This window comes from Streptomyces lonarensis (assembly GCF_012033735.1).
In the GTDB taxonomy this organism is placed as follows: Bacteria; Actinomycetota; Actinomycetes; order Streptomycetales; family Streptomycetaceae; genus Streptomyces; species Streptomyces lonarensis.
Genome location: NZ_JAAVJD010000010.1, coordinates 1 through 53891, shown reverse-complemented (window position 1 = coordinate 53891; position 53891 = coordinate 1). Strand labels below are relative to the sequence as shown.

At 69.8% G+C, this 53891-nt stretch carries 38 protein-coding genes, 1 tRNA gene, 5 pseudogenes and 1 riboswitch; of the genes and pseudogenes, 22 read left to right on the top strand and 22 right to left on the bottom strand.

Annotated elements, in window-relative coordinates:
- Positions 1-129 precede the first annotated feature (129 nt).
- The 3 genes from HCN56_RS03180 to HCN56_RS03170 form a co-directional block, all read right to left on the bottom strand.
- The gene (locus HCN56_RS03180) at positions 130-612 is read right to left on the bottom strand and encodes a RidA family protein (protein WP_167967907.1); all 483 of its coding nucleotides are present in this window, start codon (positions 610-612) and stop codon (positions 130-132) included.
- Positions 609-764: a Sp36 family protein gene (gene sp36, locus HCN56_RS03175; protein WP_167967906.1), complete on the bottom strand. Its 156-nt coding sequence runs from the start codon at positions 762-764 to the stop codon at positions 609-611. The genes HCN56_RS03180 and sp36 overlap by 4 nt, the downstream gene beginning before the upstream one ends.
- 187 nt (positions 765-951) lie before the next feature.
- Positions 952-1344 carry a WhiB family transcriptional regulator gene (locus HCN56_RS03170; protein ID WP_167967905.1) on the bottom strand — a complete coding sequence of 131 codons (393 nt, stop codon included), beginning with the start codon at positions 1342-1344 and terminating at the stop codon, positions 952-954.
- Between the two features lie 454 nt (positions 1345-1798).
- Here HCN56_RS03170 and HCN56_RS03165 point away from each other — a divergent pair, with 454 nt between their 5' ends.
- Positions 1799-4078 (top strand): transglycosylase domain-containing protein, encoded by a 2280-nt coding sequence (locus HCN56_RS03165; RefSeq protein ID WP_167967904.1) that lies wholly within the window; start codon positions 1799-1801, stop codon positions 4076-4078.
- 358 nt (positions 4079-4436) lie between these two features.
- Here HCN56_RS03165 and HCN56_RS03160 read toward each other — a convergent pair whose 3' ends face one another.
- Positions 4437-4901, bottom strand: coding sequence for a GatB/YqeY domain-containing protein (locus HCN56_RS03160; protein WP_167967903.1), 465 nt, complete (start codon positions 4899-4901; stop codon positions 4437-4439).
- A 40-nt stretch (positions 4902-4941) separates the two neighbouring features.
- Here HCN56_RS03160 and HCN56_RS03155 point away from each other — a divergent pair, with 40 nt between their 5' ends.
- The 4 genes from HCN56_RS03155 to HCN56_RS03140 all read left to right on the top strand — a co-directional run bounded on the left by HCN56_RS03155 (position 4942) and on the right by HCN56_RS03140 (position 10017).
- Complete coding sequence (locus HCN56_RS03155) at positions 4942-5883, top strand: metallophosphoesterase (protein ID WP_167967902.1); 942 nt, start codon at positions 4942-4944, stop codon at positions 5881-5883.
- 151 nt (positions 5884-6034) lie between these two features.
- Positions 6035-6108 (top strand) — tRNA-Pro (locus HCN56_RS03150).
- A gap of 346 nt (positions 6109-6454) precedes the next feature.
- On the top strand, positions 6455-8029 hold the full coding sequence (locus HCN56_RS03145; RefSeq protein ID WP_167967901.1) for an SNIPE associated domain-containing protein: 1575 nt from the start codon (positions 6455-6457) through the stop codon (positions 8027-8029).
- Between the two features lie 215 nt (positions 8030-8244).
- Positions 8245-10017 carry a hypothetical protein gene (locus HCN56_RS03140; RefSeq protein ID WP_167967900.1) on the top strand — a complete coding sequence of 591 codons (1773 nt, stop codon included), beginning with the start codon at positions 8245-8247 and terminating at the stop codon, positions 10015-10017.
- A gap of 163 nt (positions 10018-10180) precedes the next feature.
- Here the strand turns inward: HCN56_RS03140 and HCN56_RS03135 are convergent, their stop codons facing one another.
- Entirely contained in the window at positions 10181-10747 is a 567-nt protein-coding gene (locus HCN56_RS03135; RefSeq protein WP_167967899.1) for a histidine kinase, read from the bottom strand.
- A gap of 286 nt (positions 10748-11033) precedes the next feature.
- Between HCN56_RS03135 and HCN56_RS03130 the strand changes: the two genes are divergently transcribed.
- The 4 genes from HCN56_RS03130 to HCN56_RS03115 all read left to right on the top strand — a co-directional run bounded on the left by HCN56_RS03130 (position 11034) and on the right by HCN56_RS03115 (position 13670).
- A complete protein-coding gene (locus HCN56_RS03130) occupies positions 11034-11885 on the top strand; it encodes a helix-turn-helix domain-containing protein (RefSeq protein WP_167967898.1) in 852 nt (283 codons plus the stop codon).
- A 14-nt stretch (positions 11886-11899) separates the two neighbouring features.
- Positions 11900-12091, top strand: coding sequence for a hypothetical protein (locus tag HCN56_RS03125; protein WP_167967897.1), 192 nt, complete (start codon positions 11900-11902; stop codon positions 12089-12091).
- 291 nt (positions 12092-12382) lie between these two features.
- Positions 12383-13153 carry a cyclase family protein gene (locus tag HCN56_RS03120; RefSeq protein WP_167967896.1) on the top strand — a complete coding sequence of 257 codons (771 nt, stop codon included), beginning with the start codon at positions 12383-12385 and terminating at the stop codon, positions 13151-13153.
- Positions 13154-13265: 112 nt separating this feature from the next.
- On the top strand, positions 13266-13670 hold the full coding sequence (locus tag HCN56_RS03115; RefSeq protein WP_167967895.1) for a hypothetical protein: 405 nt from the start codon (positions 13266-13268) through the stop codon (positions 13668-13670).
- A 32-nt stretch (positions 13671-13702) separates the two neighbouring features.
- On the opposite strand, the gene HCN56_RS03110 is transcribed toward HCN56_RS03115, so the two are convergent.
- Entirely contained in the window at positions 13703-17029 is a 3327-nt protein-coding gene (locus tag HCN56_RS03110) for a type ISP restriction/modification enzyme (RefSeq protein ID WP_245245860.1), read from the bottom strand.
- Between the two features lie 511 nt (positions 17030-17540).
- Between HCN56_RS03110 and HCN56_RS03105 the strand changes: the two genes are divergently transcribed.
- Positions 17541-18173, top strand: coding sequence for a hypothetical protein (locus tag HCN56_RS03105; RefSeq protein WP_209312290.1), 633 nt, complete (start codon positions 17541-17543; stop codon positions 18171-18173).
- 56 nt (positions 18174-18229) lie between these two features.
- Here the strand turns inward: HCN56_RS03105 and HCN56_RS26900 are convergent, their stop codons facing one another.
- Positions 18230-21637, bottom strand: coding sequence for an FG-GAP-like repeat-containing protein (locus HCN56_RS26900; protein WP_312871018.1), 3408 nt, complete (start codon positions 21635-21637; stop codon positions 18230-18232).
- A 480-nt stretch (positions 21638-22117) separates the two neighbouring features.
- On the opposite strand from HCN56_RS26900, the gene HCN56_RS03095 reads away from it, so the two are divergent.
- The 3 genes from HCN56_RS03095 to HCN56_RS03085 all read left to right on the top strand — a co-directional run bounded on the left by HCN56_RS03095 (position 22118) and on the right by HCN56_RS03085 (position 32125).
- The gene (locus tag HCN56_RS03095; protein WP_245245859.1) at positions 22118-30340 is read left to right on the top strand and encodes a ricin-type beta-trefoil lectin domain protein; all 8223 of its coding nucleotides are present in this window, start codon (positions 22118-22120) and stop codon (positions 30338-30340) included.
- Between the two features lie 57 nt (positions 30341-30397).
- On the top strand, positions 30398-30880 hold the full coding sequence (locus tag HCN56_RS03090; protein WP_167967894.1) for an SUKH-4 family immunity protein: 483 nt from the start codon (positions 30398-30400) through the stop codon (positions 30878-30880).
- 516 nt (positions 30881-31396) lie between these two features.
- Positions 31397-32125, top strand: a complete 729-nt coding sequence (locus HCN56_RS03085) for a hypothetical protein (protein WP_167967893.1) — start codon at positions 31397-31399, stop codon at positions 32123-32125.
- Between the two features lie 55 nt (positions 32126-32180).
- Here HCN56_RS03085 and HCN56_RS03080 read toward each other — a convergent pair whose 3' ends face one another.
- Positions 32181-32945: a transposase family protein gene (locus HCN56_RS03080; RefSeq protein WP_167967892.1), complete on the bottom strand. Its 765-nt coding sequence runs from the start codon at positions 32943-32945 to the stop codon at positions 32181-32183.
- 414 nt (positions 32946-33359) lie between these two features.
- Between HCN56_RS03080 and HCN56_RS03075 the strand changes: the two genes are divergently transcribed.
- The gene (locus tag HCN56_RS03075; protein ID WP_167967891.1) at positions 33360-33917 is read left to right on the top strand and encodes an Imm1 family immunity protein; all 558 of its coding nucleotides are present in this window, start codon (positions 33360-33362) and stop codon (positions 33915-33917) included.
- Between the two features lie 172 nt (positions 33918-34089).
- Here the strand turns inward: HCN56_RS03075 and HCN56_RS03070 are convergent.
- A pseudogene (locus tag HCN56_RS03070) lies at positions 34090-34326 on the bottom strand (site-specific integrase); the annotation flags it as partial.
- Positions 34327-34405: 79 nt separating this feature from the next.
- On the opposite strand from HCN56_RS03070, the gene HCN56_RS03065 reads away from it, so the two are divergent.
- The gene (locus tag HCN56_RS03065; protein WP_167967908.1) at positions 34406-35137 is read left to right on the top strand and encodes a polymorphic toxin-type HINT domain-containing protein; all 732 of its coding nucleotides are present in this window, start codon (positions 34406-34408) and stop codon (positions 35135-35137) included.
- A gap of 16 nt (positions 35138-35153) precedes the next feature.
- Entirely contained in the window at positions 35154-35396 is a 243-nt protein-coding gene (locus HCN56_RS03060; protein WP_167967890.1) for a hypothetical protein, read from the top strand.
- 61 nt (positions 35397-35457) lie between these two features.
- Here the strand turns inward: HCN56_RS03060 and HCN56_RS03055 are convergent.
- A protein-coding gene (locus HCN56_RS03055; protein WP_312871017.1) for an IS5 family transposase occupies positions 35458-36266 on the bottom strand; the annotation gives its coding sequence in 2 pieces (ribosomal slippage) (positions 35458-35946 and positions 35949-36266; 807 coding nt in all).
- A 104-nt stretch (positions 36267-36370) separates the two neighbouring features.
- Here HCN56_RS03055 and HCN56_RS03050 point away from each other — a divergent pair.
- Positions 36371-36721: a DUF7674 family protein gene (locus tag HCN56_RS03050; protein ID WP_167967888.1), complete on the top strand. Its 351-nt coding sequence runs from the start codon at positions 36371-36373 to the stop codon at positions 36719-36721.
- Between the two features lie 145 nt (positions 36722-36866).
- On the opposite strand, the pseudogene HCN56_RS27550 reads toward HCN56_RS03050, so the two are convergent.
- Positions 36867-37100, bottom strand: a pseudogene (locus HCN56_RS27550) (site-specific integrase); the annotation flags it as partial.
- A gap of 89 nt (positions 37101-37189) precedes the next feature.
- On the opposite strand from HCN56_RS27550, the pseudogene HCN56_RS27545 reads away from it, so the two are divergent.
- Positions 37190-37312, top strand: a pseudogene (locus HCN56_RS27545) (intein-containing protein); the annotation flags it as partial.
- Positions 37313-38616: 1304 nt separating this feature from the next.
- Here the strand turns inward: HCN56_RS27545 and HCN56_RS26075 are convergent.
- Positions 38617-38736 (bottom strand): annotated as a pseudogene (locus tag HCN56_RS26075) (IS5/IS1182 family transposase); the annotation flags it as partial.
- A gap of 9 nt (positions 38737-38745) precedes the next feature.
- The gene (locus tag HCN56_RS03035) at positions 38746-38922 is read right to left on the bottom strand and encodes a hypothetical protein (RefSeq protein WP_167967885.1); all 177 of its coding nucleotides are present in this window, start codon (positions 38920-38922) and stop codon (positions 38746-38748) included.
- A gap of 1748 nt (positions 38923-40670) precedes the next feature.
- Here HCN56_RS03035 and HCN56_RS27375 point away from each other — a divergent pair.
- The 4 genes from HCN56_RS27375 (at position 40671) to HCN56_RS03020 (ending at position 42755) form a co-directional block, all read left to right on the top strand.
- Positions 40671-40841, top strand: a complete 171-nt coding sequence (locus HCN56_RS27375) for a DddA-like double-stranded DNA deaminase toxin (RefSeq protein WP_167967884.1) — start codon at positions 40671-40673, stop codon at positions 40839-40841.
- Between the two features lie 56 nt (positions 40842-40897).
- Positions 40898-41452 carry an Imm1 family immunity protein gene (locus tag HCN56_RS03025; protein WP_167967883.1) on the top strand — a complete coding sequence of 185 codons (555 nt, stop codon included), beginning with the start codon at positions 40898-40900 and terminating at the stop codon, positions 41450-41452.
- 294 nt (positions 41453-41746) lie between these two features.
- On the top strand, positions 41747-42025 hold the full coding sequence (locus HCN56_RS27370) for an ankyrin repeat domain-containing protein (RefSeq protein WP_338320204.1): 279 nt from the start codon (positions 41747-41749) through the stop codon (positions 42023-42025).
- Between the two features lie 523 nt (positions 42026-42548).
- Positions 42549-42755 (top strand): hypothetical protein, encoded by a 207-nt coding sequence (locus HCN56_RS03020; protein WP_167967882.1) that lies wholly within the window; start codon positions 42549-42551, stop codon positions 42753-42755.
- Between the two features lie 256 nt (positions 42756-43011).
- Here HCN56_RS03020 and HCN56_RS03015 read toward each other — a convergent pair whose 3' ends face one another.
- The 9 genes and pseudogenes from HCN56_RS03015 to HCN56_RS02975 all read right to left on the bottom strand — a co-directional run.
- A complete protein-coding gene (locus tag HCN56_RS03015) occupies positions 43012-45150 on the bottom strand; it encodes an FAD/NAD(P)-binding protein (protein ID WP_167967881.1) in 2139 nt (712 codons plus the stop codon).
- Positions 45147-45977, bottom strand: coding sequence for an ABC transporter ATP-binding protein (locus tag HCN56_RS03010; protein ID WP_167932863.1), 831 nt, complete (start codon positions 45975-45977; stop codon positions 45147-45149). The genes HCN56_RS03015 and HCN56_RS03010 overlap by 4 nt, the downstream gene beginning before the upstream one ends.
- Positions 45974-47179 (bottom strand): FecCD family ABC transporter permease, encoded by a 1206-nt coding sequence (locus HCN56_RS03005; RefSeq protein ID WP_245245858.1) that lies wholly within the window; start codon positions 47177-47179, stop codon positions 45974-45976. The genes HCN56_RS03010 and HCN56_RS03005 overlap by 4 nt, the downstream gene beginning before the upstream one ends.
- A gap of 7 nt (positions 47180-47186) precedes the next feature.
- Positions 47187-48299 (bottom strand): ABC transporter substrate-binding protein, encoded by a 1113-nt coding sequence (locus HCN56_RS03000; protein ID WP_167967880.1) that lies wholly within the window; start codon positions 48297-48299, stop codon positions 47187-47189.
- Positions 48300-48450: 151 nt separating this feature from the next.
- On the bottom strand, positions 48451-49686 hold the full coding sequence (locus HCN56_RS02995; RefSeq protein WP_167967879.1) for a peroxidase-related enzyme: 1236 nt from the start codon (positions 49684-49686) through the stop codon (positions 48451-48453).
- Positions 49687-49775: 89 nt separating this feature from the next.
- A riboswitch (SAM riboswitch) is annotated at positions 49776-49886 on the bottom strand.
- A 216-nt stretch (positions 49887-50102) separates the two neighbouring features.
- Positions 50103-50909 (bottom strand): 8-oxoguanine DNA glycosylase OGG fold protein, encoded by an 807-nt coding sequence (locus tag HCN56_RS02990; RefSeq protein ID WP_167967878.1) that lies wholly within the window; start codon positions 50907-50909, stop codon positions 50103-50105.
- Between the two features lie 177 nt (positions 50910-51086).
- Positions 51087-51866, bottom strand: coding sequence for a 4'-phosphopantetheinyl transferase family protein (locus HCN56_RS02985; RefSeq protein ID WP_167967877.1), 780 nt, complete (start codon positions 51864-51866; stop codon positions 51087-51089).
- Between the two features lie 7 nt (positions 51867-51873).
- Positions 51874-53433 carry an MFS transporter gene (locus HCN56_RS02980; protein ID WP_245245857.1) on the bottom strand — a complete coding sequence of 520 codons (1560 nt, stop codon included), beginning with the start codon at positions 53431-53433 and terminating at the stop codon, positions 51874-51876.
- A gap of 138 nt (positions 53434-53571) precedes the next feature.
- Positions 53572-53891 (bottom strand): annotated as a pseudogene (locus HCN56_RS02975) (hypothetical protein); the annotation flags it as partial.

Here is a 53891-nt window from a genome sequence, read left to right as displayed (position 1 = left end):
GGGTGGACGTGGTCCTGGACGTCGGCGCCAACGAGGGCGAGTACGGCGCGATGCTGCGCCGCGCGGGCTACGCCGGGCGCATCGTCTCCTTCGAACCGCTGGCCGCCCCCGGTCCGCTACGTGCTGCGGTCAGCTCTGGTCGATCGACGCCTGGAGCTCGACGACGATCTCCACCTCGACCGGGGCGTCGATCGGCAGCACCGCGACACCCACCGCGCTGCGCGCGTGGACACCGCGCTCGCCCAGCACCTCGGCGAGCAACTCGCTGGCGCCGTTGACGACGCCGGGCTGGCCAGTGAACTCCGGGGCCGAGGCGACGAATCCGGTGACCTTCACGACGCGCGCGACGCGGTCGAGGTCACCGGCGACGGACTTGACCGCGGCCAGCGCGTTGAGCGCGCAGGTGCGGGCGAGGTCCTTCGCCTGCTCGGCGGTCACCTCGGCGCCGACCTTGCCCGTCAGCGGCAGCTTGCCGTCCACCAGCGGGAGCTGGCCCGCGGTGTAGACGTAGGCGCCGGTCCGCACCGCCGGGACGTAGGACGCCAGCGGCGCCGCCACCTCCGGGAGTTCCAGGCCGAGTTCGGCCAGCCGGGTCTCGGTGCGGGCGGTCACTGCTTGGGCCGCTTGAAGTAGGCGACCAGCTGCTCGGGGTTGGGTCCGGGAACGACCTGGACGAGCTCCCAGCCGTCCTCGCCCCAGGTGTCCAGGATCTGCTTGGTGGCGTGCACCAGCAGCGGTGCGGTTGCGTATTCCCACTTCGTCATGGCACAGACTCTAACGGCCGTACCCGCACGGCGAGGCGGTCGCGTCCGGCAGGCCCGCCGACCGCGGCGGACCGCGGCGTGCGCCTCTTGCCGCACTGCCCCGCGCCACGCTGAGCGCAGTGCCCCCGCGGACTCGGCGGTCCACCGACCTCGATCGGTGGACCGCCGCCGCTGTACCGCTGTACCGCTACGCCGCCCCGATGACCGGGGCGGGCTCCACCGGCCCGACGGGCTCCACCTGCTCCACCGGACGGGCCGCCGGCCCGCCGCGGGCTGCCCGGCGGGCGGCCGTCGCCGCGCTCTCCACCTCGTAGGCCGCCTTCGCGGTGGCCAGGAGACGGCGCCAGGAGGTGACCTGCGGCCGGCGGCGCAGCAGCGCCCGGCGTTCCCGCTCCGTCATTCCGCCCCAGACACCGAACTCGACGCGGCTGTCCAGCGCGTCCGCGAGGCACTCGGCGCGCACGGGACACCCGCCGCACACCGCCTTGGCGCGGTTCTGCGCGGCGCCCTGGACGAACAGGTCGTCCGGGTCGGCGCCGCGGCACGCAGCCTTCGTGTTCCAGTCCTTGACCCAGCCCATACGTGTGCCGTCCTCTCTCTGCCGAGGCTCCCCCAACGGCGGCAAAGAAGGTCACGCGCGGGGACCGGGGGTGGGACGGTCGCGGTCCTGAGCTTGTTCCACAGCTTGCCGAAGCAGGACGTTACGGTCTGGGGACGGACGGCAACACCCCCACGCGGCCTAAAGAAAAATGGCCCGATCAGACTATGTGCAATCGCACTATCACTCTGCTGAGTGACGGATCGGCGGTCCAAGCGCCGCGATGGCGGGGATCGGCACCCTTGAAGGGGGCTCATACCGTGCGAATCGGTCACCGGTTCGAGGTTGCCCCCGGTCAACGGTCCGCCGGTCGGGTGACCGGTCGGGCGCTAAAGGTGACGGGGCCCGGCGTCCGCGTTCCCGTGTAGGGGACACGCGTGCAGCCTAGGCGAACACGTGGTCGCCTGTCCGGTGAATGGCCCCGTACGCTGACCCCATGAGCAGGAAGCGTGTGGGCGGCGGCCTCGGGGCGGCGCAGCAGGGAGCCAAGTTCGTCGGGGTCAGCGTGCTGGCCGGCGCGGTGCTCGCGGGAATCGCACTTCCCGCGGTGGGCACGCTCGGCCTGGCGGCCAAGGGCACCGTCGAGGGCTTCGAGGAACTGCCTGCGGACCTCACCAGGCCACCCCTCAGCCAGAAGACCGTCGTGCTCGACGCCGACGGCGGCAAGATCGCCGACATCTACGCCCGCAACCGCACCGTGGTGCCGCTCGACCAGATCGCCCCCGTCATGCAGGCGGCGCTGATCGCGATCGAGGACGCCCGGTTCTACGAGCACGGCGCCATCGACATCCGCGGCGTCGCGCGGGCACTCAACAGCAACATGGAGGACGGCACCACACAGGGCGCGTCCACCCTGACCCAGCAGTACGTGAAGAACGTCTTCGTGGAGGCCGCCGGCGACGACTCCGACGCGTTCGCCGACGCCACCGAGAAGAAGATCGGCCGCAAGATCCGCGAGCTGAAGTACGCGATCCAGCTCGAACAGGAACTGGGCAAGGACCAGATCCTGGAGAACTACCTCAACATCACCTTCTTCGGGCAGCAGGCGTACGGCGTCGAGGCGGCCTCGCAGCGGTACTTCTCCAAGTCGGCCAGCGAGCTGGAGCTCCACGAGGCGGCCGTCCTGGCCGGGCTCGTGCAGTCCCCGACCCGCTTCGACCCGATCAATGCGCCGGAACAGGCGGAGAAGCGGCGGAACATCGTCATCCAGCGGATGGTCGAGACCGAGGACATCACCCAGGAGGAGGCGGATGAGGCCAAGGCCAAGGAACTGGGCCTGAACGTCAGCCAGCCGCGTCAGGGCTGCATCACCGCTGTCCACGACGCGGGCTTCTTCTGCGACTACGTGCAGCGCGAGTTCCTCAGCAACCCCGTCTTCGGCGAGAACAGCACCGAGCGGAACGCCCGTTGGCAGCTCGGCGGCCTCACCATCCGCACCACGCTGCGCCCGCAGGCCCAGGAGGCGGCGGCCGAGGCGGCCGCCACCGGCGCCCACCCCTCCGACCAGGCGACCGCCGCGGTCGTGCAGGTCGAGCCCGGCACCGGACACATCCTGGCCATGGCGCAGAGCCGCCCGTACGGCAACGACGGCGACCAGCACCAGACCACGCTCAACCTGAACACCTCCGGAATCATGGGTGGCGCGTCGTTCGGCTTCCAGCCGGGCTCCACCTTCAAGCCGGTCACCGCCGCGGCGGCGCTGGAGGCCGGCCTCAGCCCGGCGCAGGAGTACTCCAGCGGCTTCGAGATGGAGGTCGACCAGGCCAACTTCCGCGACTGCTCCGGTGGCCCCGCCGGTGCGGGCATGTGGGAGTTCAAGAACGAGCAGCAGTCCATGACCGGCACCTGGGACATGACCGAGGCGCTGGGCAAGTCCATCAACACGTACTTCGTGATGCTGATGGAGGAGTCGGGACTCTGCGAGACCGTCGAGATGGCGGAGAAGCTCGGCATCCGCAAGGGAGCCGACGAGACGCCGCTCAACGCCTACCCCTCCGTGACGCTGGGCGGTCAGGAGACCACCCCGCTGATGATGGCCAACTCCTACGCCACCTTCGCCAACCGCGGCGAGTACTGCGCGCCGACCTCGATCACCGCGGTCAGCGACGCGCAGGGCAACGAGTACGCCATCCCGGAGACCGAGTGCAACCGGGTCATGTCCGAGCGGACCGCCGACACCATCAACGCCATGCTGGTGGGCGTCGTCGAGGACGGCACCGGCCAGCAGGTCGGCCTCCAGGGCCGTGAGAACGCCGGCAAGACCGGTACCTCCGACGAGCGCCGCAACGTCTGGTTCGTCGGCTACACGCCGGAGATCGCCACGGCGGTCCGGGTCGGCGGCATCGACCCGTTCCCCATGGAGAACTTCACCCTCGCCGGCAACTACGTCGAGCGCGCGGGCGGCGGCAGCATCGCCGGCCCGATCTGGCGGCAGGCGATGAACGGCGCCCTGGAGGGCGTCCCCGCCGGCACCTTCGCCGACGTCGACCTGCCGCGCGGCAACGGCGACGACGACGGGGGCGACGACGAGGACAGCGACGGCGACAGCGACGAGCCGGGCAACCGGTCCGGCAACGGCGGGGGCAACAACCCCGGCGGTGGCGGCCCCGGTGGTGGCGGCGGTAACGGCGGCGGCAACGGTAACGGCGGCGGTGGCAACTGGGACCGCGACTGGGACTGGGACGACTGGGACTGGGACGACTGGAACCGCGACTGACCCCGACCGGCCGACCAGCTGCCGGGCACCCTCCCCCCCCCGGAGCGGTGATCAGCAACTGAACAGGCACAGCACCGAGCCCCCGGCGCACAACCGCCGGGGGCTCGGTGCTGTGCGGGCTCGGCTGGGCGGGCTCGACGCCGCACGGACCCTGTGCCGCGCCCGGCGGCCGCTGCCCGCCCCGGCGCACCCCGGCCCTGACGCGGGGGAGAAACGCGCACCCCGACCGGAGGCACGCCCGACACACACCACGGGCCGGGCAGAGAGCTCCGCACCCCGCCCGGCCCGTGGCCGTCGTCCGTCCCTGTCGACTCCCGGCCGTCTGGCCGTCCGGCCGGCTCGGCGGACAGGAGCGGTGTCAGCCCGCCAGGGCGCTCTTCACGGCGGCGGAGACCCGCTTGCCGTCGGCGCGGCCGGCGACCTTGGGCGTCACCAGCTTCATCACCGCGCCCATCGCGCGCGGCCCCTCGGCGCCGCCCGCCTTGGCCTCGGCGACGGCGGCGGAGACCAGCTCCGCCAGCTCCTCGTCCGTGAGCGGCTTCGGCAGGTACTCGGCGAGCAGCTCGCCCTCCGCCTTCTCCCGCGCGGCCTGCTCGGGCCGGTTGCCGGCCTCGAACGCCTCAGCCGCCTCCCGGCGCTTCTTCGCCTCCCGCGCGACGACCTTCTGCACCTCGTCGTCGGAGAGTTCACGGGCGGTGGTACCCGAGACCTCCTCCTTGGTGATCGCGGTGAGAGTCATCCGGAGGGTGCCCGAGCGCAGCTCGTCACGCGCCTTGATGGCAGTGGTGAGGTCGTTCTGCAACTGGGCCTTCAGCGTGGTCATGCGGTCATTGTCTCAGGCGCGGGTCTGCGACGATGGGGGGATGCGAACGCGTTATTCGGTCCCCCTCGGATTGGCGGCGGGCGCTGCCGCCGCGGGTGCGGTAACCCTCGGCTACGCGGCGGGTTGGGAGGCACGGTCGTTCCGGCTCCGGCGCGTGACCGTGCCCGTACTGCCGCCCGGTGCCCACCCGCTGCGAGTGCTGCAGGTCTCCGACATCCACATGGTCTGCGGGCAGCGCAAGAAGCAGCGCTGGCTGCAGTCGCTGGCCGGCCTGCGGCCCGACCTGGTGATCAACACGGGGGACAACCTCTCCGACTCCGACGGCGTGCCCGAGCTGCTCGACTCGCTCGGCCCCCTCATGGAGTTCCCCGGTGCGTACGTCTTCGGCTCCAACGACTACTACGCGCCCCAACTGCGGAACCCCGCAAAGTACTTGCTGGAGCGTGTCTCCGGCCGCCACGGCCTCAACGGCAACAAGGCGGCCACCGGCGTCCCCCGCAACCCCTGGTGGCTGATCCGGGATGCCTTCGACGAGGCCGGGTGGGTGGACCTCACCAACACCCGCGGCCGGGTCAAGACCGCCGGCTTCGAGATCGCGCTGACCGGGCTCGACGACCCGCACATCAAGCGCGACCGCTACGCCGAGGTCAGCGGGGGTCCGGAGCACGACGCGGACCTGTCGCTCGCCGTCGTCCACGCCCCCTACCTGCGCGTTCTCGACGCCTTCACCGCGGACGAGTACCCCCTGATCCTCGCCGGCCACACCCACGGCGGACAGGTCTGCATCCCGTTCTACGGCGCGCTGGTCACCAACTGCGACATCGACACCCGGCGCGTGAAGGGCCTCTCCCACCACGAGGCCGACGGCCACCGCTCCTACCTGCACGTCTCGGCGGGCTGCGGCACCAACCGCTACACCCCGGTCCGCCTGGCCTGCCCGCCCGAGGCCACCCTCCTCACCCTCACCGAACGCCCCGCCTGACCGCCGGACCCCGCGCGCCGGCCGGCCGCCGTCGGCTGGTCGGGCCACCGCCCCGACCAGCCGCTACGGCCCGCGCGAACCCCCGCCCGGCCCCTCCCCGCAACGGATTTCGCGTACGGCGCCAGGTCCGCTAAGCTAATCCACATCGCATCGGGGTGTGGCGCAGCTTGGCAGCGCGCTTCGTTCGGGACGAAGAGGTCGTGGGTTCAAATCCCGCCACCCCGACTGGTGCAGTAACACTCAGGGCCTGATCCGCAGAGCGGATCAGGCCCTGAGTGTTTTCGGGCGCTCGTCGTCCGGCCGCGGGTCTGTTCGAGGTCGCCGGGCGGGAGAAGCGGCCCCGCGGCGACCGCGCGATCGCCTGACCCCGTCGCGCGTGGAGCCTTCACTCCGCAGGCCGCCGGCCCGGCGCTCCCCCCCCCATGCGTTGGGCTCTCCATCTCATCGAAAACGCCCTCGGACCGGTGCGTGCTGCTCTACATTCTGTTGCGACCCACAGCGCGCCACCGGGGTGGTGGTGAGGTGCGCGCGTGGTGACGGTGCCCGCAGCGGCGCCAGAGAAGGGGGACCCATGCAGCAATACCGACTCAACCCTCCTCCGGGCTGGCCGGCGCCGCCGGACGGCTGGGTGCCGCCGCCGTTCTGGGAGCCCGATCCGTCGTGGCCCGTGCCGCCGCCCGGCTGGCAGCTGTGGGTCCCGGTCGCGGCCGCTGCGGCGACCCGCGCGCAGACGGAGCAGGGTTCTCCGGTACCGCCCGGTGAGGGCGGTACCACCCGGGTGCCGCAGCCGCGCCGCAGCGGGCTGCTGGGCAGGCTCCGCCGGGGCGGCCCCACCGAGCTGCAGCAACTCCGCGACTGGATCACAGCGACGCAGGGCGCCGAGGCCCTTGAGGTGGCTCGACTCCTGCAGCGAACCCGGGACGAGGCAGATCAACTGCGCGCCGAGGCTTCCCGGGAAGCGGACTCGATCGTCGCCGCCGCCCGACAGTCGGCCAAGGAGGGCAAAGCCGAGGCCCGCCGCGCGACACAAGAGACCGAGAAGGCCAGGAAGGCCGCAGAGGAGCACCGGAACGAGCTCTACCAGGCGGAGACACGCCTGACGGAGCTGCGGGCGCAGATCGTCACGACGGACGAGACGGCAATGCTGCAGCAGGTCGGCGTCTACGCCTACCGCCACCCGCTCCAGGATGCGATCGCCTACCGCAGCGCGCTGGACTCACTGAGCGCGCAGATCAAGCATCTGGTGCGCACGGACCAAGCCGTGCTCGCGGCCACCGACTGGACCGTCAACGGCTCCGTCCGCGAGGGCCGCAAGATGGTGCGCGACTTCTCCAAACTCATGCTGCGCGCGTACAACGCCGAGGCCGACTCCGCGGTACGCGGGATGCGCCCGCATCGACTGACCTCGCTGGTGGATCGCCTCTTCAAGAGTCGCGAGACCATCGCCAAGCTCGGTGCCACCATGCACATCCGCATCTCGGACGCCTACCACGATGTGCGGGTGCGCGAGTTGGAGCTGACGGCGGACTTCCTGCAGAAGAAGGAAGAGGAGAAGGAGGCCCAGCGGGAGGAGCGGGCTCGTCAGCGGGAGGAGGCCGCAGCGCAGAAGGAGTTGGACCGCCAACGGGAGAAGCTCACCAAGGAACTCGGCCACTACCAGTCCGCGCTCGACCGGCTCCGGGAGCGCGGTGACCTCGCAGCGGTCAGCGAGATGGAGGCGAAGCTCGCGGACCTCGAAGCAGCGCTCAACGACGTCGAGGCGCAGGCAGCCAACGTGCGGGCCGGGTATGTGTACGTCATCTCCAACGTCGGCGCCTTCGGGGACAGCGTCGTCAAGATCGGCATGACACGGCGCCTCGAACCCTTGGACCGCGTCCACGAACTGAGTGGTGCCGCGGTGCCGTTCCGCTTCGACGTCCATGCGCTGATCTTCAGCAAGGACGCGGTCGGTCTGGAGACGCGTCTGCACCAGCAGTTTGCCGCGCGCCGCGTCAATCGCGTGAACGCCAGGAAGGAGTTCTTCCACGTCACGCCGATCGAGGTACGCGACGCGTTGGCACGCGACACCGGCGAGCACGTGGTGGAGTTCAACGAGGTGCCACAGGCCCTTGAGTGGCGAGCCAGTAGCGGAAACGCCCGGAGCTGAGGCCGCGGGCGCGGCACAGCGGGTTCGCCGATCGCGCAGCAACCCGCCGCGTCCGTCGGCCGGGCACCGGGCCGGGCCGTGTGTGCCAACGGACCCTCCTTCCCGGCGCGATCGGCTTCGCGGATTCGCGCCGGGTCGCACGGAGTTGAGCCATAGACTGCGGCGGTCGACGCTGGCACGGTGGGGTTGCCGCGCGCTGCGGGGGAGGAACGGGCATGCACGACTCGTCGGACTCGGGGGAGAGCGCCGCCGCGGGGGAGTGCGGGCGCAGCGAAGCTGCCGCGTCTGCCGCCGTGGCCGAGTCGCAGAACCGGCCAGCGGTACCCGGTTCGGAGACCGAGCCCTTGACCCTGATCGAGGTGCACCCGGGGGTGGCGCTCCTCACCGGTGATGTCCCGCCGGAATTTGCCGACGGCCGGCTCGACTTCGACTTCGGGTTGGTGCCGAAGGCCGACCGCCGGAGCATCTCGGCGGTCCTCGCGTCGATCGGTCACACGGCCACGGTGGTTGGCAACCTCCGGAGCGCGGCCGACGCCGCACACGGGCTCTACCGGATCGGCGACCCGACCCGGGCCCTGCTGGCCGGCGGCGGCAAGCTGGTCGTCAAGGACGGCGCCAACCTGGGGACGGTGGTGGGCCCCGGCGGCACCCTGCACCAGGCGCGCTTCTATCCCGTGGGGCTGAGCAAGGCGCAGGCCGCAGCGTCGATCGGACCGGCGCTCGCGATGGTCGCGCTGCAGATGATGCTGAGCGAGGTGTCGAGCCTCGTCCGGACGAACCTGACGGTGACCAACCAGGTCCTGAGCGTCGTCCGCAAGGAGCAGTGGGCGGAACTGACGGGCCTCGTCGCCACCATCGACTCTGCGGTCGACCATGCGCGGGAGATCGAATCCGTCCCGATGTCCCTCTGGGAGGGAGTCGCGGCCAGTGAGCCGTTGCTGCAGAAGCAGCTCCAGCTGTACCCCGAGAACGTGCGCGACCACCTCGCGAACCTCGCTCAGCCGGACAAGCGCGGCCACCGTGAATACCTGGAGAAGAACGCCACGGACATCGCCTTCGACGCTCACGCGCTGTTGTCGTTGCTCAAGGCTCGGGCCGGCTACCAGGCGCTGCGTGCCGCCAAGGCGAGAGCCGCAGGGCGCGACGACGCCGGCGAAGCGCAGTACGCCGAGGTCGTGGCCCGCGACGCCCGCGCGGAGTTCGACACCATGCTGTCCGAGGCGACCAGCCTCATCCGCGCGCTCACGCGGCACCTGCGGATCACCGCGGAGCTTCCCGGCTCCGACGGGTGGCCGCTGGCCGGTAAGCGGAAGAACGCGAAGGCCGCCCGAGAGACCTCGGCCCGTCTGCTGGAGGCGATCGAACCGCTCTCCGACGCTCTCCGCCCGCCGGCCCCCGCGCTCGGGGCGCCGACTGTTCTCTGTGCGCCGGAGTCGCTGGCTCTGGACCCGTACCTGCGGATCCTGCGTTGGTTCCTCGACGACACCGAGACGCTCCGCGCTCTCGCCTTCCCCGAACAGCTCGACGCGCTCGGCCCGCTCTCCGCGGTGGTCGGCGGCGCGAAGGAAAGACTGGCGGCGGCGAGGGACAAGTCCGCGGTGAGGACACTGGTCGCCGTCACCGACCGCCGGGTCATCACCGCCAGGTCGAGCGCCTTCCTCGAACAGGCCGAGATCCGTCAGGAGATCCCCCTCGACCAGGTGCGCTACGTCCGGGCCGCTGCCGACCAGGTCGCCGGTCGGCAGCCGGCCATCGACCTGATCACCCGTGACGACAACCTCCGATGGCTTTTCCCCACCGGCGCCGACGCCGCGGACGTGGGCGCATTCGCCGCCGAACTCGCCGAGTCGATGACCATCCCGGACAGCGAACGGCAGGAACTGCGAGAGCGGCGCCGCACTCCCGTCGAAGCGGGTACGAGGACCGAGATCGCAGGGCCGACCGCGCACAGGCCCGACCCTGCGACGACGCCCCGCGAAGGCGAGTGAGCTCGGGCCTCCGAGCCGTGCCGGCGCGGCCGATTCGGCTGGTGGGCGGGCCGGTTGGCGGTCTGTCGCCTGTTCTGCGGCGGAGTGCCGTACGGGCGTCTGCTCCCTCGCTGCACTCGCGTGACAGCCGGGCTTGTGGTCGCCAGACCTTGCACGGGCCCACTCATCGGACACCCGGTCGCACCTCGGGCTCGGGTTCGGGCTCGGTCGGGAGGCTTAGCCAGGTGAGTCTGCCCCGGGCGGGTGCGACGGCGGGGCTGGTGCCGCAGGTGCCGTGGTGGTCGGCGACCAGCTTCGCGCAGCTGTGAAACGAGCGCTCCCGTCGGGCGTTGCAGCGGGAGCGGAGCTGGGGGTGCCGGTGGTGCTCGTGGGTGTCGTGGACGGACAGGTGGAACGCCCCCGCGTGGCGGCGGAGCGTGAGGTGCACCGAGTCGCCCTCGGGGGTGAAACGACATGCGTGCCAGACGAGTTCGTAGGCGATGTCCGGGAGGGAGTCCGCCGGTCGGCCGCTGATGTCGTGGATGCCGAGCACGGATTCGACGGCCTCCCGGACGAGCTCCGGGGTGGCCAGTGCGGAGGGCAGCGTGAACGCGTAGTCAGGGTCGACCGCGTGCGGTGGACGCAGGTCGGGGCGGCCGGGCGGGCACCGGACGAAGCGGGTGGGGAGTGGGCCGGTCGACAGCCGCCCCGGAGGGTGCTGGACGGCGTCGGGCGCGGGGCTTTCGGGCATGGCAGGACTCCGCATGAGTCGAGGGTCGGGCCGCGGGGTGCGGCAGGATGCGTCCGCGCGGTCGGCGAGGCGTGGCTTGTCTCCCTGGCGCGGTACACCCCTCCCAGGGCAGGAGGACACGGGCGTGCTCGCGCGATGCACTTCGCTCTCACTCGGTCAGCGTCGCGGTACCGACGATAGGCACGATGGTGGTACATGTGCCACCGTCGAGGTGGAACTTAACTCTTACCGGTGATGAGCGGTGACGCTGGGCGGCAGACTGACTGCAACAGCGAGGAGGAGTCCCATGCCGCCACGGGCGTTGCCCACCCAGCGACAGCGCAGGTTGGGGGCCGAGGTCAGGAAGATGCGCACGGATGCCGGGCTGACTGCGGAGTACGTCGCCGGACTCATCGGCGTCGACCGGGCCAAGGTCTCCAACATCGAGACCGGCGCTCGCAATCTGAGTGCCGACAGGCTGCGGACTCTGGCCGCTCACTGCGACCTTGCGGACGACGACTACCTCGCAGCGTTGATCGCGCTTACCGAACAACCCGGGCCGCGCTGGTGGGACGAGTATCGCGGGCGGCTTTCGCCCGGGCTCCAGGACCTCGCGGAGCTCGAGTGGGAAGCGAAGCGCATCCAGACCATTCAAACGGTGCACGTGCCGGGGCTGCTCCAGACCGCCGACTACGCGCGCAGCATCTTCGCTTCCGTGTTGCCGCGGTTGTCACCGCTCGAAGTGGAACTCCGCGTCGCACATCGGGTGGCACGACAGCAAGTTCTCCAGAGGCCGGAGCCTCCGCCGTACGTCGGCTATGTGCACGAAGCGGCGTTGCGGATGCGGTTCGGAGGTACGGAGATCATGAGGCAGCAGCTCCTCGCGCTCTGTGAGGCGGGTGACCGGCCCGCGGTCACGTTGCGCGTGATCCCGGTGGAGCGAGGCGCGTTCCCGGGGGCCGGCAGCGCGATCCTCTTCGCGGAGGGCGCTGTTCCGCAGCTCGACACAGTGCAACTGGACGCCGCACACGGCTCGGTCTTTCTGCATGCCGAGGCGCAGCTGGCCAAGTACCGCGCGCATGTGACCTGGATGGACGAGTCGAGCCTGGCGCCCGGGGCGTCGCAGCAGTGCATCAGTGGAATCCTGCGCGACCTGTGAGGAGAGGAGTGGTCATGGCGAACATCGCCTGGGAAGAACCGTTCTGCGGTGAGGGGAACAACTGCTTCCGTCTCGGGGTGGATGCCGAGGGGAACGGCTACATCGCGGTGGCCGGTGAGGAGGAGCGCTACATCACGGACAGCCGGGACGCGCTGCGGGCGCTGATCCAGGACATCAAGGACGGCAAGGCCGACCACCTGCTCTGAGGGCGCCCACGCGGGGCGCGCCCTGCCTCGCACAGGGCGCAGAGTCGGTGACGGCGTCGGGCCGGGCTCCGCCCGTCGGCGGTCGACCGCCGCCATAGCCTGCCCAGCGGTCACTCCCGCCGCTCGGCAGCGACCCCGGGAGCCGGCCTCCCCCCTGCCGTCCGGCTGAGAGTAGTTGCCCGACCACGTTCGGTACGCTCTTCCCGTCGGGGCGGTCGGGCAGTTCCTCATCGCCGCCCGCCGCGACGTCGAGGATTGGTCAGTCGCCGCGAGCGCACACGGAGGAGATGCATGAGTCACGTGAGCACAGCCACCGATACCGGCCTGTGGTCCGCCTACCGGCAGTTGACGGCCGGGGCCGTCCACACCGACCTCACCCACGCGTTCCACCCCGGGCAGCCGCACTTTCCCGCGCTCCCCGACGAACAGCGGGATACCGTCTTCGACCTGGCCCGCGGCGACGGGTTCACCGTGGACCGGTACACGCTCGTCGGCCAGTGGGGCACCCACGTCGACCCTCCGAGCCACTTCCACCAGGGCGCGACCACCCTCGACCGCATCCCGGTCGAGGAGATGTTCCTGCCGCTCGTCGTCCTCGACATCAGCGCACGCGTCGCCACCGACCCGGACGCCACGCCCACGCTCGACGACGTCGCCGACTGGGAGGACCGCCACGGCGCCATCCCCGCCGGGTCGTTCGTCGCGCTGCGCACCGGGTGGAGCAGCCGCTGGCCGGACCAGCAGGCCATGGTCAACCGCGATCCCGCGGGCGTCAGCCACACCCCTGGCTGGAGCGCCGAGGTGCTGCGCCACCTGCTGGAGACGGTCGGCGTCACCGCCGTCGGGCACGAGCAGCTCGACACCGACCCCGGGATCGCCACCTCCGTCGGCGACTTCAGCCTGGAGTCGTACGTGCTGGGCCGGGGCCGCTGGCAGATCGAGCTGCTTGCCAACCTCGACCGCGTTCCCGAGGCCGGGGCGGTGGTGGTGGCCTCCTGGCCGAAGCCGCGCGGCGGCTCCGGCTTCCCCGCCCGCGTCGTCGCCCTGCACCGCGAGCAGTGAGCGCCGCCGCCCGAGCCGAGCCGGGGAGGCCCGCCGCCTGTCGCGGCGGCCGGGCGATACTCGTCCGAATGTCGGGCCCGGCGTGCCTGGTCTCTCGTGTTAGCTAGCCGGTATGGATCATGCCGGGCCCACCCCGTACATCGAGCTCGACGCCGCCCAGAGCGAGCTGCTGGCCCAGCTCGTGCGCGCCGACCTTCCCGCGCCGGACGGCACCGAGGCGTCCGCGGAGCTGCTGGCGGCGCGCGGCCTGGACCCCGACGACTTCCGCGGGACGCTGGCGGGCATGCCGCTGGGCACCGTGCGCACCGCCGACGGGACCACCTCGGTGACGGCCCTCGGCGCAGCGGTCCACTACCGGGCGCGCGCCGAGCAGCTGGAGCTGCTGCTGAGCCGGATCGGCGGCTTCGCCGCCCGACACGGCACCGCCGACCGGCGGTTCGCGGCGTGCCTACAGGAGATGGCGCAGGAGACGCTGACGCCGGCCGAGGCCGAGAGCCGCATGCGCGGCGGTGACTGAGTCGGCGTGGCGCCGCCGTCCGTCCCAGAGGCTCAGGCGCCGTCGGGGCCCATGGTGAACAACGCGTCGGGCGCGGGGTGGCGTGCCCGCGCGGCGGCCTTCCCCGCCGGGAGCACCTCGGCGGTGAGCAGGTCGCTCTCGGCGACCACCGGCGCCGCCAGGATCTCCCTCAGCAGGTCGTGCTGGCGCGGGGCCAGGTCGGTCAACCGGCGCAGCACCGACAGCAGTTCGATCAGCTCGCCCGTCCACTCCTCCGGCCAACTCTCGACGTGGATGTCGTCCAGCGGGCTGGACCGCTTGCTGCTCGGCTTGGCCTTGCGGTAGCCGAACCACTTCCGCAGGACGCGCATCCCGCCGACGTCGTACTCCCACATCGCCGGCGTTACCGGCCCGAGGCGGCCCGGCCCGACGTGGAGCTCTTCCGACTCCGGGTCGTAGGTGAGGCGGCTCGGCACGGCCGCGCCGATGTGTGCGTTGTACCGCACCTGCCGGGGGTCGCCGGTGGCGAAGCGGACGTCGCGAGGTGGCCGCCCGGCCTCCGTGTCGGCGAACCGTTCACCGTACGTCGAGGCCCAGAGCACCTCGCTGCCGATCTCGATCGCCCGCCGCCACAGCTCGGTGCTCCGCGTGAGCGGGATACGCACGCCGGGGGTGAGCAGGTCCTCGCGGAACAGGTCGGTGAAACCGTCGTGTCCGGTGACCGCGACCACGTACGCCGCGAGGTCGGCCGCTGCGACGTGCGGCAGCGCCAGGACTCCGGCGAGGTGGCGCAGCAGCCCGGGAGCCACGTTGGCGGAGCCGTCGGGATGGTAGAGCGGCATCACCCGCCCGCCGCGGCCGTTGAAGTGGTGGGTGTCGGGGATCAGGTGCGTGGCGACCACCGCCGGGCCGGACTCGATGGCGTGCGAGGACTGCTGGTTCAGGAACAGCTGGTCCTTGCGGCAGCCCGCCCAGAGGTCAGGCCGAGGAAAGTCCACGGCGCGAGGGTCGCTGATCAGCCACTGGCGGTCCAGGGTGCGTTGGGCGTACCGCACCATCTCCGGTTCCTGCGGTGGCGGCGTGCGGTCGCTCTTGGACGCATGCCCGCCGACCAGGCCGGTGAGTGACCGGTCGCGAGTCTCCTTGAACAGGACCGCCTGTTCGGCCGGGTCCGGCTCGGCGAGGAGGCGCCGCCAGCGTCGGCGCAGCGTCTCCGCGCTCGGGGCGCTCACCCACGCCCGGTTGGAGGTCACCCCGAGGCTGCCCCAGGGGAAGAGGTCGCCCAGCGCCGGGTAGTCGTCCCAGCCCGAGGCCGTCCGCGGGGTGAGGGGTTCGGTGGCGCCGTCCCGGACGGGACGCCAGCCGTCGTCGTCGAGCCGGACCGCGCCCAGCTGCGCGAACTTCTCCGACCGCCGGCCCTCCAGCGACCGGTAGTGCAGCGTCGCGCGGTGGTCCGGGCCGCGGACGGTGCCCGCGCGGCGCACCATGAGGAAGACGGAGAGCGGCTGTGCGACGCCGGGGAAGACGCGGGTGCCGACGTTGGCGCGCTGCCCCTCCGGGCTGAGGTTGATGATCCAGCCTTCGTCGCAGGTGCGCCGCAGGTACTGCCGCATGCCCCGGCCGCCGGGGCCGGTGGCCCAGCCCGAGGGGGTGATGAAGCAGACCACGCCGTGCTGGTCGTCGGGATGCGCGTCGAACACCTTCCAGGCGGCCCAGCGCCAGAAGTACACGTACATGTTCTTCAGGATGTGCTCGTACCTGCCGTTGCCGGCCAGCCGGAAGTCGTCGAGCAGCGGTGTGTCGTCGCGGTCGGCGCGCTTCTCGACCCAGCCGCCCCGATCCTCCGCCTTGTCGTCGTACGGCGGGTTGCCGATGACCACGGTCACCGGCACGTCCGCCTTGAGGCGGTTGGCGCGGCGCCGCAGCTCGGAGATCGCGGCGTAGGTGGAGGGGAGGAAGTCCGCCTCGGTGTACGGACTCTCCAGCGTGTCCGACACATAGAGGTGCAGACCCTCGTCCGGCACCGCCGCGCCGTACCGCTTGAGCAGCGTGGTGGTCCGCAGCTCGGCGACGGCGTACGGGCCCATCTGGATCTCCAGGCCGTGCAGCCTGCGGGCCAGTCGGCCGGCGGCGTCCGGCCGCATGGCGGGACCGTGGCGCTCCTCGGCGCGGTCGGCGACGCGCTCGATCGCGGCATGCAGGAAGGTGCCGGTCCCCATCGCGGGATCGACGATCCGGACGGCGTCCGACGCGAGGCCCTCGGGGTGGCCGAGCCGGGTCGCCAGCACCTCGTCGGTGAGCCGGACCATCTCGGTCACGACCTCGCGCGGGGTGTAGTACGAGCCGCTCTGCTGCCGCAACGCCGGGTCGTAGACGTCGAGGAACCGCTCGTACAGGTGGAGGTAGGCGTCCTTGTTGCCGTACTCGATCGCGGGCCAGTCGACCTGCGCCACCGTGCGCTTCAACAGGTCGAGGCTGACCGTGAAGCGGTCGCCGACGTGGCCGGTGAGCAGGTCCAGCGCGCGGCCCATCAGGGCGTGCCCCGCGTCCAGGCGCCGGGCCACCTCGTGCAGGGGGCTGTCCGCCGTCAGCAGGCCTTCCGCGCGGGCGAGCAGCAGGGCGAAGGTGACGGTCTGCGCGTAGCCGTCGGCGAACGTCGCGTTGCTCGCCGTGGGGAAGAGGATGCGCCGCCAGTCGTTGCGGAGCCCGGTGAAGGGGCGGGCCCGGACGTCGTCGCGCGGAGCGGAGGACTTCGCCTCCGCCGTGAGCTGCTCCAGGACAGCGGCGCGCAGCAGTCGGCACAGCGGCGCCACCAGCTGGACGAGTCGCGCCACGTTGGTCAGGGGCACCGGGCGCCACAACAGGAACCGCTTCAGCAGTGCGTCGAACGCGTCCGGGTCCACCGGCGCGAGCTTCGCCCCCGCCGTGGACAGCCCGCCCGTGAACCGGGCCTCGGCCACCGCGTGGCCGTTCTGGTAGAGGCACCAGTCGCTGCCGTTGCTGTACAGCAGGTTGGGCAGGTCGCGGAGCCGTTCCCACTGCCGCCGGTTGGCGGCGCCGAACGACGACGGGTCGATCGAGAGCCCGGGCCGCTTCAGCTCGATGTACCCGGTCAGCCGGCCGGCGGCACACACCGCGTAGTCGAGGCGGACGCCCCGGTCGGGCAGGGAGTACTCGTCGTGCCAGGTGACGTCGTGCTGCTGGTGGTGCTCGCCCACCGTCCGCAGCAGGTTCTCCAGCGGGCCGCGGATCGACGCCTCGGGGCTGCCCCCGCCCGACAGTTTCTGTTGGGACTCCCGGCCGAACCGGGCGACCGCGGTGAGCAACCAGGCATGCGTCGAACCGGACATCTTCCCCCAGACATCGGTGACTTCGCGCATCAGGTTAGCTACCGCGCGCAGTGCTGTGAAGACGGCGTGCAGCCGCCCCGCGCGGTGCACGTCTCCGCTCGCGAGGCCCCGGCGACGGCTTGCTTTCCACTGTGGTCGCGATGCCGGTGCGGACGTGTGGCGGGGCCCGGAGGCGTTGCGGGACCGGTCGCCTCCCGGGGGCTCGGCGCGTGAGTTCGTCCGCAGCCGGTCGGGCGCTCGATGGGGCGGGTAGAGGTACAACAACCCGCGGCCGGCTCACCGAGGAAACACGCCCCGGCCGCCCTCCACCGAGAGACGAGAGCGTGGTGACCGTGCCCGAACGCCGTTTCCCTGCACAACCGGGTGTCGTGTCGGCGGCGCGACGGAGCGGCGGCACCCTGTTCGCCGCTCTTCACGGAACTCTGGTACCCCATCGACGGGTTGGCCCCAGGCCACAGCTCGACGCCCACGTGCTGTTCCACCAGCGGTCGGTCGCGATGGGTGGCTCGACGACCGGTCCGCCGGCGGACCGGAGGCCGGGATGGTGCACGCTCCTGGCCTGTGGAGCACGAACGACGCCGGGTGGGGCCATCCGCTCGGTGCCGCGGACACCGACCTGATCTCCTGGTTCCAGGTGGAGGCCACCGCGGTGGCGGACGACCGGCCGCTGCCCGTGCAGCCGTTCCTGCACTGCGCCGAGAGCGCGACGGCACGCGCCGGGACCGTGGACCTCGCCGCGGTCCAGGTCCTCCTCCCCGTCCAGGGGCTGGTCGGGGAGGCGCGCCCGCCGTACGCGCCGGTGCCGGCGGCACGGACCACGGAGTGGTTCCCCGCGTGCGACCCCCGCACAGCGACTCCGGTGGAGGTCACCGTCACCGGCGGCCGCGACCGTGCCGTCACCGGCAGCGCCCGGGCGCTCGCCGACGATGTCGCCCGTGTCGCCCGACCGGTGTTCGACTGTCGTGGCCTCGACGTCGTCGGCCCGGAAGCCCTCAGGCCGCCTCCCTTCGACGACCGGTTCTGGAACGGCCCGGCTTCCGACGGCGTACGGATGCGGGGACACCTCTCCGAGTGGACGACGGACGCGATCGGTTGGCTGAGTGAGGTGACCGCCGACGTCAGCGCCCGGGTGGGCTCCCGGGCCCCCGTACTGGTCACCGTCACGCGCACCTGACCGCACCTGACCGCACCGGGCCACGCCCGGCGCGGCCCGGTCAGGCCAGGGCCCGGTCAGCCCAGGGCGCGGACGCGGCCCCAGCCGGTGCGGACGGTGGCGACGGGGTCGCCGATGCCGGTCGCGGTGGGGTGGTAGATCCGCACCTCGCCGGTGGCGTCGAGCGCCCAGATGTCGGCACGGCGGTCGCCGCTGGTGTCGGGGATGCCGACGAGGAGCGGGCGGGCCGCTGCCGACCAGCCGGTGGCGTGGCGGATGTCGCCGTCGCGGGAGCGTGCCGCCGTCATCAGGGAGTTGAGATCGACGCTGCCGCGGACCTCGCCGGGGAGGCCGTGGCGGACGTAGAGGTTGCCGTTGGTGGTGTTGCGCCAGACCAGGTCCGGCGTGCCGTCGAGGTCGATGTCGGCGATGTTGACGATCTCGCGGCCGTCCCAGGAGTTGACGGTCAGCCGCCGGGCCTCCTGGAAGCTGGCGCCGGTGTAGCCGGTGAGCACCCAGAACGAGGTGCCGGCGCGGAGGAACAGGTCGGGCAGGCCGTCGCCGGTGACGTCGCCGACCGCCTTGATCTGGCGCCAGGTGGAGGGGGCGGGCGCGTTGTCCGGCAGCAGGACCTTGATCCGGTCGTCGACGTTGAAACTGCCGTAGCCGTCGCCGGGGTAGACCCAGAAGCCGTTGTCAGGGGTGCGGACGAACAGGTCGGTGAGGCCGTCACCGGGGTAGACGTCGGAGTGCTTGGAGATCAGGGCGACCGTGTCCGTCGCCGGATCGTGGAAGTGGCCCGGCGGGCTGATGGTGCCGTCGGAGGAGTACGAGGCACGCACCGGTGAGAAGACCTGCCCGCCCTTCTCCCCTGCGTAGCTGCGAAGTTCACCGCTCGCGTTGATGACGAGCAGGTCGGGGTGGCCGTCGCCGTTGATGTCGCCGGGGCCGTCGGCCTCGTCGCGGGGCGGCAGGTAGAAGAGGAGCTCGGCGCGTTCGCTGCGGTTGCCGACGGCGTCGTAGGCGTACGCGTGGAAGGCGACCGGCCCGGCGTTGGGCGGGTTGAGGGTGACGGTGAGGCTGTCACCGGGCCTGGGCAGGGTCACGTTGGTGTAGCCGACGCCGTTGAAGGCGTAGCCGACGCGGACCGTGTCCTTGTTGCCCTTGACGTCGAGGGTGAACTGCACGGGGGTGCCGTAGCGGATGTCGGCCCACTGGCCGGAGTCCCAGGGGGTGTCCTCGACCTGGGGGCTGCTGAGTTCCGGTGCGGGTGGCGCGGAGGCGTCGACGGTGATGCGGCAGGCGGCGGTCCCCGGGGGGAAGTAGGTGGAGACGGCGCCCTCGGTGTCCTCCGCCCGGACGTCCCACGAGTAGGTCGTGCCGTCGACGAGTTGCGAGGCGAGGACGGTGACGGAGCCGCGGCCGGCCGAGTTGACGGTGACGCGCCGGTCCACGATCTTGTTGTCGCTGTTGCCGGAAGGCCACATGCGGAAGTACAGGTGGCGCAGGTTGCCGTCCGGGTCGGTCGCGTTGGCGGCCAGGACCACGTCGACCTTGGAGACCTTCACCTGGCCCGCGGTGGTGGAGCAGGCGCCGCCGGGGGTACTGGTGCCGCGGGTCGGCTCGTTGGGCTTGCGGTTGTAGGTGACGGTGATCTGCGCGCTGTTGGCCTGGAACTTCCGCCAGGTGTAGGTGGAGGTCTCGGTCGTGGCCCGCATCCCGAGGGTGAGGGTGGACCAGCCGGCGTCGGCGGCCTGCTGCGCGCCGTTGCGGATGTTGTACGCCACGTACTCGTTGGGGCAGCTGGAGCTGTAGCCGTGGGCGAACGACCGGTTCTGCTGGTGGGTGCGCCACTCCGGCTGCTTGTTCCACGTCGTGGTGGAGGAGATGGCGCCGGTGAGCCACAGCTGGAACTGCCGGGTCTCGCACGACCAGGAGTGGGTGTTCCGGACGCGGAACGTCGCGCTGGAGATGGTGGCGCCCGACAGGTTCTTGTTGAAGTTCATGCGCCAGAACGACCGGGCCAGGCCGCGGGTCTGCGACTCGTACCCGACGCGGGCCTCGGAGGTGCCGTTGTTGTAGTTGGTGCCGTTGAAGAAGCTGGTGTTGGGGCTCGGCTTGTAGGCGATCGTCCAGGAGTGCACGCCGCCGTTGAGGGTGGGGTCGAGGAACACCGGGTAGCTCACGTCGGCGTCCGCGTCGAAGAGGCCGGTGGCCGCGGCGTCCAGGCGCAGCAGGGCGCGGGAGGTGTCGTCGCCGTCGAGTCGGGTGGGTATCGGCGCGTGCGCGGCGCCGGGTTCGATGCCGGTGAGTCCCGTCAGCCGCAGCACCTGCTGCGGGGTGGCGGTCGCGGTCCGGGGCTCGGGCGGCGCGGGGGCGTCGGGGTCGCTCGGGTCGGTCGGTTCCAGGCCGCCGGAGTCCCAGGAGGTGGGGGTGGGGACGGCGCCGATCTCCTCGCCGTCCGGGTCGAGGATGTGGACGCCGCCGGTGGTCTCGTCGTGGCGGAAGACGGCGGTGGGGGAGGAGAGGCCGTAGGTGATCGCGGCCAGGTCGAGCCGGTCGCCGGAGCGGGCGTCGGCCGCGGCCTGCGCGGACTTGACGATGAGGAGCTGTCCGAAGCCGCCCTCCTCGCGGGCGACGAGGAGCAGGTCGACGCCGGGCACCACGTCGGGGTAGAGCGCGCGCGGGCCGTCGAGGACCGGCTCGGGGAGTGTCCCGGGCCAGCTGTAGGTGACGGTGTGCTCGCCGTAGCCGATCTCGGCGAGGACGGTGTGGCCCGGGTGCGGTTCGCCGGCGGCGGGGTCGTCGGGTCCGCCGTCCTCCGGCTCGTTGTCGCGGTCCTCCTCCGGGATCTCGTGCTCGTCGGGGTCGGAGGCGTCGCGGCCGGCGGTGCTTCCGTCGCTCGTGTCGGTGGTGAGGGCGGCGGGCAGCAGCGCCGCGTGCTGGCGGAGCACACCGCGTGATCCGCGGTCGCCGTCGGACTCGCGGTCGGCGGCTACCGGCGCCTCGCCGCCGTCGTCACCCGTGCCCGCGCTGCCGGGCGAGAACACCAGCGGCGTGGGGGAGTTGACCGGCTGGATGCCGTTCTCGGTGCGGCGGAGGGAGGTGTCGATGTCCGCCCAGTCGCCGTCCTCGGTGCGGGCACGTTGCGGCAGCGCGGCGATCTCGGTGCGGTACTGCCCGTCCGGCAGGGCGTGGGTGAGGCTGGTGTCGGTGGTCTCGGCGTCGACGACGACGGGTTCGTCCCGCTCGCGCGCCAACTCCATGGCATCGGCGGCGTCCAGCGGCCGCTGCGTCTCACCGGCCGGCTCCGCCGCCCCGCCTCCGCCGCCGTGCGCGGCGTCGGCCGCCGAGGACTGACCCCGTCCGCCCCACGGGGTCAGCGGCAGCAGTCCGAGGAGCAGCACGCCCAGGACCAGTCCGAGGGTGCAGGCCAGCCGGGCGCGGGTGCGCGTCAGGACGTGCAGGGGGCGGAGCGGGTTCACAGCGGAGTACTCCCGTGGCGGAGGACCGAGAAGCCGCGCGGGCAGCGCGACATGCCCCCTGTGCATGGCCGGTCACCCAGGGGCGCGGAAACAATCGCACGCCTGTCCAGGGTGCTGTCCAGTGTTATAAGCGACTCGGGATTGTTATGAACGGTGATCGGAACTGTGTGTGACGGGCGGAATCAGATGTCAAATCCGGCTATGGCAAGGGAATGCGCGGCGAAGGTCCGATAGGTCGCACCTTTCAAGATCGTCTTGGTGTGTCTGCGGTTGCCTGGAAACGCGCATGTGAAAACTGTGTGCGACTTGTAATGCGATGACTCTCCGTCATGTGCATTTCGTGGCGGACTGATGCAAGGTGACGCCGCGCTGTGTTCCCGACCACGCTGCCCGCCACGGCGGTTCGGCCTGCTCGCGGACCAACACGGCGCTCAGTGCTGCCTGTTGATCCAGCCGAGTTGTGGGATGGGTGCCGCCCGGATGAGTGGTTACGACATAGCCGTGCCGTGGACGGAGGGAAGCCGCCGTCCACGGGGACCGGTTGCCCTCCGCTGGCTGCGGCGCAGCCGCGCGGTGACCGTGCTGCTGATGGCGATGGTCATGTCGATGACCGTGCTGGGCGCGCAGGCGTGGGCGATCCCGGGCGACGGCATGTCCCGCTCCTCCGTCGAGCTGCCCGACCTCCCCGAGGCCGAGCCGATCGCCCCCGACGGGTCGGCCGAGACCGGGCTCACCACGGCGGACGAGACCGTCGAGGCCGAGTACCTGCCCACCGCCACTACCCCGTGGAACGCGGGGGCCGCCACCGTCGACCTCACCGGCGCCGTCCCCGGCACCCTGGTCCCGGTCGGCGACCTCCCCGTCGAACTCGGCATCCCCGAGGGCGCCGACGAGGACCAGGCGGCCTCCCTGGCCGGCGAGTGGACGGTCGACCTCGCCGGGCCGGACGTGTCCCGTCAGGCCGGGCTCTCCGGACTGGTCATGTCCCTGGTGCCGCCCGCATCCGCCGACCCGGGCGCCGAGGTCGCCCTCGGGCTCGACGCCACCGGCTTCGCCGACCTCTACGGCCCGGAGGCCGCCGACCGGTTCGGCCTCGCGCTGCTGCCCGCCTGCGTCATGACCGACCCCACCGCCGAGGACTGCGAGTCCGAGCCGCAGCAACTCGCCGGTCACACCGACCAGTCGGAGCCCGCCGTCGCCGCGCGCCGCGCGGGCGAGGAGACGGCCGAGAGCGCCCCCGCCGACAGCGAGCCGACCGATCGCGCACCGGCCGACCGCGAGCCGGGCGACAGCGCCCCCGCCGACAGCACTCCCGAGGAGGACGCCGAGCCCTCCGGCGACGCCCCCCGGGACACCGAGGAGCGCCGGCCGGTCGACAGCGCCGAGGGGGACGCCACCCCGGCGCAGCTGGCGAGCAGCGCGGACGACACCAGGGCCGTCGCCACCGGCGCCCTCCGCGTCGCCGCACCCGCCGCGCCGCGCGGCACCCGCGCCGTCGTCGCCGACTTCCACCGCACCGCCGGCACCCTCGTCCGGACCGAGGTGACGCGTGCCCTCGCCACCGTGCCGGGGTTGAAGGCACGGAAGACCCCCGCCGAGCTCGGCATCCCGCCGCGCGCCTACCACCTCTCCGGCACCGTCCCCGTCGGCGAACTGCTCCCCGAAGCAACCCCGTCGGCCCGCCCCGGCAACGGCGACGCGGACGTCGACGCCAGCACCGGCACCGGCACCGACGCCGCTGCGCCCTCCGCCGCCCCCGGCGCCGTCCACGCCGCGCTCCCCGCCCAGTCCACCGCCGCGGCGGCGCCGCGCGTCGTCGGCGTCCTCGACACCGGCTCCTCCGCCGGCGGCGACTTCAACGCGACACCGCTGCTCTCCGCCGGCTCCTGGGCCGCGGGCTCCTCCTCCGGCGCGTTCACCTACACCTACCCCCTGGAACTCCCCGAAGCGCCCGGCGGCCTCACCCCCTCGGTCGGCTTCGGCTACTCCTCGCAGTCCGTCGACGGCCGCACCAGCGCCTCCAACAACCAGTCGTCCTGGATCGGCGACGGCTGGGACTACAACGCCGGCTCCGTCACCCGCACCTACGTCTCCTGCACCCAGGACGCCGAGAAGTCCGGCGCCAACAACTCCTCCCGCAAGACGGGCGACCTCTGCTGGGGCTCCCACAACGCCACCCTCAGCCTCGGCGGTACCACCACCGAGCTCGTCCGCGACGACACCACCGGCGTCTGGACCACCTCTGGTGGCGACAACTCCAAGGTCGAACTCCTCACTGACACCGCCCTTGGCAACGGCGACGCCGACGGCGAGTACTGGCGCGTCACCACCACCGACGGCACCCGCTACTGGTTCGGCCGCAACCGCCTGCCCGGCTGGACCTCCGGGCGCCCCGAGACCCAGTCCGTGCTGACCGTCCCCGTCGCCGGCAACCACCCCGGCGAACCCTGCTACAAGGCGGGCGACTTCGCCGGATCGTTCTGCGACCAGGCGTGGCGCTGGTCCCTCGACTACGTCGAGGACGTCCACGGCAACGCCATGTCCCTGTGGTGGGCCCGCGAGACCAACCACTACGCCAAGAACCTCGACTACCGGAAGCCGGTCGCCTACCACCGCGGCGGCCACCTCCGGCACATCGACTACGGCCAGCGCGCCGACAGCGTCTACTCCTCCGACGCCCTCGCCCGCGTCACCTTCACCGTCGCCGAACGCTGCTTCGCCGAGGGCTCCGCCACCTGCACCGACGACGCCTTCACCTCCGGCGACCCGGGCCGCTACCGCATCTGGTACGACACCCCGGCCAGCCTCCACTGCAAGCCCAACACCACCTGCTGGAACGGGTCGCCCGCGTTCTTCAGCCGCAAGCGCCTCGCCACCGTCACCACCTCCGCCCAGCGGCAGGAGGGCACCACCGCACGGCAGAACGTCGACCGCTACCGGTTCACCCAGTCGTTCCCGCTGCTGCGCACCGGCGCCAACACAGCGCTGTGGCTGGAGTCGATCACCCGCACCGGCTTCGCCGTCAACGGCACCACCAGCACCTCCCTCGCGCCCGTCCGGTTCGAGCCCAACGTCGACGCCATGCCCAACCGCGTGGTGCGCGGCCCACGCGACCCCCGGCCCGGGTTCGACCGGCTGCGCGTCGGCCGCGTCATCAACGAGTACGGCGGCGAGAGCGTCGTCACCTACTCCACCCCCACCGGGCCGTGCGCCGCCGGGGAGAACCTGCCGACACCCCAGGCCAACACGCAGCTGTGCTACCCGGTCCACTGGCACCCCGACCCCGAGTCCGACGACCTGGACTGGTTCCACAAGTACGTCGTCACCGCGGTCGAGGAACTCCCCGCCGTCGACGGCTCGTACCCGGTGCTGACCGAGTACGAGTACGGCACCCCCGCCTGGCGCCTCACCCAGCAGGAGTTCAGCAAGAAGACCCGCCGCACCTACTCCGACTTCGGCGGCTTCGACCTCACCACCGTCTACTCCGGCGTCGAGGACGAACTGACCGGAGCCCGCCGCAGCAAGGCCGTCACCCGCTACTTCCAGGGCCGCGGCGACGACGTCACCGTCCGCGACGTCGAGGGCAACGCCATCGCCCCCGACCGCGAGGCGTTCGCGGGCCGCATCGCCGAGGAACTCAGCTACGACGCGCACGACGCCCCCGCCGGCCGCTGGCTGACCCGCAGCGTCACCGTCCCCGAGGCGACCCGCCTCGCGCAGCGCGACCGCGGCGACGGCCTCACCCCGCTGCGCGCCTGGCGCGTCACCGAACCCACCGAGACGAGCTGGACCCGCTCCTCCGGAACCGGCGACGACAAGCGGACCCTGCGCACCCTGCGCACCAACACCACCTACGAGACGACCCACGGCCTGCCCACCCGCGTGGAGTCCCTCGGCGACACCGGACGCACCGGCGACGAGTCCTGCACCCGGCTCGAGTACCACCACGTCGCGTCGGCCCACGTCATCGGCCTCACCCGCCAGGCCCTGACCTCCCCGACGACCTGCGCGGACGCCGACTTCGCCGACCTCACCACCCTCACCGACGGCGCCCGCGTCGGCTACGACGGCAACGGCTACGGCACCGCCCCCACCAAGGGACTCGCCACCCAGTCCTGGTCCCTGAAGGCCGACGGCTCCGGCTTCCAGAACGACGGCACCAGCGCCTTCGACAACCACGGCCGCGTGGTCTCCATGACCGACCCCGACGGCAACACCGGCACCCTCACCTACACCCCGGCCACCGGCCAGGCGTACCGCCTCACCGAGACCAACACCCTCGGCCACACGCAGACCACCCAGATCGAACCCGGCCGCGCCGCCGGGATCAGGGTCACCGACGCCAACGGCCACACCTCCAGCTCCGTCTACGACCCCCTCGGCCGCCTCGTCGAGGCCTGGGGCGTCGGCCGCACCCCCTCCGCCGCGGCGGTCCCCGACCTCCGCGTCACCTACCACATCACCGCCGGCAAACCCCCGGCCGTCACCACCCGCCACCGCGGACACAACGACACCGTCCGCGTCAGCACCACCCTCTACGACGGTCTCGGACGCGAACGCCAGACCCAGGAACTCGCCGTCGGCGGCGGGCGCCTGATCACCGACACCCTCACCAACCCCTCCGGCGAGATCCGCGAGTCCCGCAACGCGTACCACGCCGAAGGGGCGCCCTCCACCACCCTCTTCACCCCCGACACCGTCGTCCCCAACGCCACCCGCTACACCTACGACTCCGTCGGCCGGGTCCTCACCGAGATGCCCGTCCTCAACGGCGAGGAGGACCCCGCCAAGGCCGTCCGCTACAGCTACGGCCCCGACCACGCCACCGTCATCAACCCCGACGGCGCCGCCTCCTACCGCGTCTACGACGACGCCCTCGGCCGCACCGTCCGGGTCGACACCTTCACCGACACCGCCCGCACCGAGTACGTCAGCAGCCGCTACGAGTACGACGAGACCGGGGCGCTGACCCGCGCCACCGACACCGAGGGCAACGCCTGGAGCTGGAGCTACGACCAGCGCGGCCGACTCACCGCCGCCACCGACCCCGACGCCGGCACCGCCCGCTACACCTACGACCACCTCGACCGGCCCGTCACCAGCACCGACGCCCGCGGCGTCACCCTGTGGACCGGCTACGACCGCCTGTCACGGCCGCTCGGCACCCGCCTCGACAGCTCCACCGGCGAACTCCTCGGCACCTACACCTACGACACCGCACCCGGCGGCATCGGCCTCCCCGCCACCGCCACGCGCTACACCGACGGCCTGCCCTACGGCATGTCCGTCGGCGGCTACACCCCCGACTACCAGCCGGCCTCCTTCACCCTCACCCTCCCCGCGGAGATCGCCCGCCACTGGGGGCTCGCCGAGAGCTACACCTACGGCTACGAGTACACCGACACCGGACTGCTGCGCTCCACCCAACTCCCGGCCATCGGCGGCCTCAAGGCGGAGAAGCTCCTCGTCCGCTACACCGCCGACGGGCTGCCGCTGACCGTCTCGGGCTCCGACTGGTACGCCAGCGAGACCATCTACTCGCCCTACGGCCACGTGCTGCGCTCCGCACTGGGCGCCCACCCCTACCGGGTGTGGGCCACCGCCGACTACGACGAGGCCACCGGCGAACTGCGCGAGCAGCGCACCTACCGCGAACAGCGCGACGACGCCGGCCTCGTCCCCGGCTTCCTCGCCTCCCACCGCTCCTACCGCTACGACCCCGCCGGCAACGTCACCGCCATCCGCGAACACGCCGGCAACCTGGCCGAACGCCAGTGCTTCACCTACGACCCGCTGGGCCAGCTCACCGAGGCCTGGACCTCCGGTGAGCAGACCTCCTGCACCGCACCCGGCCAGAGCGGCGCCGCGCCCCACTACCCCGACGGCACCAGCAACGTCGCCAAGGGACGCGACCTCTCCGGCTACTGGCACTCCTACCGCTACGACACCCTCGGCAACCGCACCGAACTCACCCGCCACGACCTCGACGGCGACACCGCCGGCGACGCCGTCACCAGCTACCGCTACGGCGAGGGCGGCGCCACCGGCCGCGCCCTCACCTCCGTGGAGTCCAACTTCCGGACCGCGCAGGGCGCGCTGATCAAGGCCGTCTCCCAACGCACCTACGACGCCGCGGGCAACACCACCACCGTCTCCGACGGCGGCGACACCCAGACCCTGTCGTGGACCCCCGAAGGCGACATCGACCGCGTCTCCGGACCGGGCAGCAGCGGCGCCGTCCCCTACCTCGGACCGGGCGACAAGTGCCTCGACCTGCGGTCCGCGATACCGGAACCCGGCCAGGCCGTCCAGCTGTACGGCTGCAACGCCACCGCCGCCCAGAAGTTCACCTTCACCCCGGCGCCCGGCCAGAGCGACGCCGACCTCGGCACCCTCACCGTCGTCGACCACTGCCTCCACCCCGCCGCCGGCACCCGCGGCGCGGCCGTCGAGGTCCAGCCCTGCGACGACACCGCCGACCAGCTGTGGCAGCGCACCGCCGGCGGACAGCTCGTCCACCACGACAGCGGGCTCTGCGCCGCCGTCTCCGGCGGCCAGACCGCCAACAGCACCCCCGTCGTCCTCGCCGCCTGCGACGCCGCCGCCACCGCCCAACAGTGGTACCCGCAGGGCGAGGTGCGGTACGTCTACGGCCCCGACGGTGGGCGCGTCCTGACCCTCCAGGACCGCCAGGCCGTGCTGAACCTCGGCGAGGCCGAGGTGACGGTGCTGCGCGGCGGCACCCTGGTCAGCACCCAGCGCACCTATGACGGCCCCGGCGGCGCCGTCATGCGCTACGCGGACGGCACCGGAACCTCCCGACTCGTCGCCCTGACCACCGACCACCAGGGCACGCCGTACACCGAGACGGCGATGCAGGCGGGCATGCAGGTCCGGGTACGGAAACAGGACCCGTTCGGCGGCGTCCGCGCCGCGTCCACCACCTCGCCCAACCTCCGCACCCACCTGGGGTTCCTCGGCGCGACACGCGACGACGCCACCGGCTACGTCCAGCTCGGCGCGCGCACCTACGACCCGGCGATCGGACGGTTCCTCTCCCTGGACCCGGTGCTCGACATCGCCGACCCGCTGCAGGCCAACGGCTACGCCTACGCCCACAACAACCCCGTCACCCACGCCGACCCGACCGGTCTGGCCATCAGCCTGACCGGCGCGGAGCGCACGGCGGCGCTCGCCGCCGCGGGGCTGACCGCGTCGCAGGTGGCTGGTGCGCGGGCCGCACAGAACAAGAGCCTGCAGTCCGTGATCATGGGCGCGGCCTGGTCGGTGCTGAAGGAGTTCATCGGCATCAACGACGCGGTCCGCTGCTTCAACGGCGACCTGTGGGGCTGCGGCGCGGTCATCCTCAACGCGATCCCGTGGACCAAGCTGTTCAAGGTCGCGTCCGTGGCACGGGCCATCAATCGAAGCGTCTCGGCGATCAGCGCCTGGCGGAAGGCCAAGGCCGGCGCGGGGGCGATCCTCAGCCGCGCCAGGCTCGCCGAGTCGCGGGCGCTGCGGGTGAAGAAGCTGAACGCGGCGCGCGCCCGCGCCGCGGCTCAGTTGAAGCGGGCGAAGGCCGCCGCGAAGAAGAACACGGTCAGCAACAAGGCGACGACGGCCAAGAAGAAGACCGGCAACCCGGTCCAGAAACAGGCCGCCGGCCGAGCCAACCCGAAAGCCACCACCGCGCCACCACGCACCAGCGGCGGCGGGGGCGGAGGCGCGAGCAGAGGCGGCAGCTCGGGTGGCACCAGCAAGGCATCGGCCAGCCGCCCCGCCGGCAGCACCGGCGCCGGCTCACGCGCGGGCGGCGGTGGTAACTCCGGCAACGGCGGCGCGGGCAAGGTGCAGTCAGCCGGAAGTGGCGGGGACTGCCCCACCAACCCCAACAGCTTCGTTCCCGGCACTCACGTTCTGATGGCGGACGGCTCCTCGAAACCGATCGAGGACGTCCAGGTCGGTGACCGCGTGCTGGCGACCGATCCCGAGACGGGCGAGACCCGAGCCGAGACCGTGACCGCCGAGATCCTCGGCAACGGCGAGAAGCTGCTGGTCGACGTCACGGTCGAGACCGACGACGGTGAGCGGGAAGTCATCACCGCCACCGGTGGACATCCCTTCTGGGTACCCGAACTCGACGCATGGACCGACGCCGAGGAGCTCCAACCCGGCCAGTGGCTCCGCACCAGCGCCGGCACCCACGTCCAGATCACCGCACTCACCCACCGCGCCACCACCGCAACCGTCCACAACCTCACCGTCAACAACCTCCACACGTACTATGTGCTGGCTGGAGTGACGCCGGTCCTGGTTCACAACTGCCAGGTCGAATACGGGAGCACGGATCTCAGTCAGGCGGTAATTCAGGAGCGCCTGAAGCTCGGAAACAAGGCCAACAACTTCGCTGCGGCCCGCTACGTGGATTCGTCAGGTGCGGAGCAGGTCATGGTTGCCTTCTCCTCCAAAGGGCGAGGTAATCACGCTGAGCAGAAGCTGATTCGAGCGATCGGGAAAGATGGCATCTCCGAGATCTATTCGGAGTTGCAGCCCTGCCGGAATTCGTGCGCTCCGGCAGTTGCGGGAATCAGAACTACATGGTCTTGGAACTGGACCACTTCCGCGGAGGGTGCGGTCTCCCGCAAGAGCCAGCTAGCGGCTGTGCGTGGAGCGTTTGCTGGCGCCCTCTCTGGGAACTGGTAGCCTGCGCGAAGTCGTCAGTGTCCGCCGCTTTGGTTGCAACTGAACCTGGATCTGTATATGTCACCGAAACTCACGTACGCCATACAGTCGCTGAAGGGCCTGCGCAACGACCCGGCTCGGCGGTTCTTGGGTGATGTCGGGCTTCCGGCCGACAACCTACTGTTCGGATTTGCGGAGCCCATAGCTCGGCAAGTCGAGGCGTATGGTAGTGAGCGAGAATTCATCCGGGTTGGCGAGAGTGGAGACGATGAAGAGTTCTGCGTAGATATTGACACGGGAGAGGTTGTCTGCATCAACCTGGCGGATGCCAGTGTCTGGCACGTGAGTGAATCGCCAGAGAAATTCCTTGCATGTCTCGAAGAGTTTACGTCTCGTTACCCGTATGGGGAAAGCGCATCTGAACTTGAGGATAGAGAGGTCATGGCGAACACTCTGAAAGAGGCGCTTCTTGCGATCGACGCCACCGTCTTCGATGAGGACCCCGGGTATTGGTACACAATCCTCGGCGACGTGGCTATCGGTGACTACAGTGAAGAGTGACACTTGGTTTGAGGTGCTGATCCTCTCGCGAAGTAAGCTACGGCGTGGCAAACTCGAGGCCCCGTCAGGTGTGTCTCGACGGGGCTTCCGAGTGGGGTGACGGAAGTAGTTGACGGCAACGTCAGTGTCGAGCAGTCCTCCCCCGGATACCAGCCGCCGACCGGATTTGCAGATGGGTATGAAACGCACGTTGAAGCTCAGGCGGCTGCATTGATGCATCACTTCCGAGCGAAGAACGCATGACTGATGATCAGTCATCCCAATGGAGTCTGCGGCACATGCGCCAGCACGATTCGTGCGATGCTGCCGACGGGAGCAGAGCTTACGGTGAGATTCCAACATGGCAGAAAGTTCTTTACGGGCGGAGCTTTCGTTGGAGATTGACACCTCCCGAAGGATGACTTGATGCCCTGCTTTTATAGGATGCGGCCTTTTGGTAGCTCGCGACCATCAAGGTCGAAGTCCTCCTGCAGGCCCGGTTCCTGTTTCTGGTGCTACATATAGCATAATTCTTAGATGGCTAGTGAACTGCCCGATGCAAATTTGCTCCTCGACGAGACCGATTGGTCTCACCTCGAGCACGGCGGTGGGCCAGCAGCTCCTGGAACACCGGCCAAGCTGGCCGGTCTTACGTCTGGGAACTCCGGCGCAACGACTACCGCCCTCAACCATCTCTGGAACGATCTGCTTCATCAAGGGTCGCTCTACTCCGCAACGCCTGCGGCTGCGCTATTCGTTGCTGCCGTCCTTGGCGAGCCCAGAAGCAGAGCATCTCTGACCGCTCCACATCGAAGCGAGTTGCTGGAATGGCTGGCTGAAACAGCCTACGTCGTAAGTGGTTTAGGAGAGCGCCAACGTGAAGTCTGGCTCGGCGCTGCGGCATCGGTTGACAACCCACTCTTCAGTGAGATGCGAGCGATTCGCTCTACTCTCTTTTGGGGGGTGTTTGGTCATATCTCTGATTCCGATAGAGATGTGGCAGAGGCCGCCTTGCTTGCCGCTGTCCACCTTTTGGATGCTCCAGAACTCGCATGCCACATTGGGAGCGTAGCCCCCAATGTGCGTAGCGTATTGGCGGTCAGTTCCAAGCGGTCTTATCGAGATGCGGCGATTTTACGGCTCGCAGTCTGGGGAGAAGATACTAAGTCACTAAAGGATGCGGCGGGGTCAACGGAGAAGAAAGGTGACTCCTGGAATGAATTTTGGAACTCGGACAGAGGCTCCCTCGACGAGCCTCCATTCTGATCTTGGCGTTTAATCGGGGCGGATGTGGTAGCTTTTGATTGAGCCTTTTCCATCCTCACTCCGAGCTGGCCAGATGCAGGGTGAGGACGGCCTGGACGAGGTTGGTGATCCGGGTGGTTGAGCACCGCAGCTTCCGGAGCAGTCGCCAGGACTTGAGGGTGGCGACGGCCTGCTCGACGAGTGCGCGGATCTTCGCATGGGACCGGTTCACCGCCTGCTGGCCTGCGGAGAGAGTTTCCCACCGTCCCCAGTACGGGGTGCGTACCGTGCCGCCGGCACCGCGGTATCCCTTGTCGGCCCAGCACAGTATGCCCGCCTCGGTGAGGGCCTCGACGACGCCGTTTTCACGAGCCGCGCGGACGTCATGGACAGCGCCGGGTAGAGCCGATGAGACCCACAGCAGTCGGCCGAAGGGATCGGCGAGGACCTGCACGTTCATCCCGTGCTTCTTGTGTTTGCCTGAGTAGAAGGGCCGGTTGGCGGCGATGCGGTCGGTCGGCAGCAGCGTCACGTCCAGCAGCACGAACGCCTTCGCCGAGGCAGTCCGTGCCGCCTCGGCAAGGCTCGGAGCGAAAGCGGCCAGGACCTCCACAGCCTCGGCGATGTATCGGAAGGCGGTCGTGGTTCCGATGCCGAACCCGGCCGCGAGCTGGGCGTAGGGGTGGCCGTTGCGGAGGTGGGCGAGGGTGAGCAGGGCTTGGCGCCCCGTGTTCAGGCGTCGCCAGCGGGTATCGATTACCACCCGGCGTCGGCGGAGCTCGGTCGACAGCAGGCGCAGGGCAGAGCTGGACACGTCCAGCCCGGACGGATAGACAAGCATGTGAAGCCTCTGGTGGGCGAGGGAATCTTGGTCGTGAACCCGTCTACCAGGGGCTTCACCACGTTGTCAGCACAACCGCCAGCATCAGAGGCAGGTTGGAAAGGGCTCAGTGGGGTCAGCCCAGTACCTCATGAATTCACCGAACATATCGAATCCGGCGAGTGGGCCCATATATCAATCACTCTCGTGGAGACCGAGGTTGGTTGGCTTCTGAGACAGGCTGGCATACCATCACTCGATGTCTCAATCAACCATTCTGGCGGACCGTGTTCGGGAAGGGTTTCGTGCTCGTCAGCGGTTCCGACGACCCTTCCCCAAGGTTAGAGCACGACAGTCTGGCCCAGAGGCCGCGGGTAGCATGCGTAGCGTCCCGCACCACGGCCGGGTGCGGCGATGATCAGAAAATTAGGGGCCGTGTTTCTGAGCGTATTCTTCAAGGGTGAGTGGCGCTACGCCGAGAGTCCGGTCGAGACGTCACGGGTCGTCGCCGAAGTCATTGAGGGCTTGCAAGGGGAAGAGGAAGCTGAGGGCTCCTACTGCCCCGGCGAAGATGCCTGGTTCTGTATTGCTGATCGACGGCATTGCGAAACCGACCCGGTGGCGGCGAGCAATCTGCGCGTGGCGATCAATCGACGCCATGGCTATGGGGCTCTAATCTGGTTCGTCGATGATGAATTCCATAGCAAGGGAAGGGTTTATGAATCTGTTTGGATTTCCGACAATCCCGAGCCTCTTGCTTTCGATCCGCGCGTTGTGTCGGTTCCTGGGTATCCGCTCTTCCATGACTCGGTCAGTACTCTGCCGGTATCCCGAATTCAGGCTGCGGTGGAGGAGTTCTGTCGACTGCGTTCGGGGAATCGACCTGAGTGCATCAGCTGGGTTGCCGGTCACATGAACGGGCAGCGCCTCGGCCGGCCGTCTATGGTCGAGGTCGTCGAGGATCCGGAAATTGAGTGGGACAGTCTCCGATAGCTGCGGCCCAGCTTGCCCGGTAGTGCGGCTGCGAGCTTGGTGCAGTCCTGGCCTTGCTCGGATGCCGTGAGCTGACGGCATCAGGGAATGTTTCTCCGGCAGATAGAAGCCACCTGTCATGGGGCCTGACAGGTGGCTTCTGGTGGTGTGACGGGAGTAGTTGACGGCAACGTCAGCGAACGAGAGCGGCACAGGGTGGCGCTTCGTCGCCGTCGCGCTTGGTCGCGTCGGTGATCGTGGGGCCGTCGAGTGCCGTGCTGAGGGTGCCGATGGCGTCGCGGTGAAGGCGGAGCCCCACGTAGGCGGTGGCGTTGACGCCGATGTGGGCGTGGCCGAGGAGTTCCTTGATCACGATGAGTTCGACTCCCTGCTCCAGCAGTGGGGTCGCGGTCGAGTGCCCGAGATCGTGAGGGACGCGATCTGGCGGCGGTGGCAGCTCGAATGACCCGCCTCCGTGCAACAGCCCGACGGACGGCTCCTCGAAACCGATCGAGGACGTCCAGGTCGGTGACCGCGTGCTGGCGACAGATCCCGAGACGGGCGAGACCCGAGCCGAGACCGTGACCGCCGAGATCCTCGGCAACGGCGAGAAGCTACTGGTCGACGTCACCGTCGAGACCGACGACGGTAACCGGGAAGTCATCACCGCCACCGGCGGCCACCCTTTCTGGGTCCCCGAACTCGACGCATGGACCGACGCCGAAGAACTCCAACCCGGCCAATGGCTCCGCACCAGCGCCGGCACCCACGTCCAGATCACCGCACTCACCCACCGCACCAACACCGGAACCGTTCACAACCTCACCGTCAACAACCTTCACACGTACTATGTGCTGGCAGGGGCTACGCCGGTCCTCGTTCACAATTCGAACTGTCCCACTATGGACTTGGATTTCGCTTCCGGCTCGGGCCGGAAGCTGGACCCCAAGGACAAGAGGGGCGAGTTTGAGATGGCTGGCAATGCACTCGCAAAGCACGCGGGGCGCAAAACGAACACCGGGCAGTGGCCCATCCCTTCCGGAAAGAAGAATCCGGCGGCTTGGAATGCGCTCGGGCGAGACGTGTTGGACGACATCTTGACTCGCCCTGGCTCTGTCACCACGCGGGAGTACGGCAGGATTGGTGGGGTCTGGCAGGACACCATCGATGTCCGTCTCCCCAATGGGGGCATAGGTGCCCGGTTCTCGGTGAGCGGAACATTCTCCGGGTTCCTGGACTGATCGAAGGGCGAGTGAGATGAGAGAAGTCTTCAACGGCAGCGAAATTGAAGTAATCGATTTTGACGATGTCACTTCAGGGGAGCATGTGATTGAGTTCCGAGATCCTGCTTGGAGTTCGAACGAAGCGGTCATTGCGATCTCAGTTCCGGACGGCAGATCATGGAGGGATGCGATTGTGAGTGTTAATCCTCATAGGGGTGACGTTCCGGTTTCTTTCGTGATTTGGGCAATCGGCGTTGCCGAGGAGAGGACGCACTGAAGATCGCGCAGAGGCCCGTTCCGGAGATTCTCCAGAACGGGCCTCTGAGCTCGTAACACGATCATGGTGTGGCCTTCTTCAGGCGTCTGAAGCAGATGAGTGAGCAGGCGAGGGAGACGAGTGCGTCGTGGAGGTCGAGTCGGCGTTCCCATCGGGTTGCCAGGCGCTTGAAGTGGTGGAGGAGGGCGAAGGTCTGCTCGACGACGTAGCGGAGCTTGCCCAGGCCGTGGATGTCTGCTTGGCCTTTGCGGGAGATGACCGGGAGGATGCGGCGTTTTCGCAGTTCGCGGCGGTTGGGGTTGCTGTCGTAGCCCTTGTCGCCGAGGAGCGTGTCGGGTCGTTTGCGGGGGCGGCCGGGTCGGCCGGCGACGGGTGGGATGCCGTCCACGAGGGCGAGGGTCTGGGTGACGTCGTTGACGTTGCCGCCGGTGGTGATCACCTTCAGTGGTGTGCCGTTCCCGTCGCAGATCAGGTGGTGTTTACTGCCCCTCTTCCCCCGGTCGACCGGCGACGGGCCGGTCCCGGCGCCCCCTTTTTCGCCCGGATGTGGGAGGCGTCCACGCAGGCCCGGGACCACTCCAGCTCGCCTGCGGCGTGCAGTTCGGCCAGCAGCAGGCGGTGCAGCTGGTCGAAGACCCCGGCCTCCTGCCACCGCCCCAGCCGCCGCCAGCACGTCTGCCCGGAACCGAAGCCCAGCTCAGGCGGCAGGTGATGCCACCGGATGTCGTTGTACAGCACGAACAAGATGCCCTGCAGGCACAGCCGGTCATCCAGCGGTCTCGGACCCGGCGACCGCTCCGGCCACCGCGGCAGCAACGGCTCTATCCGGGCCCACAGTTCATCCGACACGATCCACGGCTTGTCACCCACACCAACACGAACGGCCAAACCGCCACCCCGGTCACGCCCACCAGCCCCACACGACAAGATCGTGTTAAGAGCTCTAAGTCGGCTCTCGCAGCGAATTGATAGGGATGGATGAAAGTCAGTTCTTCCATGGCCTCCTTCAGGGCTTTCCGCAGCTCGAGGACTTGCATGCTCGGCATGTGGAATTCTATGAAGAGCGCCTTTCCCATGTTTTACTGGCAGGCGTCGTGCGATGGGCGGTGGGTTTGTTAAGCGAGGCTGGCCAGCGCTCGGCCGAGGAGATTACTGTGCTTCGGTTGACAAATTTCATCGAGCGTGCGTATGTGCAGGGTGATGACGAGGTCAAGGAATTGATCAGGTTCTCTTTCGTTGAAAACCTCCCGTATCTTGGCGAGGACGGGTACCGTATTTGCGAATGCCTGACGGGTAATCTCCTGAAGATGCTTATGGAGCGCTAAGATCTGCGTGTACCGTCTCACAAGGACCTGACTCATGGAAATCTCATCCTGTTCGAGTCAGATGTGCTAAGCAGAATGAAGCCTCGCCAGATGCGTCCTGGTGGGGCTTCTGCGTGGGGTGACAGCAGTAGTTGACGGCAACGTAGCGGACGACGGCGGCGCAGGGGGGCGGTTCGTCGCCGTCGCAGCGTGCTGCCTGGGTGTTCTCCGTGCTGCCGAGTTCGGCGCGGAGGGTGTCGACGACGTCGAGCTGGAGGCGGAGCCGGACGTAGGCGGTGGCGTTGACGCTGATGTGGGCGTGTCCGAGGAGTTCCTTGATGACGACGAGTTCGACTCCCTGCTCCAGCAGTAGGGTCGCGGTCGAGTGCCCGAGGTCGTGCGGGACGCGATCTGGCGGCGGTGGCAGCTCGAGTGGCCGGCCTCCCGTGCAACAGCTCGGTGGACCGCTCCTCAAAACCGTTCGAGGACGTCCAGATCACCGCACTCACCCATCGCACCACCACCGCAACCGTCCACAACCTCACCGTCAAGAACCTCCACACGTACTATGTGCTCGCAGGGGCTACGCCGGGCCTGGTTCACAACTGCAATGGCGTCTCTGTTTATAGGATGCCGAAGTTTGATGACATGGCGCATGCGTTGGAGCGTGGCCCCAATCCGGCATCGCTTCAATATAGCGATGCTTCGGTCTATCTCGGAAAAGCTTGGTGAAGGAGTACCAGAATCGCGGCTCCCATGCGAGTGGGTCAATTCGCTACGATATGCACGAGGACTTCCTCAAGGAATTCTCGGACACTGCATTCTGGTATGACCGTAAGGGGCCTGGAGTTCCGCGAGAATTGAGTTCGTGATCCCAGTAGGGCGACTTGATCGATTTAACGAGCTTACGCTCCGTAGGGTGTGGGAGCCCGGGAAGGGGCGACGGCATGGTACGGGTTGACGAAGAGCTGGAAGTGGTCGTGTCTGCGACTACGGCATGGGGGGTCAACGTGACCACTCGGGATGGAGTGGAGGGGTTTATCGACAACCTTAAGATTCCGTCATGGCTAGCTCGGGAGGAACTGCCAGTGAGCGGCACAACTCTGCTCGTTGTGGTTCTTGATGATGTCCGCAACCCGTTTAGAGGTAGCTTGCTCGATAAGGACATTCAGCTCGCTTGCAATGCGCGCAAGCGAACATAAGTGACTTTGGGTGCAAGTTCTTAGCGCAAATCTGAACCCCCGTCGAAAGGGTCCCGAGGGGGGTTCAGGAAGCTGTGAGGGAATTGACGGCAACACGGACGAATTGGCTAGGTACTTGGCTCGTCGGCGCGACTTGGGCATGACTCATGTCGACCGAAGGAAGCCAGGAACAACTGCCAGACGCGACGAGGAGTAGAGTGGATTCATGGGGTAGAGGTGTGACGGTCGTTCAAAATTCCTCGATGGTTCACGCTTATCATCAGTCGTTGAACGAGTTCAATAGCATCTTCAATAAGCTGAGGTGAGGCCGTATGTATAGGAGAGTTCGCCTCAGGCGTTCGGGTGAAAGTTACGTACTCAGCTTCACTCCGGCCCAATTCGAACTGGTCAGAAGGGTGCTTGTGGATCTCTATGGCGGCAGTCACTCTTCGGAAGTAGTGGCTGTCGTGGCGGGTGATGCGTCGGAGGGACTTCTCGAACTTAGGGAGCGAGAAGTGGACTTCAGTACGCGCTCGAACGTTGAGGTTGCGCTGAGTCACTCCGACCTTCGGGCGTTGTATGGGGCCCTGGCTTTCGCCTTCTTGAATCGTGCGTCGGAAGAGGCGTTTCACAACAGGTACGGCTTCTACAGCGAGAATGTCCAGGCTGTCGGGTGGGCAATCTGTGCGGCTGTTCATGGAATAGGGAGCTCGATGAAGTGATTTAGAAGTTGTCTCACGTGGTGAGTTTCGTGAGTTTCTTGTAGCAGGTCAGCGTGGCGGCCAGGCCGAGGAAGGCGAGGAAGTGGGAGCCCTTTCGCTCGTATCGGACGGTGAGCCGTCGGTAGCCGAAGAGCTCGGGATGTCACGTGTCGTGCAGAATATTGGGAGCGCTGGCGTACATCGAATCCGAGTCGCTGTCGATGGCCCCGGCGCTGCTTCCCGTGTCGGGGTAGTAATTGATTCTGGAAGTGAAGAGCGAGCCCTGACAAGCGTAGACGGCTATCTGTTGCCTTCGTGCGTAGTAGCAGATGATGTCCATCTCGGTAAATCTGATGAACTTGGACTGATTCTTTCGTCTTATGATCAGCCGCATGGTCGGCTTGCTGCGTCGTTCAAGCTCATCAAGCTGGCTTCGGAATTCGATCCTTTGGGGCGCGTGGCAACTCTTAGAGAGTTTCGAATGCGCATGGTCTGCGAGTGGCTCAGGTGGCTTGTCCCTGTGGCTTCTGTAGAGGCAGTCTCTGCTGCCTCTGATTACATGTCCGCACGGCTGAACGGAACTGCGACGGTGGGAGTCGATCACGCTTCAGCGGAGCTCGCTGCGGATGTAATTGCCCAGCTGCACGGTGATCGTTCGTAGGTGCTGCGCGCCTGGGGCTGTTTGAGGGTGAGTCATTTCGACGCTGGAGGCGGCTCATTGGTCGAAACTGAGCTTGGCGTTTACCCTGAGCGGGTTTGGTAGTTTTGATCGTTTTAGCGCGTTTGGCTGTCTTTTCGACGTGGTGACGTCTGGCGCGGTGCTTGTTCTTCGATCCGGTGGGTCGTCCTGGCCCTGGTCGTGAGGGTTTTGGTGCGGAGGGGGTCGCTACCATGCGGGATATGCTGAAACGATGTGCCTTATCCAGGCGGAGGCGGCCGAGGGCGGCCGAGGGTGCAGCCGGGATCCGAGGGGGGATCGTTCAAAGTGGGGTAAAGGTGCGGGGATTGAATTCGCCGCCCGGTGGCGCGCACGGCACGCCTGCCAGTGCATGTGCGTTGGTCTGTCAGCCCAGGCTGCGGCATCAGGGAATCAGTTTCGAAGGTGGTTGATGTGGCCAGAGAGCACCTCCAGGTCAATCGATTCGGGTTTGCCGAGTACGAAGACATGATTGAGCTCGCCCATGGAGTAGATGCTCCAAGGGTGGTGGGAGTGTTGAGTTCGATCGTGGAGTTGGTTCTCGCAGGGGAAGACGCCATGCTCGATTCGCTATCGGATGGTGCGCAAGCAGATTTCGTAGTCCCTCTAGGGATGTGTGCGAGGATGTTTTCGAGCTGTGATTATTCGCCACTGGAGCTGGTCTCTGCCGCCTGCACCGTGAGATATAGCGCTGAATCGCATATGTCTGAGTTCTCGGACAGCCTCGCGCGTATGTTGTCTCAGCTGCCACGCTGAGTTACATGAACCTGCGGCGTGGCGGCGTCATGTCGCGCTCACCTGTATGAGTCTCAGGCCCCAGGAGCCGGCATCCGCGAGGATCTCGACTGCCGGATCGCTCTCAGAAAACCTGACCTGCCCTAAGTGGCTGGCATTCGGCCTAGGAGCCCTGTCGCATCAGCGGCAGGGCCATCGCAGAGACCTATGAGTACCGTGTGGCTCTGAAAGCGATAGGTGGTGAAGTTCACATGGTCGATCCCGCAGAGTACGACAAGAATATTGCCTCGCATTCAAAAGCATTTACGTAAATTTGAATGCGCTTTCGGGAGGGTCCGCGAGGACCATAAGGGGCGCCCGGTCGGCGAAATCAGGCAGGCTCTCCTGGAAGAATTCAAGTTCGAGGATTTGGCCGCGTGGAGTGAAGTTGTAGATTACGCGGCTCGCCGCATTACCGAAGGGCAGCCGGATGAGGCGTAAGGCCACCCGCGCGTAGGCTGCATCGGCTTCGTGACGGCTCCCGCGTCCGGGCCAGAGGGGGCTGACGCCGCCCCCTTTCAACCGCACACCCGCCAGGCAGTGGGGTCAGCTCAGTTCCTCATGAATTCACCGGACATATCGAAGCCGGCGAGTGGGCCCATGTATCAATCACTCACGTGGAGACCGAGGTTGGTTGGCTTATTAGACAAGCTGGCGTAACATTACTCGATGTCTTAATCAACCATTCTGGCGGACCGTGTACGGGAAGGGTTTCGTGCTCGTCAGCGGTTCCGACGACCCTTCCCCAAGGTTCGAGCACGACAGTCTGGCCCAGAGGCCGCGGGTAGCATGCGTAGCGTCTCGTACCACGGCCGGGGCGGCGATGATCAGGAAATTAGGGGCCGTGTTTCTGAGTGTATTCTTCAAGGGTGAGTGGCGCTACGCCGAGAGTCCGGTCGAGACGTCACGGGTCGTCGCCGAAGTCATTGAGGGATTGCAAGGGGAAGAGGAAGCTGAGGGCTCCTACTGCCCCGGCGAAGATGCCTGGTTCTGTATTGCTGATCGACGGCATTGCGAAACCGACCCGGTGGCGGCGAGCAATCTGCGCGTGGCGATCAATCGACGCCATGGCTATGGGGCTCTAATCTGGTTCGTCGATGATGAATTCCATAGCAAGGGAAGGGTTTATGAATCTGTTTGGATTTCCGATAATCCCGAGCCTCTTGCTTTCGATCCGCGCGTTGTGTCGGATCCTGGGTATCCGCTCTTCCATGACTCGGCCAGTGCTCTGCCGGTATCCCGAATCCAGGCTGCGGTGGAGGAATTCTGTCGACTGCGTTCGGGGAATCGACCTGAGTGCATCAGCTGGGTTGTCGGTCACATGAACGGGCAGCGCCTCGACCGGCCGCCTATGGTCGAGGTCGTCGAGGATCCGGAAATCGAATGGGACAGCCTCTGACAGTTGAGTCGCACCGTGCCCGGACGAGCAACTAGCAGAAAAGGCAGGCATAGACAGAGGAACTTGCTTCCGATCTCCGTGGCTCGGGTCATGTCGGGCCGAGGTGGAACATTGTGGCTCCGGCGGTATCTGTTGATCGGAAAGATTCTTCCGTCTTGCGCGCGGGGGCCAGCGATGCAGAGCTCCAGGGAGCCGTAACGTGAAAGCGACTAGTGGTTAGGTCTCCTGATGGTTGAAATGTATGCTGCCCATCATGCCGTGGAGATGGAGGATCTTCGGCTTCTGCGCGACCTCTTGGACGGAGGAGCTGATATCCACCAGGAACGGAATGGGCTCACCCTGCTGCATCACGCAATTGACGTCGAAATTGATGGGCATGAGCAAAGCGGAGAACCACTTCATGTCGACGTGACGGCATATCTGCTAGCGCGTGGGGCAGATCCGAGGCGCCGCTCGGGTGGCGGAACTGGAATTTCAGCCGAGCATATGGCTCTGATGCGCGGACATTGGCTGGCTACCTGTCTTGTTGAGGAGTGGGTGAGAACTCACACTGAAGGAGAAGGTTGCCTCTGATGGCAACGCCAACGGCCACGCCAGTGGACGAAGCGGACCTCACCGAGATGGTTCGGTGGGAGCCTTGCCGTTCTGGTGCTGAGCCTCGTCCAATCCCGCTCGGTGGACTGGGCGGTTGGGCTCACAACGTGGTGAATTCCCTGGTAGACGGCTTCGCTACCAAGATTCCCTAGCCCCACCAGAGGCTTCACATGCCTGCCCCTCGGTGTTGATGTGTCCAGCTCCACCGTGCGCTTCCTCGCGCGCATCTGCGGCGGCGTCGCCCAGGCGCCGGCTCGCCGGTGGCGAAGACCCAGCACAGGTCGTCAGGCTCTCCGCCCGACGGAGGCCACCCGCGCCGGCTGCCGTGGTTGAGTTTGCCGTAGAGTCCGAGATTGGCCGGAGCGGCCCATGGCAGACGGAATGTGATTCAGGGGCGGTTCGAGCCGGCCACGGCGACTGCGGCAGTAAGCATGTCTTGTACCTCAGTGCGGTTGCCCGTACTTCGCCAAAGGGCCGGTTCGTGAATGAGAGGGGTAATTGAATGCATGTGGTGGACTGTGGGGAGCGAGTCGTCGTCACGATGCCCAGAGCGGAGTTCTTCCTGGTCGCATCGCTGATGATGGAGGCGCTTGAGACGGGCGATGATCGCGACTTTCAGACGCGCGTTGGGGCGACCAAGGACGAGGTGAGGGCTCTCTTGCTCAGCCTGCCGGATCTGCCTCTCAACGGCAGGAGCCAGCCGCTGTGATGTGCTCCCCACAGCAGGTGCTGGTCCCCGCCAGGTGGATGGGTGCTGCGAAGGTGGGCGACTCGTCCAAAGACGTTGTCGGCACGGCTTCGGTGGATCTGCCTCGGCAGTACGTTTCTGGGCGCCGGCTGGGCAGCCGTCGTCAGCCCTCTGGCGACCGCTGCCGATCTTGGGTGCGGCCGGTTGTGAGTGCGTGGTCGAGGCGGTCGTGGGCCGCCGGGGAGCCGAGCCGGTAGAGGCGCCGGTTCGACCGGTGTCACCGGGGCGCGGGGGCTGGGGCGGTGGGGGTTCGGGTGGCGGTGAGGATCTGGGCTGCGGCGTTGTCGGCGCCGGCGAGGAGGGGGGAGGGGACGCCGGGGGTGGCGCCGATGGCGGAGCCAGGTTGGACGGCCTCGGCGGGGATGCCGAGCACGATGACGGCCGGGTCCGGCGTGCCGTCGGCGGCGAGGAGGTGGAAGCCGTCCGGGGTGACGTCCAGCGTCCCGGTGGACACGGCGGGGCCGCGGTCGCTGGGGCGTGCGTGGAGCCGGGCCCGGCCGGTGCTCAGTAGGGCGCCGAGCAGCGGGTCGTCGGTGTCGGTGACGATCCCCTTCGACATGCGGGTCTCGACGAACGCCCGGGCGCGGACCGGCTGGTCGCGCGCGACGGCGGAGCGGCCGAGGAAGGCGCCGTCCTCCACCGTCACCGCGGTGTCCTCGCCGAGGAGTTCCAGCACGCCGGCGTCGATCAGCGCCAGCACTTCGGCGGTCCGGCGCGGCGGCGGGCCGGAGGCCAGGGCGAGACCCAGCCGATTGAACCAACCGTCGACGTCGCGGACCACGGACGCCCCGTCGAGCGACCCTGCGGTCGCCAGGCGCCGGACCGGGCCGCGCAGTGCGGCCATGGCGCGGTTGACGGTGTTGCGGGGTGACGTCAACGGGTTGTGGATGGAGTCGAGTTCGGCGTCGATGTGGTGGCGGACCGCTTGGTGCCAGCTCGCTGAGTCCACCGGCCCCGGGAGGTACGGGCGGTCCAGGCGGCTGACGGAGAGCGCCCACCGGCTGGGGTCCGACGTGACAGTGGCGGCCGGGGCGCCGGGGTGGCCGGTGGTGGCGGCTGTCGCACGGCCGGCAGCGCCCGGGGACGGCCGGGCCGGTGCGAGGGCGTCGGCGATCACCGCGTCGATCGCCGCGTCGTCGAAGGCGCCGCGCAGCGCGGCCAGCAGGTCGTCGGCCCCGACCCCCGGGCGGAGCGCCTCGGGGTGGTGGGCGAGCAGGGTGGAGAGGTGGGCCCAGGCGAACTCCCGCGCCAGCTGCGGCCACACGTCGCGTCGGAAGTCCTGCCCGCGGCCGGCGGCGCGCTCGGCGAACCACGCGGGTATGGCGAGCGCCGGCTCGTACCGGGGCGGGAACCCGTCCGGGTAGTCGGCCTTGGCCCGGTAGGGCAGGCCGCGGCGTGATCCGGCGACCAGCCGGGGCTCGCGCCCGCTCGGCAGGTACCGCAGCCGTGCGGGACGGTCCCCGTCGCCGGCGGGGGTGAACCGGCCGCCGCGGCCCTCCGTGAGCAGCGCGACGACGTCGAAGAAGTTGGCCCCGAGCCCCGCCACCAGCACGGTCTCGCCGGCGGGGACCCGCGCCCAGTCGCGTTCGGCGGGCATGCCGGGCTCGACGTACACCAGGTCGTGGTCGGCCGCCGCGCGCACGAAGGCGGCGACGCGCGGGGAGCGCTTCGCCTGGACCATGCCCTGGGCGAGGACGACGCGGCGGCCGGTGTAGCTGCGGCCGTCACGGAGGTGGACGGTACGGCCGTCGGGCGTCGGGGAGAGGTCGGTGACGCTGCCGAGGACCCGGGTCACCGTGACGCGGCCGGTGGCCTCCGCACGGGCCAACTGCTCACGGTAGTAGACGCCTTGGAGGCGTCTGGTCGGGAACGACCAAGGCCGCAGCTCGCTCGCCTCCTGCGCCACCCACGCCGGGCGGTCCGGCGGTGGTTCGCTGTCGCGCGCCCAGGTGATGAGGTCGGGGCCGGGGACGACCGGTCCGGACATGCGGGTCGAGGCGTCGGCGTGGATGGTGGTGTGGGCGCTGTAGGTGTTGTTGAGCAGCAGCGGGGACTGATCGGTGCGCCAGGTGGCCCCGGCGCCGACCTCCACCGCGTCGATGACGGCGACGCGGACGGGCGGTGCGGCGTCGGCCCGGCGGGCGGCCAGGCGTTCGACGACGGCGACGGCCCGGGGTCCGCCGCCGACGAGGACGGCGTCGTAGACCGGGCCGGAATCGGACGGGGGTTGCGGAGCCGGTGGGGTCGGCGCGTCGGTGGCGGTGGCGGTGGCGCGGCCGACGGACGCGGCACCACCGACATCGGCGCCACCGGCAGCAGCGGACGTACCAGGGGCCGCGGCGGCCGGGGTGGTCATCGGGCGGCCACCGCCGTCCGGGCGCCGGCTGCCGCGGGGGCGCCGATGACACCCGGCGCCGGTTCCAGCGCGGACGGCCGCACCTCGACACCGTTCTCACCGTGGTTGACCAGCACGTCGAGGCCGTAGACGCGGCTGAGGACGGCCGGGTCGTACGCCTCGGCGGGCGGCCCGTCCGCGACGATCCGGCCGCCGTCGAGCAGCACGATCTGGTCGCAGAAGTGCGCCGCGTGGTTGAGGTCGTGGATCGCGATGAGGGCGGTGACGCCCTCCTCGCGGGTCACCGACCGCACGATCTGCAGCGTCTCGATCTGGTACCGCAGGTCGAGGGCGGAGGTCGGTTCGTCGAGGAGCAGCACCCGGGGTTGTTGCGCCAACGCCCGGGCGATGAGGACGCGTTGCGCCTGTCCGCCGGAGAGCTGGGAGAGCGGCCGGTCGCGGAGGTCGGTGAGGCCGAGCCGGTCGACGGCGTCGTCCACCACCTCGCGGTCGTGGCGGGTGGGCCGCAGCCCGATGTGCGGGGTGCGGCCGAGCAGCACCGCTTCGCGCACCGTCTGTTCGAACGGTGCGGCGCCGGACTGCGGCACGTAGGCGACGACGCGGGCGTGGTCGCGGCGCGGTGCGGCGAGCAGGTCCTGCCCGGCGAAGGCGACGGTGCCGTCGGCGGGCTTGAGCACCCGCGCGATGATTTTGGTGAGGGTGGACTTGCCGGAGCCGTTGGGGCCGAGCAGCGCGCAGAAGCCGCCCTCGGCGACGCTGAGATCGACCCCTTGCAGAACGGTGTTGCGCCGGTACGCGAACCGGACCGACGCGATGTCGAGGCTCACTGGGCGGCCCTCCGGGTCAGGATGAGGTTGATGAAGATCGGCGCGCCGATGAAGGCGACGACGATGCCGACCGGGATCACCGAGGGTGCCAGGATCGTCCGGCCGATGGTGTCGGCGACGACCAGCAGCAGTCCGCCGGTGAGGAACGAGAACGGCAGCAGGTAGCGGTGGTCGGCGCCGATGGCCAGCCGGGCGATGTGCGGGCCGACGAGCCCGACGAAGCCGATGACTCCGCAGAACGACACCACGACCGCCGCCAGGACGACGGAGACGATGATGAGGCCGACGCGGACGGTGGTGACGTTGACGCCGAGGCTCTTCGCCGCGTCGTCCCCGGCGAAGGCGATGGCGTTGAGGTCCCGGGCGAACCAGAGCAGCAGCGGCAGCGCCAGGACGGCGCACGCGCCGACGACCATGACGTCGTTCCAGTTGGCGTCGTTGACCGAGCCGAAGGTCCACCGCACGATCGCCTGGAGGGTGTTCTCGTCCGCCACGAACTGCAGCGCGGCGGTCATCGCCTCGAAGAGCTGGGTGAGGGCGATGCCGAGCAGCAGCAGCGTCGCCGCCGACATGGCCTTGGCCGAGGCCAGGCCGAGCACCACGGCGGAGACGGCGAGGGCGGCGCCGAGCGCGCTGCCGATGACGAGCCAGGAGCCGGAGCCGGCGGAGCCGCCGGTCAGCAGGATGGCCAGCGCGGCGCCGAAGGCGGCAGCCGGGGAGACGCCGAGGGTGAACGGGCTGACCAGCGGGTTCCGCAGCAGCCCCTGCATGACGACACCGGCCAGCGACAGGGCGGCGCCGGCGGCGAAGGCCAGCAGCACCCGGGGCAGCCGCAGGTTGGTGATGATCGAGTAGGTCTGGGCGAAGTCCGCGGGGAGCGTGCCGCCGAGGACGGCGAGGCGGATCGACCGCCAGACGTCGAGGAACCCGGCGTTGCTGGTTCCCGCGGTGACGCACCAGGCGGTGACGAGGACGGCGACGGCGGTGCCGGTCCACAGCACCGCGGTGCGGCCCGCCCACGCGGCGCGGGGCCGCGCGGCGGGGTGGTCGTCCGTGGGGCGGTCGCCGGCGGGGCGGTCGCCGCCCCCGCCTCCCCCGGGCCCGGTGGGGGCTCCGGGGGAGGCGGGCGCGACGTCGGTCTGCGGGGGCGCCCCCGCGCGGGGGGAGCCGACGGTGTCGGCGGAGTCGAGCGGGGTGGCCATGGCGTGTTCAGCCCACCTTCTGGATGTAGGCGTCGGAGCCGGGGAAGTCCGCGCCCTGGAAGTCCTCGGCCCAGCGGGTCAGGTAGTCGCCGGGGTCGACGTCGGAGAACTCCTCGGGGTGCAGCCAGGTCGCCAGGTACAGCGCGCCCAGCGCCTTCGACAGGCCGCTGGTGGCCCAGCCGTTGGAGACGTACACCCGGTCGTCGGCGACGGCGGAGACACCGTTCCACCCGGCGCGGCCGGTGAGTTCGTCGGCGAGGGTGTCGAACCGGTCCTGGCCGGTGGGTTCGGCCGACGGGCCGAACTCGTGGACCACGACCTCGGGGTCGCGCTCCAGGATCGCGGCCGGGTCGACCGTGGTCTCGGCCTGCTGGTCGCCGCTGATGTCGAGGTCGCCGAAGACGTTCTCGCCGCCGGCGGCGACGATGATCTGGTCGAACCCGGAGCCGGGCAGCCCGGTGAGGTAGGGCTCCTCCGTCTCCCAGTAGACGCGGACCGGCTCGGTGTCGGCGACGCGTTCGCTGATGAGGTCGAAGATCTCGTCGTAGAACCCGGAAACCTGGGCGGCGCCCTCCGGTTCGGCGAAGACCTCGCCCAGCAGGTCGACGGTCTCGTGGAAGACGTCGAAGTCCCAGGCGGTGGCGACGACGACGGGGATGTCGAAGGACTCCAGCTGCTTCGCGGCCTCCTGCCAGGCCCCGTTGCGGGGAATGATGAAGACGTCCGGGTCGAGCGCGACGACCGACTCGTAGTTGATCTCCTGGAGGTTCTCGCTGACGATCTCGTCGTCGCCGATGCCCAGGTAGGGCAGCCGGGAGGCGGAGACGCGGTCGTAGCCGACGACGCGGTCGCCGGCGCCGATGGCCTGCGCGAACTCGTTGCCGTAGCTGTTGAGGACGACCGCCCGCTCGGCGGGGCCATCCAGCTCGACGGTGCGGCCGGCGTCGTCCACGACGGTGAGCGTGCCGTCGCCGTCGCCGGTCGCGGCGGTGTCCGAGGACGCGGTGTCCGAGCCGCCGTCCCCGGTGTCCTCGGGGGTGACGGTGCCGCAGCCCGCGACGCCGAGCACGACGGCGGTGGCGGCGGCGAACGCGTAGGCGCGGGGCAGGCGGTGTCTCATGACGGTTCCGTTCTCGGGGTGCTGCTGGGGTCGGAGGGGTGTGGGGTGGTGGTGCCGGTGGTGCGCGAGGGGCTGGTGGGGTCCGGCCCCCGGTCCGGGGCAGGGCGCCGGACCGTGTCGGCGGGCGGGGGCGCCGGTCGGGGAGGGTCGGTCAGGGCGCGGTGGGGGCGGTGCCGGGCCAGAAGGGGTCGCCGAGGCTGAGCATCAGGCGGTTCGCCCAGGAGAAGAACGCGACGGCGGCGACCAGGTCGGTCAGTTCGGCGTCGCTCAGCCCCTCGGCCCGCAGCCGGTCCACCTGGGTGGTGGTCGCGGTGACGGGGGTGGTGGCGAGCGCCGCGGAGAACTCGACGATCGCCGCCCAGCGACTGTCCTGGCCGGCGGCGAGCGGAGTCGTCGCCACCGGCAGCCAGTCCGCGTCGCGGTCGAGGGTGACGGCGAGGAGCCGGTCGACGTCCTCGGGTCGCTTCGACAACTGCGCCGACTTCCGTGCGTGGACCGAGGCGCAGTAGACGCAGTCGGTGACCTTGCTGGTGGCCGCCGCGGCCAACTCCCGTTCGGCGCGGGGCAGTCCCTCGCGCGTCGCGAAGATCGCGGCGTCCAGCACAGTGCGCGCCTTCAGCACGGCCGGCAGCCGGCTCAGCAGCCGGAAGTACTCGCCGTTGGTCTTCCCGAGGAAGGCGTCCTCCTGCTCGGGGGTGAGCTCCTCCACCGGGACCGGCGGCAACCACGCGGTCCAGGAGAGCAGTTCGCGGGTGTACTCCACCGGGCGGTCACCGCCGTTGGCGGCGGTCCGGGCGGCGCTCTTGGTGCGCCCCCGCCCGACGGTGGGGCGGGCCGGTGCCGGTTCGGTGGTGGGCGCGTCGCCCTGGAGGAGGCGCAGCCCCTGGACGGCGCGGGACTGGAAGGCGGTGAACGCGGCGACCTGCGAGAGGGTGACCACCGCGTCGGTGGACCAGCCGGCCTCGACCAGCCGGTACAGGTCCTCGCGGCCGGCGAGCGCGGGGGAGACCGTGATCAGCTCGATGTGCTCGACGGCGGCGCGCAGCGCCCGGTCCTCCGGCAGTTCCTCGCCCAGCAGCCGCTCGTCGGCGCCGTGTTCGACGTGGTGGCGGACGAGGGCCTCCGCGCCGTGGCGGCGCGCGGCGAGGGCGGCCAAGCCGCGGCGGGTCGCCTCCGTGACGGGCGCGTCGCCGAGGAACAGGGCGTCGCCGGCGGCCTGGCCGCGTTCGATGACGGCGGGCTTGGTGGCGCGGGCCTTCGCGACGGCCTCGCCGAGGCCGGCCAGCCGGCCGATGTCGTCGGCGGTCGCGGCTGCGGGATCGGCAGGGGCTGCCGGGTGGGTGGGCGCTGCGGCAGCGGCCGGGGCGATGTCGGGTGTGGTGCTCATGCGTTCCGCCTCGTCGGTGTGGGCACGGTATGGCCGAGGCGGAGGGCAGGCGGGCACAACTCACCCCTGGTGGGGGCGACTTCTCGCGAAGAGCACGCTTGCCGCTTCACCGCGGCCCGGTCGTGTCTCCCGGGGGCACCCCAACCGTGCAGGAGGGTTGCCGGCCAGCTAGCCGGGTCTTCGCGCTGGCACTCTTGACCTGGCCGTCAAGCTAGCCGACGGGGAACACCGAACGAAAGACCACGTCCGTCATTCGGGACGATTCATCTCGCTCAGTGGGACACGTGCGGGTGTGAGTGATGGCGCACGCTTCTGACCTGCGGAAACGTGTGGCGACGTGACGCAGGCGACATAGCGGTACTGGCCAACGGCATCCGTGTGGCGACCCGGTGCCCATCGGGTCGCCACACGAGTCGCTACGGCGCCGGTGCGGACGACCCGTCCCAGCCGCCCGCGAAGATCGCCAGTTCCAGCAGGTCAGGCTCGGACGGCCAGCCGAATCCCTCGGCCGTCAGCACGTCCGTCCCCCGTCGCAGCCACGCCAGGAAGACGCCGTACCGATGGGACGTCCACCCGTCGTCTCGCCAGACGAACGCCGCGGTGGACGCAGCGTTGGCGACCCCGGCCGCCTCGCCGACGGCCGTGGCGTGCTCCCGGGCCGTCGCCGCCAGCACGCTGTCCAGGATCAGTGGCCGCTCCGGCGCCTCGACGGCCGCGCCCGCGAAGTACAGGAACTTGGTGAAGAACGCCGGCCCGTAGTGACGCACCGGTTCCAACACCTCGTAGGCGTCGGCCACCTCGCCGGCCCGCAGCGAGGCGACGGCCTTCTCCAGCGCCTCGGCCACACCGGGCTGCGCGAGGACCCGCTCGGTCCGGAACCGCCCGAACCCGGTCCCGCCGTAGCCCCAGACGTGCGCGGCGACCAGCGCTGCGCGCCAGTCGCCGTGGGACGCCGCCTCCCGGGCGACGGCCACCACCTCCGCGCGGCTGACCTCGCGCCGCCCCGCCTCGCCGCGGTCGCCGAGCGCCTCCGGCCAGGGCTCGACCCTGGCCCAGGCGCCGGGCCGGTAGGAGACCGCGTGTGCGCCCACCCCCGCGGCGTACCGACCGCCGCGGTCGGGGTCGAGGAACCACGCGGTCAGCGACGCGACGCCGTGGGGAGAGACCGGCTGCGCCAGCATCACCTCGTCGAGCCGGTCCGCATCACCCTGATCGAATCCCACGCCTACCCCCAACAGTTCATCGGTGAGGTGCCGATGGTGGCACGCCCCGCCGGGTCGCGGAGGGCGTTCGCGGCGCGTGGCCGTCGCGGACCCGCCCCCGCCCGGCGGACCCGCACTGCGGACCCGGCCTGCCGAGCGGGCACGCGGTGCGGCCCCGGGCGGGCCCACCGGCCCGCATCACCCCGGCGCGGCTCCGGTCCGCAGCGCCACCGCGGCGTGGTGGTCGCCGGGCACGGCCACCGGGGCGACCGTCCACCCCGGCAGCGGGGCCGGGACCGCCCCGCTGCCCACGTAGTGACCGGCCGGGTTGTCGGCGAGCCCGATGCCGATGCCCTTGAGGTACGCCTCCTTCCGGGTCCAGACGCGGGCGAAGGCGTGGCGCCGCTCCAGCGGGCCGAGGAAGGCCAGTTCGGCCGCCTCCCTCGGGTGCAGCACCTCGGCGGCCTCCGCGACGGTCCGCGCCCCGGGGAGCGCCTCGATGTCGACGCCGACCGGTGCCGCAGCGAACGCCAGCAGGCTCAACTCCCCGCAGTGCGAGAGCGAGAAGTGCAGCGGCGGGTCGGCCGCCACCACCGGTCTGCCGTGCGGCAGCCCGCAACCCGGGCACGGCGCACGGGAGATGGTGACGGCGGACGGCCCCTGCCGGAGGTAGCCGGCCAGCAGCCGCCGCAGCGCCACGTGCGACGCGAGGTAGCCGTCCCGGTCGCCGCGGTGGAGGAACTCCGCCGCGCGCGCCTGCTCCTGGGTGTCGAGCACCGCCGGGGCCTGCGCGCCGGCGGTCGCGCGGTGCGCGGCGGTGTCGACGAGCCAGAGGTCGGCGCACCCCTCGCCGGGCAGCCCGGCGGCGGGCACCGGCCCCCGCCCCGGCAGCAGCAGGGCGGGTTCGGCCGGTCCGGAGCCGAGCGGCTCCGCGGTGGTGCGGCGGACGGGAGGGACGGGGGACAGGGTCGTGCTCATGGCCACCTCACACGGATGTCGGGGCGGGTCGGGGGACGTCGGCCCGCGCGGCGGAGGCCGCGAGGGCTGGGGAGTGGTTCACCTCCGCGGTGTGCGCGTCGTGCGCGACGCCGACGGGGAGCCCGTCGGTGAGGGGAGCGGTGCCGCGGTCGGCTGCCGTGCCCACCGCGGCCGGGAACCGCTCGGGGCGCTCGACCGGCAGCTCGGACCGCGTCTGGGCAGAGGCGGCGGTACGGGGGGCCGGCACGGCCGCAGCGGGCCGTCCGTCCCGGTCGCCGTCCCGGTCGCCATCGCCGCCGTCGCCGGTGGCCGGGGGTGCGTCGGCCACCTCCGGCTCCTGGCGGCCCGGTTCCGGCTTGCGCAGCGCCACGAAGGCGGCCACCGGTGAGACGAAGGCGATGAGTCCGCACAGCACCCAGGTGGCGGAGACGCCGAACAGCAGGGAGAGGCTGGAGAACAGCGCGATCGACACGGGCGCGGTGCCGATGCCGGCCAGCGCCAGGGTCGACATCGCGGCGCCCATCCGGTCCGGCGGTGCGGCCTGCTGGTAGACGGTGACGATCGCGGGACCGTTGAACCCGGAGAGCAGACCGACCAGGCAGGCGACGATCCCGAGGCCGACCGCGGACGGCAGCAGCGCCATGGTGAGGATGCCGGCGGCGATGCCGGTGCCGGTGACCACCAGGCGGGCGAAGAGCGGCACCCGGTGGGCCAGGACGACGCCCAGTGCGCTGGCGACGAGGGCGCCGGCACCGAAGGCGGCGATCACGGCGCCGACCACCGAGACGTTCCAGCCGCGCTCCGAGACGAGCAGCGGGAGCGCCACCTCCAACGGCCAGTTGAACGCGAGGTCCAGGGTGAACGCGGCGACGAACATCCAGCGCAGCCGGGGCAGTCGGACCAGCAGCCGGATGCCGTCGGCGGAACGGCGCACCATCGACTCGTCGGCGTCGCGGTCCGGGCGCTCCAGCCCGCGGGTCACGTACAGCAGGCAGAGCAGCCAGGCGGTGCAGGTGCCCGCGGTGACGAGCAGGGCGTGCCCGAGGTGACCGGTGGCGATCAGCAGCGCGCCCAGCGGGGCACCGGCGATCGGCGCCAGCCGGACCACCATCGCGTAGAGGGAGTTGGCGCGGGCCAGGTGCTCCTTCTTCGCGAAGTGCGGCATCAGCGAGGACGAGGCGGGGCCGCCGAGTCCGAGGAGGCTGCCCTCCAGGATGGCGATGACGACCAGCGGCCACAGCGCGTCGACGGAGAACACCAGCAGCGCGCCGGCGAACAGGACGACCGCGCGGGCGGCGGTGGTGCGCAGCAGCACGAACCGGGGGCCGAGCATGTCGGCGACCGCGCCGCCGAAGATCAGCATCAGCGCGCGGGGCAGGGACGACGCCAGTAGCACGGCGCTGACGCCGGCGGTGCCGCCCAGCTGCACGGCGGTCCAGGTCATGGCGATGATGAGGATGAAGCTGCCGCCCTGGGCGAGGGCCTGGCCGCCGACGAGGAAGCCGACGCGGTCCCACTGGACCATCGGGGGCGCGGCGGGCTCCGCCGGTTCGGAAGAAGGACGCATCGGGTTGCCTGTTCTCTCGGGTGCGGACGGTGGGGCTCGGGTGCCGGTCGGACGAGGACCGGTGCGGGGAGGTGCAGTCGGTGCGGGGGCGGTGGAGCGTGGTGCCGGGCGGGGCAGTCGGAGCGGGGGTCTGCTCGATCAGCGGGGTGGTCGGACGCGGAGGCGTACCTCACGCGCCGCGCCGGCGGCGGTCGCGGCGGCCACCGCCAGGGCGGCGGCCCGCTGTTCGGCCCGGGCGAGGCTCCGACCGCCGGCACCGGGCGCGGGGGCCGGTACGACGGCGATGTCGAGGACCCCGCCGTGCGCGCCGTGGCCCGCCGTGGCCAGCGCACGGGCGGCGGCCCGGGTGGTGTCGGTGCCGCGTGGCGGCCGGACGGTCAGCATCGGCAGGTCGGAGGGGGTGAAGCGGGCGATGACGACCGTCGCCGCCGGGTGGGCCGGGGAACAGCCCCGGCCGG

Coding starts and splice junctions, on each gene's coding strand:
- HCN56_RS03020 (WP_167967882.1), top strand. CDS start 42,549: ATGCATGTGGTGGACTGTGGGGAGCGAGTCGTCGTCACGATGCCCAGA.
- HCN56_RS02995 (WP_167967879.1), bottom strand. CDS start 49,686: ATGAGCACCACACCCGACATCGCCCCGGCCGCTGCCGCAGCGCCCACC.
- HCN56_RS03000 (WP_167967880.1), bottom strand. CDS start 48,299: ATGAGACACCGCCTGCCCCGCGCCTACGCGTTCGCCGCCGCCACCGCC.
- HCN56_RS03035 (WP_167967885.1), bottom strand. CDS start 38,922: ATGGACATCATCTGCTACTACGCACGAAGGCAACAGATAGCCGTCTAC.
- HCN56_RS03125 (WP_167967897.1), top strand. CDS start 11,900: ATGGCGAACATCGCCTGGGAAGAACCGTTCTGCGGTGAGGGGAACAAC.
- HCN56_RS03095 (WP_245245859.1), top strand. CDS start 22,118: ATGAGTGGTTACGACATAGCCGTGCCGTGGACGGAGGGAAGCCGCCGT.
- HCN56_RS02985 (WP_167967877.1), bottom strand. CDS start 51,866: ATGAGCACGACCCTGTCCCCCGTCCCTCCCGTCCGCCGCACCACCGCG.
- HCN56_RS03140 (WP_167967900.1), top strand. CDS start 8,245: ATGCACGACTCGTCGGACTCGGGGGAGAGCGCCGCCGCGGGGGAGTGC.
- HCN56_RS03060 (WP_167967890.1), top strand. CDS start 35,154: ATGAGAGAAGTCTTCAACGGCAGCGAAATTGAAGTAATCGATTTTGAC.
- HCN56_RS03090 (WP_167967894.1), top strand. CDS start 30,398: ATGTCACCGAAACTCACGTACGCCATACAGTCGCTGAAGGGCCTGCGC.
- HCN56_RS03120 (WP_167967896.1), top strand. CDS start 12,383: ATGAGTCACGTGAGCACAGCCACCGATACCGGCCTGTGGTCCGCCTAC.
- HCN56_RS03130 (WP_167967898.1), top strand. CDS start 11,034: ATGCCGCCACGGGCGTTGCCCACCCAGCGACAGCGCAGGTTGGGGGCC.
- HCN56_RS02980 (WP_245245857.1), bottom strand. CDS start 53,433: ATGCGTCCTTCTTCCGAACCGGCGGAGCCCGCCGCGCCCCCGATGGTC.
- HCN56_RS03155 (WP_167967902.1), top strand. CDS start 4,942: ATGCGAACGCGTTATTCGGTCCCCCTCGGATTGGCGGCGGGCGCTGCC.
- HCN56_RS03170 (WP_167967905.1), bottom strand. CDS start 1,344: ATGGGCTGGGTCAAGGACTGGAACACGAAGGCTGCGTGCCGCGGCGCC.
- HCN56_RS03050 (WP_167967888.1), top strand. CDS start 36,371: ATGGATGAAAGTCAGTTCTTCCATGGCCTCCTTCAGGGCTTTCCGCAG.
- HCN56_RS03165 (WP_167967904.1), top strand. CDS start 1,799: ATGAGCAGGAAGCGTGTGGGCGGCGGCCTCGGGGCGGCGCAGCAGGGA.
- HCN56_RS03110 (WP_245245860.1), bottom strand. CDS start 17,029: ATGCGCGAAGTCACCGATGTCTGGGGGAAGATGTCCGGTTCGACGCAT.
- HCN56_RS03015 (WP_167967881.1), bottom strand. CDS start 45,150: ATGACCACCCCGGCCGCCGCGGCCCCTGGTACGTCCGCTGCTGCCGGT.
- HCN56_RS03085 (WP_167967893.1), top strand. CDS start 31,397: ATGGCTAGTGAACTGCCCGATGCAAATTTGCTCCTCGACGAGACCGAT.
- HCN56_RS03080 (WP_167967892.1), bottom strand. CDS start 32,945: ATGCTTGTCTATCCGTCCGGGCTGGACGTGTCCAGCTCTGCCCTGCGC.
- HCN56_RS03135 (WP_167967899.1), bottom strand. CDS start 10,747: ATGCCCGAAAGCCCCGCGCCCGACGCCGTCCAGCACCCTCCGGGGCGG.
- HCN56_RS03115 (WP_167967895.1), top strand. CDS start 13,266: ATGGATCATGCCGGGCCCACCCCGTACATCGAGCTCGACGCCGCCCAG.
- HCN56_RS03160 (WP_167967903.1), bottom strand. CDS start 4,901: ATGACCACGCTGAAGGCCCAGTTGCAGAACGACCTCACCACTGCCATC.
- HCN56_RS03005 (WP_245245858.1), bottom strand. CDS start 47,179: ATGGCCACCCCGCTCGACTCCGCCGACACCGTCGGCTCCCCCCGCGCG.
- sp36 (WP_167967906.1), bottom strand. CDS start 764: ATGACGAAGTGGGAATACGCAACCGCACCGCTGCTGGTGCACGCCACC.
- HCN56_RS03105 (WP_209312290.1), top strand. CDS start 17,541: ATGGTGCACGCTCCTGGCCTGTGGAGCACGAACGACGCCGGGTGGGGC.
- HCN56_RS03145 (WP_167967901.1), top strand. CDS start 6,455: ATGCAGCAATACCGACTCAACCCTCCTCCGGGCTGGCCGGCGCCGCCG.